57 protein-coding genes (1 of these 57 running past the window's edge) are annotated in these 56,363 nt (G+C 70.2%); 33 read left to right on the forward strand and 24 right to left on the reverse strand.

Annotated elements, in window-relative coordinates; all coding sequences use genetic code 11:
* Positions 1-1,055: 1,055 nt before the first annotated feature.
* The 3 genes from OG737_RS34015 (at position 1,056) to OG737_RS34025 (ending at position 3,004) form a co-directional block, all read left to right on the forward strand.
* Positions 1,056-1,328, forward strand: a complete 273-nt coding sequence (locus OG737_RS34015) for a hypothetical protein (protein WP_331723463.1) — start codon at positions 1,056-1,058, stop codon at positions 1,326-1,328.
* Between the two features lie 589 nt (positions 1,329-1,917).
* Positions 1,918-2,172 (forward strand): hypothetical protein, encoded by a 255-nt coding sequence (locus OG737_RS34020; RefSeq protein ID WP_328923207.1) that lies wholly within the window; start codon positions 1,918-1,920, stop codon positions 2,170-2,172.
* Between the two features lie 301 nt (positions 2,173-2,473).
* The gene (locus tag OG737_RS34025; RefSeq protein ID WP_331723464.1) at positions 2,474-3,004 is read left to right on the forward strand and encodes a GNAT family protein; all 531 of its coding nucleotides are present in this window, start codon (positions 2,474-2,476) and stop codon (positions 3,002-3,004) included.
* Between the two features lie 324 nt (positions 3,005-3,328).
* On the opposite strand, the gene OG737_RS34030 is transcribed toward OG737_RS34025, so the two are convergent.
* Positions 3,329-3,595: a hypothetical protein gene (locus tag OG737_RS34030; protein ID WP_328923210.1), complete on the reverse strand. Its 267-nt coding sequence runs from the start codon at positions 3,593-3,595 to the stop codon at positions 3,329-3,331.
* Between the two features lie 238 nt (positions 3,596-3,833).
* Here OG737_RS34030 and OG737_RS34035 point away from each other — a divergent pair, with 238 nt between their 5' ends.
* Together OG737_RS34035 and OG737_RS34040 are read left to right on the forward strand one after the other, a co-directional pair.
* The gene (locus tag OG737_RS34035) at positions 3,834-5,261 is read left to right on the forward strand and encodes a helix-turn-helix domain-containing protein (protein ID WP_328923211.1); all 1,428 of its coding nucleotides are present in this window, start codon (positions 3,834-3,836) and stop codon (positions 5,259-5,261) included.
* Between the two features lie 59 nt (positions 5,262-5,320).
* Positions 5,321-5,527 carry a hypothetical protein gene (locus tag OG737_RS34040; RefSeq protein WP_328923212.1) on the forward strand — a complete coding sequence of 69 codons (207 nt, stop codon included), beginning with the start codon at positions 5,321-5,323 and terminating at the stop codon, positions 5,525-5,527.
* Positions 5,528-5,590: 63 nt separating this feature from the next.
* On the opposite strand, the gene OG737_RS34045 is transcribed toward OG737_RS34040, so the two are convergent.
* The 5 genes from OG737_RS34045 to OG737_RS34065 form a co-directional block, all read right to left on the reverse strand.
* Positions 5,591-6,445 (reverse strand): hypothetical protein, encoded by an 855-nt coding sequence (locus OG737_RS34045; RefSeq protein ID WP_331723465.1) that lies wholly within the window; start codon positions 6,443-6,445, stop codon positions 5,591-5,593.
* 70 nt (positions 6,446-6,515) lie between these two features.
* The gene (locus OG737_RS34050) at positions 6,516-6,680 is read right to left on the reverse strand and encodes a hypothetical protein (protein WP_331723466.1); all 165 of its coding nucleotides are present in this window, start codon (positions 6,678-6,680) and stop codon (positions 6,516-6,518) included.
* A gap of 816 nt (positions 6,681-7,496) precedes the next feature.
* Positions 7,497-8,249: a hypothetical protein gene (locus tag OG737_RS34055; protein WP_405922470.1), complete on the reverse strand. Its 753-nt coding sequence runs from the start codon at positions 8,247-8,249 to the stop codon at positions 7,497-7,499.
* A gap of 8 nt (positions 8,250-8,257) precedes the next feature.
* A complete protein-coding gene (locus tag OG737_RS34060; RefSeq protein WP_328923216.1) occupies positions 8,258-8,548 on the reverse strand; it encodes a hypothetical protein in 291 nt (96 codons plus the stop codon).
* A 1,055-nt stretch (positions 8,549-9,603) separates the two neighbouring features.
* Positions 9,604-9,987 carry a hypothetical protein gene (locus OG737_RS34065; RefSeq protein WP_331723469.1) on the reverse strand — a complete coding sequence of 128 codons (384 nt, stop codon included), beginning with the start codon at positions 9,985-9,987 and terminating at the stop codon, positions 9,604-9,606.
* 318 nt (positions 9,988-10,305) lie between these two features.
* Between OG737_RS34065 and OG737_RS34070 the strand changes: the two genes are divergently transcribed.
* On the forward strand, positions 10,306-10,458 hold the full coding sequence (locus tag OG737_RS34070) for a hypothetical protein (RefSeq protein ID WP_405922471.1): 153 nt from the start codon (positions 10,306-10,308) through the stop codon (positions 10,456-10,458).
* A gap of 598 nt (positions 10,459-11,056) precedes the next feature.
* Here OG737_RS34070 and OG737_RS34075 read toward each other — a convergent pair.
* Positions 11,057-12,712, reverse strand: coding sequence for a DUF2637 domain-containing protein (locus OG737_RS34075; protein WP_331723470.1), 1,656 nt, complete (start codon positions 12,710-12,712; stop codon positions 11,057-11,059).
* Between the two features lie 688 nt (positions 12,713-13,400).
* Between OG737_RS34075 and OG737_RS34080 the strand changes: the two genes are divergently transcribed.
* Together OG737_RS34080 and OG737_RS34085 are read left to right on the forward strand one after the other, a co-directional pair.
* A complete protein-coding gene (locus OG737_RS34080; protein ID WP_328930575.1) occupies positions 13,401-13,967 on the forward strand; it encodes a hypothetical protein in 567 nt (188 codons plus the stop codon).
* Positions 13,964-14,431 (forward strand): winged helix-turn-helix domain-containing protein, encoded by a 468-nt coding sequence (locus OG737_RS34085; RefSeq protein WP_328930576.1) that lies wholly within the window; start codon positions 13,964-13,966, stop codon positions 14,429-14,431. The genes OG737_RS34080 and OG737_RS34085 overlap by 4 nt, the downstream gene beginning before the upstream one ends.
* 601 nt (positions 14,432-15,032) lie before the next feature.
* Here the strand turns inward: OG737_RS34085 and OG737_RS34090 are convergent.
* A complete protein-coding gene (locus OG737_RS34090) occupies positions 15,033-15,257 on the reverse strand; it encodes a hypothetical protein (RefSeq protein WP_328930577.1) in 225 nt (74 codons plus the stop codon).
* Entirely contained in the window at positions 15,254-15,418 is a 165-nt protein-coding gene (locus OG737_RS34095) for a hypothetical protein (protein ID WP_405922472.1), read from the reverse strand. The genes OG737_RS34090 and OG737_RS34095 overlap by 4 nt, the downstream gene beginning before the upstream one ends.
* Positions 15,419-15,862: 444 nt before the next feature.
* Here OG737_RS34095 and OG737_RS34100 point away from each other — a divergent pair, with 444 nt between their 5' ends.
* The 5 genes from OG737_RS34100 to OG737_RS34120 all read left to right on the forward strand — a co-directional run bounded on the left by OG737_RS34100 (position 15,863) and on the right by OG737_RS34120 (position 19,590).
* Positions 15,863-16,858 carry a hypothetical protein gene (locus OG737_RS34100; RefSeq protein ID WP_405922473.1) on the forward strand — a complete coding sequence of 332 codons (996 nt, stop codon included), beginning with the start codon at positions 15,863-15,865 and terminating at the stop codon, positions 16,856-16,858.
* The gene (locus OG737_RS34105) at positions 16,855-17,391 is read left to right on the forward strand and encodes a GNAT family N-acetyltransferase (RefSeq protein ID WP_331723472.1); all 537 of its coding nucleotides are present in this window, start codon (positions 16,855-16,857) and stop codon (positions 17,389-17,391) included. The genes OG737_RS34100 and OG737_RS34105 overlap by 4 nt, the downstream gene beginning before the upstream one ends.
* Positions 17,392-17,441: 50 nt before the next feature.
* Positions 17,442-17,777 carry a hypothetical protein gene (locus tag OG737_RS34110; RefSeq protein ID WP_405922474.1) on the forward strand — a complete coding sequence of 112 codons (336 nt, stop codon included), beginning with the start codon at positions 17,442-17,444 and terminating at the stop codon, positions 17,775-17,777.
* Positions 17,778-18,232: 455 nt separating this feature from the next.
* Positions 18,233-18,826 carry a transposase family protein gene (locus OG737_RS34115; protein WP_331723474.1) on the forward strand — a complete coding sequence of 198 codons (594 nt, stop codon included), beginning with the start codon at positions 18,233-18,235 and terminating at the stop codon, positions 18,824-18,826.
* Positions 18,827-19,116: 290 nt separating this feature from the next.
* A complete protein-coding gene (locus tag OG737_RS34120; protein WP_331723475.1) occupies positions 19,117-19,590 on the forward strand; it encodes a hypothetical protein in 474 nt (157 codons plus the stop codon).
* Here OG737_RS34120 and OG737_RS34125 read toward each other — a convergent pair.
* Entirely contained in the window at positions 19,539-21,161 is a 1,623-nt protein-coding gene (locus OG737_RS34125) for a hypothetical protein (RefSeq protein ID WP_328930580.1), read from the reverse strand. The genes OG737_RS34120 and OG737_RS34125 overlap by 52 nt on opposite strands.
* 188 nt (positions 21,162-21,349) lie before the next feature.
* Here OG737_RS34125 and OG737_RS34130 point away from each other — a divergent pair, with 188 nt between their 5' ends.
* Both OG737_RS34130 and OG737_RS34135 read left to right on the forward strand, forming a co-directional pair.
* Complete coding sequence (locus OG737_RS34130) at positions 21,350-22,879, forward strand: hypothetical protein (protein WP_405681547.1); 1,530 nt, start codon at positions 21,350-21,352, stop codon at positions 22,877-22,879.
* Between the two features lie 76 nt (positions 22,880-22,955).
* Positions 22,956-24,392, forward strand: a complete 1,437-nt coding sequence (locus OG737_RS34135; protein ID WP_331723477.1) for a phospholipase A2 — start codon at positions 22,956-22,958, stop codon at positions 24,390-24,392.
* Between the two features lie 397 nt (positions 24,393-24,789).
* Here OG737_RS34135 and OG737_RS34140 read toward each other — a convergent pair whose 3' ends face one another.
* A complete protein-coding gene (locus OG737_RS34140; RefSeq protein WP_328930582.1) occupies positions 24,790-26,013 on the reverse strand; it encodes a helix-turn-helix domain-containing protein in 1,224 nt (407 codons plus the stop codon).
* A 293-nt stretch (positions 26,014-26,306) separates the two neighbouring features.
* On the opposite strand from OG737_RS34140, the gene OG737_RS34145 reads away from it, so the two are divergent.
* Both OG737_RS34145 and OG737_RS34150 read left to right on the forward strand, forming a co-directional pair.
* Positions 26,307-26,543, forward strand: coding sequence for a hypothetical protein (locus OG737_RS34145; protein ID WP_328930583.1), 237 nt, complete (start codon positions 26,307-26,309; stop codon positions 26,541-26,543).
* A 280-nt stretch (positions 26,544-26,823) separates the two neighbouring features.
* Entirely contained in the window at positions 26,824-27,621 is a 798-nt protein-coding gene (locus tag OG737_RS34150; RefSeq protein WP_328930584.1) for a hypothetical protein, read from the forward strand.
* Between the two features lie 615 nt (positions 27,622-28,236).
* Here OG737_RS34150 and OG737_RS34155 read toward each other — a convergent pair.
* Entirely contained in the window at positions 28,237-29,313 is a 1,077-nt protein-coding gene (locus tag OG737_RS34155; RefSeq protein WP_328930585.1) for a hypothetical protein, read from the reverse strand.
* Positions 29,314-29,512: 199 nt separating this feature from the next.
* Here OG737_RS34155 and OG737_RS34160 point away from each other — a divergent pair, with 199 nt between their 5' ends.
* A complete protein-coding gene (locus OG737_RS34160; RefSeq protein ID WP_328930586.1) occupies positions 29,513-29,743 on the forward strand; it encodes a hypothetical protein in 231 nt (76 codons plus the stop codon).
* 332 nt (positions 29,744-30,075) lie between these two features.
* On the opposite strand, the gene OG737_RS34165 is transcribed toward OG737_RS34160, so the two are convergent.
* Together OG737_RS34165 and OG737_RS34170 are read right to left on the reverse strand one after the other, a co-directional pair.
* Complete coding sequence (locus OG737_RS34165; RefSeq protein ID WP_331723479.1) at positions 30,076-30,996, reverse strand: IS3 family transposase; 921 nt, start codon at positions 30,994-30,996, stop codon at positions 30,076-30,078.
* Positions 30,993-31,301: a transposase gene (locus tag OG737_RS34170; protein ID WP_405680828.1), complete on the reverse strand. Its 309-nt coding sequence runs from the start codon at positions 31,299-31,301 to the stop codon at positions 30,993-30,995. The genes OG737_RS34165 and OG737_RS34170 overlap by 4 nt, the downstream gene beginning before the upstream one ends.
* Positions 31,302-31,942: 641 nt before the next feature.
* On the opposite strand from OG737_RS34170, the gene OG737_RS34175 reads away from it, so the two are divergent.
* On the forward strand, positions 31,943-32,170 hold the full coding sequence (locus tag OG737_RS34175; protein WP_328930588.1) for a helix-turn-helix transcriptional regulator: 228 nt from the start codon (positions 31,943-31,945) through the stop codon (positions 32,168-32,170).
* A gap of 211 nt (positions 32,171-32,381) precedes the next feature.
* A complete protein-coding gene (locus tag OG737_RS34180) occupies positions 32,382-32,585 on the forward strand; it encodes a hypothetical protein (RefSeq protein ID WP_328930589.1) in 204 nt (67 codons plus the stop codon).
* Between the two features lie 15 nt (positions 32,586-32,600).
* Here OG737_RS34180 and OG737_RS34185 read toward each other — a convergent pair whose 3' ends face one another.
* The 5 genes from OG737_RS34185 to OG737_RS34205 all read right to left on the reverse strand — a co-directional run bounded on the left by OG737_RS34185 (position 32,601) and on the right by OG737_RS34205 (position 36,443).
* Positions 32,601-33,107 carry a hypothetical protein gene (locus OG737_RS34185; RefSeq protein WP_328930590.1) on the reverse strand — a complete coding sequence of 169 codons (507 nt, stop codon included), beginning with the start codon at positions 33,105-33,107 and terminating at the stop codon, positions 32,601-32,603.
* 62 nt (positions 33,108-33,169) lie between these two features.
* Positions 33,170-34,225: a helix-turn-helix transcriptional regulator gene (locus OG737_RS34190; protein ID WP_328930591.1), complete on the reverse strand. Its 1,056-nt coding sequence runs from the start codon at positions 34,223-34,225 to the stop codon at positions 33,170-33,172.
* 180 nt (positions 34,226-34,405) lie between these two features.
* Positions 34,406-35,269, reverse strand: a complete 864-nt coding sequence (locus OG737_RS34195; protein ID WP_328930592.1) for a JmjC domain-containing protein — start codon at positions 35,267-35,269, stop codon at positions 34,406-34,408.
* An 18-nt stretch (positions 35,270-35,287) separates the two neighbouring features.
* Positions 35,288-36,157, reverse strand: coding sequence for a JmjC domain-containing protein (locus OG737_RS34200; RefSeq protein ID WP_331723483.1), 870 nt, complete (start codon positions 36,155-36,157; stop codon positions 35,288-35,290).
* A 91-nt stretch (positions 36,158-36,248) separates the two neighbouring features.
* Positions 36,249-36,443 carry a hypothetical protein gene (locus OG737_RS34205; protein WP_328930594.1) on the reverse strand — a complete coding sequence of 65 codons (195 nt, stop codon included), beginning with the start codon at positions 36,441-36,443 and terminating at the stop codon, positions 36,249-36,251.
* Positions 36,444-36,809: 366 nt separating this feature from the next.
* Here OG737_RS34205 and OG737_RS34210 point away from each other — a divergent pair, with 366 nt between their 5' ends.
* Positions 36,810-36,968: a hypothetical protein gene (locus OG737_RS34210; RefSeq protein ID WP_331723484.1), complete on the forward strand. Its 159-nt coding sequence runs from the start codon at positions 36,810-36,812 to the stop codon at positions 36,966-36,968.
* A 532-nt stretch (positions 36,969-37,500) separates the two neighbouring features.
* Here OG737_RS34210 and OG737_RS34215 read toward each other — a convergent pair.
* Positions 37,501-37,713, reverse strand: a complete 213-nt coding sequence (locus OG737_RS34215) for a hypothetical protein (RefSeq protein ID WP_328930597.1) — start codon at positions 37,711-37,713, stop codon at positions 37,501-37,503.
* Positions 37,714-37,807: 94 nt separating this feature from the next.
* The gene (locus OG737_RS34220) at positions 37,808-38,650 is read right to left on the reverse strand and encodes a hypothetical protein (RefSeq protein ID WP_328930598.1); all 843 of its coding nucleotides are present in this window, start codon (positions 38,648-38,650) and stop codon (positions 37,808-37,810) included.
* Positions 38,651-40,732: 2,082 nt separating this feature from the next.
* Here OG737_RS34220 and OG737_RS34225 point away from each other — a divergent pair.
* Both OG737_RS34225 and OG737_RS34230 read left to right on the forward strand, forming a co-directional pair.
* Positions 40,733-41,569 carry a hypothetical protein gene (locus tag OG737_RS34225; protein ID WP_331723486.1) on the forward strand — a complete coding sequence of 279 codons (837 nt, stop codon included), beginning with the start codon at positions 40,733-40,735 and terminating at the stop codon, positions 41,567-41,569.
* Between the two features lie 675 nt (positions 41,570-42,244).
* Complete coding sequence (locus OG737_RS34230; protein WP_405681549.1) at positions 42,245-42,490, forward strand: hypothetical protein; 246 nt, start codon at positions 42,245-42,247, stop codon at positions 42,488-42,490.
* Between the two features lie 277 nt (positions 42,491-42,767).
* Here OG737_RS34230 and OG737_RS34235 read toward each other — a convergent pair whose 3' ends face one another.
* The gene (locus tag OG737_RS34235) at positions 42,768-43,760 is read right to left on the reverse strand and encodes a hypothetical protein (protein WP_331723488.1); all 993 of its coding nucleotides are present in this window, start codon (positions 43,758-43,760) and stop codon (positions 42,768-42,770) included.
* A gap of 266 nt (positions 43,761-44,026) precedes the next feature.
* Here OG737_RS34235 and OG737_RS34240 point away from each other — a divergent pair, with 266 nt between their 5' ends.
* Positions 44,027-44,752, forward strand: coding sequence for a MarR family transcriptional regulator (locus OG737_RS34240; RefSeq protein WP_328930602.1), 726 nt, complete (start codon positions 44,027-44,029; stop codon positions 44,750-44,752).
* Positions 44,753-44,838: 86 nt separating this feature from the next.
* On the opposite strand, the gene OG737_RS34245 is transcribed toward OG737_RS34240, so the two are convergent.
* Positions 44,839-46,062, reverse strand: coding sequence for an acyl-CoA dehydrogenase family protein (locus OG737_RS34245; protein WP_328930603.1), 1,224 nt, complete (start codon positions 46,060-46,062; stop codon positions 44,839-44,841).
* A gap of 16 nt (positions 46,063-46,078) precedes the next feature.
* Complete coding sequence (locus OG737_RS34250; RefSeq protein WP_405922475.1) at positions 46,079-47,248, reverse strand: acyl-CoA dehydrogenase family protein; 1,170 nt, start codon at positions 47,246-47,248, stop codon at positions 46,079-46,081.
* Between the two features lie 446 nt (positions 47,249-47,694).
* On the opposite strand from OG737_RS34250, the gene OG737_RS34255 reads away from it, so the two are divergent.
* The 9 genes from OG737_RS34255 to OG737_RS34295 form a co-directional block, all read left to right on the forward strand.
* On the forward strand, positions 47,695-48,849 hold the full coding sequence (locus OG737_RS34255) for an isopropylmalate synthase (RefSeq protein WP_328930605.1): 1,155 nt from the start codon (positions 47,695-47,697) through the stop codon (positions 48,847-48,849).
* Positions 48,850-48,923: 74 nt separating this feature from the next.
* A complete protein-coding gene (locus tag OG737_RS34260; protein WP_328930606.1) occupies positions 48,924-49,109 on the forward strand; it encodes a lysine biosynthesis protein LysW in 186 nt (61 codons plus the stop codon).
* A gap of 1 nt (position 49,110) precedes the next feature.
* Positions 49,111-49,959: a RimK family alpha-L-glutamate ligase gene (locus tag OG737_RS34265; protein ID WP_328930607.1), complete on the forward strand. Its 849-nt coding sequence runs from the start codon at positions 49,111-49,113 to the stop codon at positions 49,957-49,959.
* Positions 49,956-51,014: an N-acetyl-gamma-glutamyl-phosphate reductase gene (gene argC, locus OG737_RS34270; RefSeq protein WP_328930608.1), complete on the forward strand. Its 1,059-nt coding sequence runs from the start codon at positions 49,956-49,958 to the stop codon at positions 51,012-51,014. The genes OG737_RS34265 and argC overlap by 4 nt, the downstream gene beginning before the upstream one ends.
* Entirely contained in the window at positions 51,011-51,829 is an 819-nt protein-coding gene (locus tag OG737_RS34275; protein WP_328930609.1) for an acetylglutamate kinase, read from the forward strand. The genes argC and OG737_RS34275 overlap by 4 nt, the downstream gene beginning before the upstream one ends.
* An 11-nt stretch (positions 51,830-51,840) precedes the next feature.
* Positions 51,841-52,404, forward strand: a complete 564-nt coding sequence (locus OG737_RS34280) for a glutamine amidotransferase-related protein (RefSeq protein ID WP_328930610.1) — start codon at positions 51,841-51,843, stop codon at positions 52,402-52,404.
* A 67-nt stretch (positions 52,405-52,471) separates the two neighbouring features.
* The gene (locus OG737_RS34285) at positions 52,472-53,590 is read left to right on the forward strand and encodes a Glu/Leu/Phe/Val dehydrogenase dimerization domain-containing protein (RefSeq protein ID WP_328930611.1); all 1,119 of its coding nucleotides are present in this window, start codon (positions 52,472-52,474) and stop codon (positions 53,588-53,590) included.
* On the forward strand, positions 53,587-55,242 hold the full coding sequence (locus OG737_RS34290) for an AMP-binding protein (protein WP_328930612.1): 1,656 nt from the start codon (positions 53,587-53,589) through the stop codon (positions 55,240-55,242). Before OG737_RS34285 ends, OG737_RS34290 begins: the two co-directional genes overlap by 4 nt.
* Positions 55,243-55,444: 202 nt before the next feature.
* Positions 55,445-56,363 carry the 5' portion of a pyridoxal phosphate-dependent aminotransferase gene (locus OG737_RS34295; RefSeq protein ID WP_328930613.1) on the forward strand. Its footprint extends 386 nt past the window's final position, so only the first 919 of its 1,305 coding nucleotides appear in the window; it begins with the start codon at positions 55,445-55,447; its stop codon lies beyond the right edge, outside the window.

Raw genomic sequence — 56,363 nt, forward strand, 5'->3', positions numbered from 1 at the left:
CACAGCGCTGCGCGCTGTGACAGAGAGTCGCCTCGCTGCGCTCGGCGAGGCCCGGCCTTCGGCCGGGTGCGGTCGCTTCGCTCCCTTGCCTCGCGGTGCTCGGCTGCTCCGAAGTTCCTGAGCGCTGCGCGCTCAGGAGAGAACCGCCTCGCTGCGCTCGACGGGGCTCGGCTTCGCCGAGCCAGGGCCGGCCCTTTGGGCCGGAGTCCTGCGCTTCGCTCCGGACGGGTTCGGGGTTCCGCTGCGCTCCACCCCGAACGGCCCGCGCTGCGGGCCCGGGTGACCCCGGGCGGGTTGCGTGGCTTGGGCAGGAGGCCGGCCGCGGGGCCTGATGCACCACGGCCTGGTGCTCAGGGAGCTCCCCCATCCGGGCCCGCCTGGACCTCGCGTGCATCACTCTGAGTAGCGGATAGCATCTGGGATCCACCCCACGATGCCCATACAGCGCCTGGCCGGCCGGGCACCGTGGGCACGGTACCCGACCCGGACCCAAGAACCGTGTCCCTGAACGCCCCTGACTGGGCGTCTCCAGGCTCCTGAACTGCACAGATACCTCAGGGGTGTCCGAGGACAGGAACGGCCCACACGCGAGCGCTAACCCCCCAGCCCGCCGTCCGGGGCCCCACCAACCACGAAAACACACCAAACTGATGGTCCGTCAGGAGTGATCTGAGAATTCAGGGCGTCGCACAAAGAAAATTCATGCAGGTCTCCGGAGAAACATTGAATAACGCCACGAATTCCGTATCACTAGGTCCCGCAGACAAATCCTGCTCAGTCTCATCTCCACGATCGCCAGCGTGACGGACAGTCCACAGCGGGACGCCGGAGACGGGACTTGCGGGCCTAACCCGCCCCCGGTGCAACCTCAACCGGCGATGGCGGACGGCTCCGTGTCAAGCCTTCGCGAATCCGCGTCACGGACGCACTCGGCGGCCTCTGACCAGGCACGGAACGCAAATTCGCGAGAACTCGCACCCCGACAGCCGGACTCACACAGTTGCCCTCGCACCACCCACAGCCCGGCACCGTGCCGGCCCAACCAAAGGACCACCATGACCACCACCACGACCCAGACCAACGAGACCACGGCCGCCCAGGCCGCCGAGACAGACGCAGAGCTGGCGCGGCTGCGGCGCGAGCGACCCGTCCTCCTCCTGGTGATCACCTTCGCCCTCACGATGCTCGGCACCGTGCTCGCCATCGGCGCAGCGCTCTTCGTCCGGTGGGCGCCGGCCTGGGCCGACCCCTTCGCGGTCGGCGCCGCCACCTTCGCCGTGTTCCTGACCCTCGCGCTGCCCGCCCTGCGGCACCTGTGGCGCCAGTAACACCACACGACGCGCGGGCCCGGCCATCGGGAGGGACAGCCGGGCCCACACAGGGCAGACGGCCGGTCCGGGTGTTCCCAGTCGGAACACCCGGACCGGCGGCGTCAAGCAGCGACCGGAGGGCGTACGCCACGGAACTGAGAGGCGGCACGCGGAGAGCCGCCCACCAGGTGGGCGACCCTCCGCGTTCTAACGATGAGCCCCCAGCCCGGCCGGTCAACCGCGCCCGCCACACCCCCGGCAGTCGCCAGAACCGTTGCAGCTAGAGCACTTGTCAGCCCCGGAACCGCCTCGCTGTCCCGTTCCACCACAGTTGTGGCAGTTCCCGCTGTTTGAACACGTCTGACATGTCATGGATTCCCCGTCCGTCGGATCAACCCCATATGGTCCGCTCGCCTGAGCTCCACAGCAAGGGGCATCAGCCCGGGTCCTCCTCCACATTGCCCCCGCGCCTACCCTGAGGAACCTGAGTCCCTGACACCCAGCCAGGACGACAACGGCATCCGAGGCGCCCAGGCATCAGCTGGCCGCGCGCGGTGCATCCTGCCCGTTGCCGGACGGATCGGGCCCCTGGCAGCATGCCCTGTCTATGGCGAAGAAACAGAAACTTCCCTTTCCGGTCGCGGTCGTCACCGTCGACAGCCCTCAACAGGCCCGCACCGTCGCCAGCAGTTGGATAGTTTGGGGCGGTAGATGCTTCGAGGCCGGCGGAGCGCTCTCCTCCCTGAGCGTGAGCGCGGCGGAGCTCGGGGCCCACGAGGTCATCGGAGCGCGCGTGACCGCCATTCCGGGCATCTCCTACACGAGTCTGGTGGCCTACGGGACCGCGATCACGTACAGATAGAGCGAGCCCACATGGCTTGCACACCGACCCAACCCTGCGCCGAACTGGCATCTACGCTACGCACGACACCGAGATACTCACTGGCCGCAGGCCAGCCTGGGTCTTGACCCGCCTACGGGTGGCTCTGTCCACGAGAAGGAGCAGCGATTCGACGTCGGTTGGGGAGGCACACTCGGCCAGGGAGCGCGTCGCAATGTTCACGAGAACTGACAGCACCAGGCCTCTCCCGCATAGCCGTCGGCGAAGCGTGATGGGCTCCTTGACCTTGATCTTCCCGCGGCGACCCGTTCATGATCGTCGTATGAGTCAGCACTCGGTAACCTTGGACGAGATCGTTTTGGAGGACTGGCCGGCCGTTCACTCCTGGGCGTGCCTCCCGGAGGTATGCCGCTATCAGTCCTGGGGGCCGAACACAGAGGTCCAGACACAGGACTTCGTGGACTCCGCGGTCAAGGCCTGGTCGGGCACCCCTCAGCGCCGGTTCCCCTACGTCGCCCGCGTCGGGCGGGATGTGGTGGGCATGGGTGAGCTGCATGTCCGCAGCCATAAGCAGCGCCAGGGCGAGATCTCATACATCGTGCATCCCCGGGTATGGGGGCAGGGCATCGGCACGGAAATAGGCCGGCAGCTGCTCGCGCACGGGTTCGGCGAGCTGGGGCTCCATCGGATCCATGCCACCTGTGACCCGAGGAATCTCGGCTCCTCCCGAGTACTATCCAAGATCGGTATGACGCATGAGGGACGCCTGCGCGACACCGCGCTGCTCCACGACGGCTGGCGAGACTCCATGATCTTCAGCAGCCTCGAAGGGGAATGGCGCTCCACTGCGTAACCCCGCCAGCGGGTGCTGTCGCTTCTCGTGAACATCGACCTCGGTGCGTCCTCGCCGCAATCGCCGGCGCCACCATCGCGATCACCAGCTGGGCGGCACCGACGCCCTGCCCTACGTGACCGCCACCACCCTGATCACCATGCCCATCGCGCTCACCGCCGGGAACTTCATCACCTACCAGCCCCTGGTGACAGCCGGCACCTGGATCGCCACCACCGCAGGCCTCCTGTAGACCCGCAGGTGATCACGGGTGCACGGTGACGCTCAGGCCGGACCCTGGCCGCAGGACCGGCCGCACGCCCTTGGAGATACCGGCTCGTATGGCTACGGCCCGGTAGCAGGTAGCGCCGGTTCCTCACCGGTCTGACCGGTCTCGGTGGCGCCGAAGGCCTGGAAAAGCGCGGGAAGGTCACCCGCGGCGGCCTTGTCGACGGCCTTGGCATGGAGCCGGTAGCGCAGCACCGCGCGCAGTGCGGGAACCGTGAGAGTGGCCAAGCCCAGGAGCAGCGCGGGGACCTCCACCGCCGGGTACAGAGTGGCGACCAGGCCGGCCGCTGCCGATAGGGCGCCGGTTACCAGGTTCCGAATCATGTTCACCGTTGTGCCTCACTTCCGCTTATCCGTGTGGCGCTGGGTGCGGCCACGGATCAAGCGTCGAGCGCGGCGGATTGGTGCGGCAGAGGGAACGGCGGTTCCCGCTCAACCGGTAACAGCAGGTCAACGCCCTTGGACTCAGGGGACTTTCACCCTGCTGCGCGTGTGCGTGACAATCGTGGATCCGGCCTGCGCCAGACCGCACGCGCGGGGCGGTCGACGAGGGGGCACGGGGATGGGTGAACCGAAGGCGGTCGGGCTGGCGGCCGCCGCCTACGCGGCCGCGCTGCGCGCCGCGGTGCACGGCTTCACGATGCAGGGCGGCACGCAGAAGGAGATCGCGGTCGCCGCGCATGTCGCCCCGGCCACCCTCTCGCGCTACCTCAGCGGCGACAGGGTCGCCCCGCCCACCTTCGTCGCGCGCCTGGACTCGTTCCTCGCGGAGCGGGGCCGGCCCCTGGACGCCGGAGTGCGGGAGCGGCTTGACGAGCTGTGCGCCCGGGCCCATGAGGCCAGCCGGTCACCGGCCGTCCAGCTGGTAATCCTCAAGCAGGAACTCGCCCGGGTACAGGGAGAGAAACAGGCCGGTGAGGCGGAACTGGCCGCGCTCAAGGAGCATGCGGACCAGCTGGCCGGTGAGCTGGAGCAGGCGCTGGAGCAGGCCCGCCACGCGGAGACGGGACTAGGCGTCCTCGAACAGCGTGTCACCGAGCAGGACAAGAAGCTCCAGGACGCCCAGGCCTACACCCGCCGGCTGGAGGCGGAACTCACCGCGCAGCACGACCAGGTCGTCCTCGTACAGCGAGAAGTCGAAGTCCTGCGCCGCCAGAACAAGACCCTCCTCGACGAGAGCACCGCCACCACCATGTCCGGCGGAACGCTCGAAGGCGCCGTTCCCGCCGTGTCAACGCAGGCCACCAGCGGGAAGGCGGAGCGGGAAGCCCCGGCTCCCCTCCCGCCACGGGATCTTTCCACCAGCACCTTCAAGCCGCTGATGCCAACCCCCGCGCCTCCGCCGGAGCGCAGGCCGCTCCTGGGTCGTGCGGACACCAAAGAACAGTTCACAGGGCAGCTGCGGGCGCTACGCGCCCGGGCCGGCGGCAAGAGGGTCTGGCCAGCCGAAAAACTCGCCGGCCTGAGCCCCAGCAGGCCCTACGGCAACAGCTCCACGCAAGAGGACACTGCCCTGATGGACCGATGGTTCGCCAATGGCGAGTTCCCGCACGACTGGCGCCGGCTTAGGCCGGTCCTGCGCGGGCTGGGCGCAACCTCTTTAGAGGTCAAAACCTTCGCCGCCTCCTACGACAGGATCGGGAAAGGGCGCACGGCCAGGACGTCGGACGTGATGACGGCGGTCCTTGTCCTGGCCGCGATGGCCGTGATCTACCTCGGCGCCACCGCCGTCCTCCAAAGCGATACCGAATCGGGGACCTCGAAGACCCTCACCGCCCTCGGAGCGCTACTGGCCTCCGCGATCATCGGGGGAACAGGCGCGACACTGATCGCTCCGAACCCCGACAAGCCCTCTCCCCACGCGGAGTGGCCCTACACCCTGATCTTCTGCTGTGCCCCGATCACCCTGATCGCCAGCGTCATCGTCCCGTTCGCCACCGGCACCGACACCTGGGGCCACTGGATCGCAGACCTACTCGGACTGCTCTGACACACCACGACGGAGAGCCCCGCGTTCCCCTGGGGAACAGCCCGGGCCACACTGGCGGGGTGATCACGCGCCGCCCGCTGGGCACGGGCCCCCGTCCCGCCACCGACACCCCGGCCGCAGCCGGCCCCCGGGCACTCCTCGCGGCCGAGGCGGTCGAGGTGGCCCCGGCCGCCGAGGCCACCTCGGCCACGAGCCCCGCCGACCGGTCCGCCGCCGCGCCCGGCCGCCGCCACCTGGGCCCCGGAACTGCGGCGGCCGACCACTGACCGGCCGTCACCGGCCATATCTGTAGTCACCACTAGGCAAGCGGTGAGTTCTTTCTGCCCAGTTCAGGGCACGTTGAGGACCTGGAGCTCACCGATCGCAAGGCTGGTGGCACTCTCGCGGGTGGTAGTGAGTGTGCCGGTCTGCCCAGCGCCGGCCCAGGAGATGTTCCCGAACTCCGGTGAGTACGGGGTGCCCGGCCCGGTGCAGGTGATGGTCGCGCCGTCGCCCATCGACCACACGATCGTGCGGACCGTGGCGGTCGCGGTGACCGTCACCGACCCGGCCGAGGCGGACGCGGTGGCCGGGCCGGTGCGGGTCGGGCCCGGCCGGTTCCACATCCACACCGGCATCCCGACCAGGCCCTTGCCTTCAGGCTTCGGAACGATTCCGATGTCCCGCCCTTCCAGGCGCAGGCGCTCGACCGCCTGCTGCGCGAGCGCCTGGACATCGACACCGCCGCTGGCCGGACCGGTCGCGGACCCGCGGATCCCGCCGCGGACGTCACCGTTCGCGCTGGGGCAGGTGACCAGGTACAGCCGCCCGCCCGGATCCCCCGGCTTCCAGCCCTCCGGTGCACCCGTGTCGAACCCCGGCGGCAGGCCCCCGGCAGGGCCGTCGGTCGGCTTCCAGTAGCAGGAGTCCGCCGAGTTGAACGTGCCCATCTCCGGGGTGGAGCAGGGCACCTCCTGGCCGTCGATCGCGCACGAGGGCCTGCCCACCTCCCCAGGGGGCTTGCCCGGCTTGCCGCCAGGCTTGCCCGGGGCGGGCTGGCCCGGGTCCTGAGCTGTGATGTCCAGATCCCGCGGCGGGCACACCACCCCGCCCCCAGGCCCGTCCGCGACCGCGAGCGGCACGGCGGCCGCCCAGAGCAGGCCGGCCGCCACGGCCGCCGCCCCGAGCCGGGGCCAGCTCAGCACGTGCGCTCCCGCTCGATCGTCGAGCTGTAGACCAGCCACGGCCCCGTGCCCGTGCGCTGCGCGGTCGACTTCACCACGTGCGCGGCCCGGACGGCACCGCCACCGGCGTGCCGTCCTTGCTCACCTTGTCGTAGCCGCTGGAGTCGACGCAGTCGGTGATGACCGCGCGCCGCGGATCGCTGGCGGTGTCGATCGAGTCGACCACCGCGGAGCGGGCCGGCTGCCCCGCCAACACGGTGTTCTTCTGCTGGTACCAGAACAGCGTCGCCTTGATGTCCGCAAGCGCCGTGTCGGTCGCGTAGCGCTCCAGCTCCGGGTCCAGCGCTCCCGCGGCGGACCTCAGCCGCCCCCATACCCGCGTACACGGCCAGCACAGCGGCCTTCTCCGCCGCCTGAGGGTCAGCCGTCCCAGACGCCGGCACCGACGCCACAGACGGCCCTGCAGGCCCCTTCGCGTCCGTCCCCGAACCCCCGCAGCCCGCCAGGATCACAGCCGCCACCCCAACACCCGCAACCCGTAACCCGTAACCCGCCGCACCATGCCTCCCGCTCTCGTGATCACGCCACGCTAACGACCACAACCCCCGCAATCACCCGAGAAACCAGCCAGCCTCCACACCCACCTCATCCCCACCCGCCAACCTCCACCCCGATCCCCCCACAACCCGCCCCTTCGCCCCGCCCAGACCTAAAGTCTGGCCAGTCACCGGTCGAAAAATGGCGCCTGCCCAGGGACGATGCGCGGTGAGTCCGCGCGCACGTTCCCCCCTCGCGTACCCCCTCGCGTACCCCCTTGGGCTCCCCCGATGGGTACCCCCATGTACGCCAGGGCGGATCGGGGCCGAGCGTGTGTCACACAAGGACTCCCACGGGGGTTGACGGGCTAGCGCCATGGTCAGACCCGTGACACGGCCCCGGTGTGACAGGGCGTGTGACAGGCCGGTGTGACACCCGGCCGGGACGTGGTCGCAGCCCATGTGCACGCGGGTGCAGTGCACGCGCGAACGGCGGGGCCGCCCTGGAGAGGGCCGCCCCGCCGTCGGTTCCTCGCTCAGGCTGCGAGGCTCTCTACAAAGCGCCGGGCGTCGATCGGCGAGTTGGCGGCGCGTCGAGCTATGGCCGCTTCCGCCGCGTCGAACCAACTGGGCTTCGGGTACACCTGCTGCTTCCTGGCCCATTCGTTGTACTGGGGACCGAACTGGGAGGAGTGGAACTGAACGAGCCAGAACACGGCGAACGGGCTCACATCCCGAACCCGGGACCAGGCGGCGAACCAGGCCGGCAGCCTGTCGCGCGACACCTGGCAGCCCTGAAGGAAGCTCAGGTACTGCAGGATGTCGACGGGCATGGCCTGCCCGTTGACGATGCGGTGGGCCGTGCTTCGGGACAGGTTCCAGCCTTCGGCCCGCTCGGACAGCACTCGAAGCGACGGGCGACCGGCGGCAGCGTAGGCGTCCCGCAGGGCACGGCTCAGGTCGGCTTCGCTGGAGGCGAGGTCGGGCCGCGGTACGGCCGTAGAGCCGCTGGGCCGGCGCCAGGCCTCCTGCGCGCGGGAGTGGAGTTGCCGCGCGCGCTCGTGGTGGGGGGTGCCGCTGCTGATGCCACAGGCGCCCAGATACCCCTCAACGCACTCCCAGGTGGGCAGCGTCTTCCCAGACGCGGCGCGCTTGAGGGGGGAGGCTCCCCGCTGGCTGCGCTCCGCCAGCGTGCTGTAGGGGATACCGCCTCGCACGTCGCGGAGGAACTGGGCCAGCTCCCCCAGCGCGGGGACCGTGTGGTCGACAGGGGCTTCGGGGCGCCCCACCCGGCCCACTAGTTCACGCTCCCGTTGCCGGGGCCCCCGAGGGCGGCGTTCAGCAGCCGCCGCAGCAGGCCGCCCCCGCCGCCCTTGCCGTTCCTGACGTTGGAGGCGACCAGGACGGCGACGCTGACCGCGCCAGCGCCGCCCAGCAGGACGAGGATGTCCTGCACGGGCATGTGCGCGATGAGGCTGAGGAGCACGGCGGCCGCCAGATAGGCGGCGATGACGAAGGCGTGGGCCATGCCGAAGCGCACGCCGGAGGCCGGGGCCGAGGCCCCGTCGATCGTGTTCAATTCAGACACCCTTCACGGGTAGGGGTCGACGGCCCTCTCTAGGGCCGCCGACCGGCTGCTACTGGCTCCAACAGGCCGAATTCCGCTAGGTGATTGGCGTCACCTGAGCAGCGGAACGAAGCACTGCCGACCAAGAATCCCAGCCCGTAGCCCCTCTACGCCAAGAGCCCTGTATTGGCCCCGAAGATGTCCCAATTGTTGGCCCCGAGCCCAACGCACCCGCATGACCTCTGACCTGCGAAAATGCTGCTTCCTGGGCGTCCGAAATTCATTGGCCCGACTTTTGTCCCAGCAAGGTAAGTGATACCTCAGCCACGGCGGCCGTAGCCTCAACCTCGTTACGCGCGCTATCCCCGATGGCGAGTCATGCGCGTTTACAGGCGCCCTGTCTGCTACTGGCTCCAACCAAGGCACACACCAGGGACATTGCGGGTCACGTTGGCGCGTGGCCCGCACGGCGGCCGATGAGCGTACCCATGGTGCGGACATCGGCCTTTGCCGTACCCGAGGCAACCAGCGGACCAAAACCCGCACAACACCACCTGAGGGCCTTTCAGGGCCCTCTCCAACAAAGGACCCGGGGTCTCGCCGTTCGACCCTCACGCGGCCACGCAGAGCCCGTGCCGGGCCTGTCGCGGTCCCCACTCCGGCCGGAGAGGCCGGATCCTCTCCTCGCAGGGCTTCAGCAGTCGGCCGCACTCCGGTTCCGCCCCGAGGCTGTCGCACCCATCCCAGACCCACGGTTCAGACCTCCCCACCGCAGGACACACCGCTCGTGTCGCGCCGACAGGCCGACCCGCACGACAGGCCCCCCACGACAGCTCCGGTGGGCTTCCCGCGCACGCGGGTGCACGCGCACGCGTGCGCGCCTTGGGATCGGCCGCTCCGGCCGGGGCACACACAAAATCAGCCTCGGGGTCGGTGCCGGCGGGGCCGTGAGGGACCGTCACCAGGCCACCGTCCGCACCAGGAAGCTACAGGCGCCCCGCTGAGCGCCTTTCGGGAACCGCTGCGACCGGAGGGGCCGGAACGGGCTGTGAGACGCTCAGCGGGGCGCATAGCGGCTAGAACAGGGTTACTGCGGCCTGCGGTTCGGTCTGCTGGGCGTAGGCGGCCAACTCGGGGTGCTCCCGGACCAGCTGCTCACGCAGCCGCCGGACCTCCTCAGCCTCCGCCGCCCGGCGGGCGCGGACCTCCGCGCTCTTGGCCGCTTCGCGCCCGGCGTGCTCGGCGTAGGCGTCGGCCAGCATCGCGTTCCACTGGGCGGCCGCCTTGGCCCTCTCGGCCTGGGCGGCGTACGCCGCGTCCCGCTCGGCGAGCAGGTCCGCCGTGGCGTGCTCGATCAGCTCGGCCTCGGTCCGGTCGTGGCACTGCCAGCACAGGCCATCGGTCGGCCGGGTGCCCTTGCCGGTCGCTGTGCAGCCCTTGCCCTCGCAGTCCCACCACACCGGGGTCGGCCCGGTCTCCCCACGGGGCCCACGATGCCCTGCCGCCGCGCGGCAAGGCGTTCCGCCCTGCGCTTCTCGCACTTCGGGCAGACGTCCTGCGGGCCCAGTTGGATCCGGGCGCCGTCCTCGCACATCGGGTCCGGGCAATCCGTGGGCGGGCGCACCAGGCCCACCGCGACACCGACCGCTGAGCCGATCCCCTTGCCGCCCGGCAAGGCGTCCGTGGCGTAGCCGTGGTTCCACCACCGGCGCCGCACCCGCGCTGCCAGCTGCTCAGCGGACCGGCCACCGGCCAGGGCGGCCAGGATCGTGTCCCGGATGACCACCGGCCGGTACTTCGGCAGCAGGACGGTCAGGGCCTCGGGCCAGGCAGCCTCCACCATGGCCACCGCGGCGGCCTGCTCGGCCGAGAACCGGGTGCCGGCCTGGACGCCCTTCGCAGCACGACGAGGCAGTGCCAGCGCTCAGTGAGACCCAGACCGCCCTAAGAAGCGGCGCTTGCAGGACCTCGTCCGTCTCTCGAACGACAGGCTGGATAGGGTCCTTGGATCCGAGCGGGGCCTCCCAGCCGACCTGGCTGAGCTCTCTGCCCATCACCGGTGAGCGAGCAAGCGGGCGCGCAGCTGGTGGGCTGGCTGGGTTCGCGGAGATCGGTCATGACCGGTGACCGATGGAGGCCGGGCCGGTCACCGGTCATAGGGGCGAAGGCGGTCACTTGACCATCGGCCATCGGTCAAAGCACAGGTCAGAGGCACTTGGCGCTGCGGGGACCGGTTCACCGTCGACCGGGTGAACGTGACGGCGGACCCCTGGCCCCGCCCAGTCATCCGTCTCTCAGGAATGGCCGTTGGCTGGGCTTCGGATCGGTCGTGGCTGCTGGTGAGCGAGTCGATCGGGGGACCGGGCATGCCTCAGCAGTCACCAGCGCCTGTCACCAGTCACCAGTCACCAGTCACCAGTCACCAGTCACCAGCGTCGGTCACCAGCGTCGGTCACCGGTGTCGCTCGCCGGTCACCAGACGCCGGACTTCAGGGTCACCGGTCATCGGTCATGAGGGTGTGATCAGCTTCAGACCGAGCGAAGGTGCGCGCGCCCGTGCTGCCGGCGTTGCTCGGCGAGGTGCTTGCCTGCGTCGATCACGCGGCGCTGACCGGTCTTCGGCGACACCCCCAAGCGGCGGGCAGCCTCTGCCCCGGACAGCCTCGCACCGGTTTCCTCTGCCTCGACCAGCCATCCGGCGACGGTAAGAATCTGCTGCTGGACCGGGCCCAGGTCAGCCTCCTCGGTCTGCTGCTCGGGCAGCCGAGCAGCGGCCGCACCAGTATCGGTGGCAGTGGCCTGCCAGTGCCCGGTCTCCCCTGATGCTGCGGGGCCCAGATGATCGGTCAGGACGTCGAAGGAGGTCTGCTGGTGACTTGCTACAGCCGACAGTCGATCATCTGCCGACGGCGCCGGTACCTGGCCGGACTCAGGTGCCGTTTCGGCGGGTGCGCGGACGTCACTTCGGGCCGCCGAGGGCTCAAAGAAGGGGTGGGGACCGCCGCCCGTACGGTGACCGGTCACCGAACCCTCATCGGTCAGGGCCTTCCGGCTTCCGGGGAACCCGGCCAGCAGTTCCTCCACCTCTCTGGCGGGCAGAGGCCCGCCCGACATCGGGTCCACCACTCCGTAGGCCTCGGCCAGGTGCGAGACGAACGCAGCGGCGTCAGGGAACTCGCCAATACGCGCCGCGTAAGAGCGGTATGCCTCCCAGAGCTCCATCTCCGTCAAATGACCGGGCTCGGCGGCCCTGGGAGCGATTGGCTGTGGCCCGCTCGCCGCTGACTCGTCGCGACCGTAAAGGTGGGCGGGACCGAACCCGTCCTGATCGGCAGCCGGCTCCAACGCGTGAGTGAAGCCCGCATCCGTACCTGTGGGACCCGCTACAGACCGCTCCCCCACCGTGCCTGGAGCAGCCACCGAAACGCGCCGAGGTGTATCAGCCCGCTCTACCGTCTGGTGATCGGCAGTCTCCGGCGCCGACGGCAATACGGCCGGCTCTATCCCCGTCACCGCCAGCGCCTCCGGCGCCGTCCGCGACAGCGGCACACCGATGCGGGCGAGCCGCAGCGGCATCAGCGCCTCCACCGGGGCCTTGCGCCGCCAGGCCCGCCCGTACCGCGCCTGCAGCCGGGCCTGGTATATCAGCCGGTCCTGCTCCATGCCGACCGCCTGCTCGTAGGAGCGCAGCTCCCACAGCTTCATCCGGCGCCACAGCTTGAACGTGGGCACCGGCGACAGCAGCCACCGGGTGATGCGCACGCCCTCCATGTGCCGGTCCGCGGTGATGTCCGCGATCCGGCCCACCGCGTGCCGGGCCGCCTCCACCGTCACCACGAACAGGACCGGGATCACGGCGTGCATACCGACGCCCAGCGGGTCCGGCCAGGCCGCGGCACCGTTGAAGGCGATCGTCGCGATCGTCAGCAGCCACGCCGTCTGGCGCAGCAGCGGGAAGGGGATCCGGATCCACGTCAGCAGCAGGTCCAGCGCGAGCAGCACGCAGATGCCCGCGTCGATGCCGATGGGGAAGACGAGCGAGAAGTTACCGAAGCCTTTTTGCAGGGCGAGCGCGCGCACCGCGGAGTACGAGCCCGCGAAACCTATCGCCGCGATGACGACGGCTCCGGCGACCACGACGCCGATGAGTATCCGGTGCGTACGAGACAGCTGAAGCTGAGTCACGTGCTCCTACCCCTCCATCAGTCCCTGTCCTGATCATCGTTCACATTCCCATCGCCAGGCACAGGACGCCGCAATAATCAGCAGAAGAGGCGCAGGCGCCGTTTTCAGGCAGGGCTTCAACCACCGGTGACGGATAACGCGGACCTGCCGTCGCAACGTGCCGACTAGCACCCTGCACACACGAGGAACTGCAACGGACCCGCTCAGCGACTGCTCAGCCACAGAAGGTGCGCCCCAGCGATTCCCGCACGCGTCATGCGGCACAAGGGAGCTACTCCGCACCATCGACGGCATCAGCCACTGTGCTGCTGGCCTCCAACCACAACCACAGACTTCCCGCCACAAGTCGAGCGTGCTGTACCGACGACGCGAGTACCGGAGCGAAGCGCAGGGCGCAGCCAACCCGTGGGGTCCGCACTGGCATGCCGGAGATCAGCCGACGATGCATGAAACTCAGCCGGGGGCGGGGAGGTGTCTTTGTAGATAGCGGCATCTCCCTGACCTGTATAAACACTCGCGATCCATGCAGATGCCTGCATGGAAAGGTGCTCTCAGGACCCGAGTTGCATGCACGCTCACGCATGGAGGTCACACGTCAAGAGACCGCAACGCGCCGATGCATGGAACCATGAATTAGATGACGTACTTGATATATAAGTGAGGTGATTCGAACGAAGGAGCATCTCTAGTGGCACAGCCAGCTAGGCGCCCGGCAACACCCCTGCCCCAGCAGAGCGCCAGGCTTGTTCCCGTTCCCCGGCAGGCGTCGGCGTTCGATGACACCCGCAGCGCGCATCAGATCCTCAAGTCGCTGGAAAAGATCAGCCGTAATGGCGGGCACTTCACTGCCGACCCGCCCCCGAAGCGCTACGGCTTCGAAGGCGGTACCCACACGAATGTGTCCCAAGTGCTGCAGGAGAATCTGTGGAGGTTCAACCTCTCGGGCCCAGCCCGCAACCTTCTGGACCACATGTCGGTGACTCACAACGAGGAGGGAGTCGTGGCAGCGAAGCAGACAGCACTGGCAGCCCACTTCGGGTGTTCGCAGTCCAAGATCAGCCGGGCCCTGACCGAGTTATCGAAGCACCACTTCACTTGGAAGGTGAAGCGGGGCGAGTACCAGCTCAACCCGACATACTCCTACCGGTTCAGCAGCACCAAGCACCAAGCCCTGCTCCGCAGGATCGGCGCGGCAACGCTGAAAGCCCACAAGATCGTGATCCCTCCTGCGCCAGAGACGAGGTCGTCCTCATGAACGCCGTCCCCGGCTTCCACAACCCTGAGATCTGGGAACACCTGCCGAACGCCGGGCTGAGCCCTACCGCCCGCGACGTCTTCGACATCCTCACCGCCCGCCAGGAACCCGGCGGCACCGTACACATCCGCCAGGACCAGATCGCCGAGCGTCTCGGCATCCCCCAGGCCACCGTGTCCCGCGCAGTCGGCCAACTCAAGGACAAGGGCATCATCGAAGGCCGAGTCCGTCGCGGCCGCATGCTGATTCACCCTCTGCTCGCCGGCTACGTGTCACTGGCTCACATGGTCAATCACATCCAGGACCCCGCCACGCACATCTGGCCGCTGAACTTCCCCACCGGCGAAATCCGCCCGCCACGCCGCAGCGACCCCCGGACCGGAACCGGTTTCGACCCGGACCCCGACGGCGGCGAGGAAGCTCGTGAGGACAAGCCTCACCCCACACTCCTGCTGGCCGGCTGAAAACAGACAGACTGATGTGCCCACTACGTGGCCAGGTCGGTAACGCCTCCCTCCAGGCTCGTCCCTTGCAACACTGCGGCACCAACCGAATCCGAGGACAGCGAGCTTCCGCCGTCGACATCCTCGGCTGCGAGGGGGATCGAACACTCCCAGGTGTATGTAGTCGGCGAATGCGGGGCAGGTTCCCGGCGCCAAGAGGGCCGGGGAAAGAGCGTGCGAGCCCTAGGCGCCGAGAGCAGCAGCGCCTGGAGCCCGCCTCAGCAGGGCCTCGGACACGGCGTGCCCGAAGGCAGAGCCCTTCGTCCTGCCGAACGCCGTGTCCGAACCCGGGGTGCGGCATCGGGTCTTGGCGCTCAGGGGGTCGCCTCCGGGGCAGGGCACGACCACACAGGCGTGTCGAGGAAGCTGGTGCCGTGCCGAGCACTCACCCCGCCACGGGCCACGGCACCGGGTGGAAGAAACTTGCCGCAGGGCCAGCACGCCCGGCCCTGGGCCTGTTCCCATGTCAGTTCGCTGAGCTCCGGAAGGGGTGCGTCCTGGCACCGCACCGATAGGGCAGCCTGCATGGCGATCACGGGGGCACTGGAGCCAAGGTACTCGATCATTCGGCGGCCTTGAGGTTGGTGGCTGCGGTCGACAACTCGATGCCGTCGGAGCCGCGGATGTAGGCCAGCTCCACCCATCGCTCGTAGAGGACGTTGTCCGACACGTTTTCGTTGGTGACGGCCATCAGCTCGCCCTCGGTGCCGGACGCGATGTCTCGGACGCGGCGGCCGAGCAGGGGATGCTCGTCGTGCCCGAAGCCGAGTCTGTGGTTCGCGCTCATTGGTCGGTCTCTTCCATGTCGTCGTCGCAGGTGTGTGCGAGGAAGTGGGCGAGACCATTCGCGGCGCGGGCGATCAGGGCCGGGCTCGGGACGCCGTAGGCGGGTTGCCCGGTTGACTCGGGCCCTTCCCCGGGCGCTGCGGGGTCTTGGATATCAGCCACGGTCTGGTCTCCTCGGCGTGGAGTCGGGGGTGTATGACCAGTAACCCGTGCAAGGCTGGTGACAGCCATGTCAAACACCTGCCGGGCCTCTCATGCCGGTACTGACAACTTGACTGTTGCTTTAACTGACGGTCGGGGCAGGCCGCCTCTACCGTGGCGTGTATGGCACGGTCGAGGAATGAAGCACTTGCGGCATGGATGCGCGAGCACGAGATGTCCGCCGCCGTGCTGGCCGAGCTGGTCAACGACGCCCTGACCGGCATCACCGGACGCCGAGGGGCCACGAGCGAGCGCACAGTGTTCCGTTGGTTGTCGTGCGAGAACCGGTGGCCCCACGCCCGGTTACGCCGTGCCCTGGAATCCGTTGCGGGAGTCCCCGTCACCGCACTCGGATTCGTTCCCCGAGGCCAGATCTGCGGGGCCGCAGACGAGCAGGAGCAAACCGTGTTGCGCCGAACCTTCCTGACCGCCGCGACCTCTGTGGCCGGCGCAGCCGCCACCGGCGCCTCTGCCGGGGCACGCCCGTCGGTTGGATCCGCCGATGTGATCCGCATGCGTGGTGGCCTGGACACCCTGATGGCAGCCGACGACGCGCGAGGTGGCAGCGCCGACCTGGAACGGGCTGCCCTTGCCGGTGCCCGCGACGCCCTTGCTCTGCAGCAGGGGGTGGCCACCGAGCGGACTCGACAGCGTCTGTTCTCCATCGCCGCGAACTACACCGCAACCGCCGCCTGGTCGTGCGTCGACTCGCGTCGGCTCGACCAGGCCGAGGCGCATCTGAACACAGCTTTGCGCCTGGCGGGCCTGGCCCGGGATGCGGAGACCGCGATGCGGGTGTGGAACTCGAACGCCATGCTCGCCCACCAGCGCGGCCGCCACGGCGAGGCCGTCGCAGCCGCTCAGGCGGCACAGTCGACCGCTGTCAGCCGTCGCGATCCCCTCTACGCCTCACTCGCGCACGCCCGGACCGCAGTCGCCTACGCCAACCGCGGCGAGCGCCAGAGCGCCCTGCGCTCTCTCGGCTACGCGGGCGAGGCACTCGCCAAGGCCCCCGCTGCGATCAGGCCGAGCTGGATCGCCTTCTACGGTCCCGCCGAACTCCATGCCCTGACTGCCATCGTCCGCGACCGTCTCGGTGACGCGGCAGAGGCGGAGGCCGCCTCACATCAGGCGCTGTCCGTCCTGGGCCGCCCGTTTCGCCGCAACCGGGCGCTCGCCACTTCCCGCCTGGCCCTGGCCCAGCTCCACCAGGGCGACCTCGACCAGGCCTGTGCCACCACCAATGCCGCGTTCCAGCTGATGCGCGGCGCACCGCTGCCGGGCCGAATGCGGACCCTCCTTGGTGACTTCTACCGCGACCTGTTCACTCTCGCCCCGTCCGCCACCGCGGCCCGTGACTGGGCCGACCGGTACCGCACCGAATGGAGCTGCCCCGCATGAGCGAGTACCGCCTCAACCGCTTCGTCCACGCTGACCTCGCCCAGATCCGCCAGACCTTGCTCGATGTCCATGACGACGCGTACGCAGCGGAGATGGACGACGAGTTCCACCAGCGGTTCGCGTGGTTCGTCGACCACTGGGGTGGCCATCCCGGCTTCGTGTGTGTGATCGCCTACGACGGCGACGAGCCTGCCGGTTTCTCCTACGGTGCCCCGTCCAACCCGGGACGCGAGTGGTGGCGCGATTACCTCGACCCCGCCCCCAACCCGAGCACCACGTTCGCCGTCTCCGAACTGATGGTCATCCCCAAATGGCGCAAGACCGGCATAGCGCAGCGCCTCCACGAAGCCCTTCTCGCAGACCGCGACGAGGCCCTCGCCGTGCTCCTCGTCGACAACACCCACCCCCGCGTCCAAGCCCTCTACGAGAGCTGGCACTACCGCAAGGTAGGCGAACGCCAGCCCTTCCCCGACTCCCCCCTCTACGCAGTCATGCTCCGCGACCTACAGCAGCACGCGGGTAAAGCCGACTAAGCCGTCTCTTCCGGAGCTTGCCTGAGAGTCGGTGTGGCACGATCGCGCTCATGACGTCTGCATCCATCCCGGTCGCTGACACCCACGTGAGGCTCCTGGCTGGCCATGCCAGCAGCGGGAACCCCGTCTTCGAAGTGTTGCCTGCTCGTAGTCTCGATTCGGGCCTCTTCGAGCTTGCTGGCAGCCAGGGGCTTGTCCTGGGCTGTGCAGCTGGAGACGTTCTACGCGTCTCCGACGACGGACAGTTCGAGATACGGCAGGTGGGCCGGAACCTCTGTGTCCAGGCCATCCCGCAGAGTGGCCTCTTCACGTCTGAGGCTGTGGCGGAACTGACCAAGGAGTTCGAAGCGGTCGGAGGCTTGGTCTCTCAGCGTCGGCCAAGGTGAATGGTGGTTCGGAAACGCGGACGAGCCCCTGCCGTTCAGCGCGCCGCAAGCCGCCACAGGCGGGAGTCCGGCGAGCAGCTGACTTACACCGAGGCCCGCGCCGTGATCCGGGTTTCCGCACCCCCGCCGGGGCGGTGCTTGATGAAGAACAGTGACGGGCCTCGGCGGTCGGCTGTTCGGTACCGATCGACTAGACGAGATGCCGAGTTGTCTGTTGCGGATGCGGGTACCTCCAGACCCCTGCCGAGTTCACCATCCTGGAACGCGGCGACGTGCGACGTACCCCTTCTCGACGTGGTCGATCTTGCTACTCGGCTCCGCCTGCGCAAAGCAGCCCCCGTTATCTGCGACAACGCCTGTCGGCGTACTCCTGAAAGTGGCTCTGGCAAGATTTTCGTAGGCGAAGATCATCTCGGTGCCACGGTCGGCCGGTCTGTATGACGGGCAGCCTGTGATTGTGCTCTGTTGAACTGGTCAGCCTGTTACCGCAGTTGTCTGATGTGCAGGTGGTCTCGGTTGAGGTTTCCGATGCTGTGGTGGCGGTCCGGGCCCGCACGAGATCCGGTGAACCAGCGGGATGCACGGGATGTGGCCAGCTCAGCGAGTGGTGCCACAGCCGCTACGCACGGCGCCTCGCCGACGTCACGCTCGCAGGCCGGCCTCCGCGCATCGACTTGTCCGTACGCCGCCTGTACTGCGAGAACACGACCTGCCCGAAGGCGACCTTCGCCGAGCAAGTACCAGGCCTGACCGTGCGCTACCAGCGGCGGACACCACGACTGCAGTGCCTGGTGGAGGACATCGGCGTGGTGCTGGCCGGCCGGGGCGGATCCCGGATGCTGCGGATCTTGAATATCAGGCTCTCGCGGGTCGCCGTCCTGTCCCAGCTGATGCGGGTGCCGCTGCCGCCACCTGTAGAGCACGTTGTCGTGGAAGCGGTCGATGATGTCGCCGCGGGTGACCATCTCGGCGGCGGCGAGGTCTTCGAGGGCTTGGCGCTGGGCGGCGTCGTTGGTATCGATTCCGCCGTCGGCCCAGACGCGGAGTAGGACCTCGGCATCGGCGGGCTGGATGGGGCAGCGTATGGCCGGCTGGGTGTTCTTCCGTCCGGTGAGGGCGTCGACCTGGTGCGGGGCGAGCACGTCGAGGCGCGGGGTGACGGTGTACGCGTCGGGTGGGATGTGCAGTAGAACGAGCGGGCCGCCGATGTCGGGGTGGGCACGAAGGTGGTAGAGGGCAGCTTCCAGCCGGGGGCGGTTCCAGGACAGGGCTGCCGCAAGGCCGTCGTCGGTTTGGCGGCCGTACACGGATGCGAGCGCCGTGACGACGTGAGGGCGTCATGGTCGGCGCCGACCGGCCGGCGGTCGACGACCTGACGGTGGCAGGGGCGCTCGAAGAGTTCGTCGGAGCCGGGCATCAGGCCGGCGGGGCTGATGTCGAGGCGCTGGGCGAGTTCGGGCAGGACGCGGACGGGGAGGTCGGGGAGTTCTTCTGGATCTATCTGTTGCCCTGGTCGACGCCGCGGCTGCCATGGCGCCCTTCCACGTCGACCTACCGCCGGGCCGGCCACCGTCCGTCGCGCGGCCGGACGAAATCTACCGATCTTGCTGCCGCAAGCACCGGGCAACGGCACGGGGCAGCGCCACCGGCGACCGCGCTGGCCGCGGCCGTCCTGCCAGGCCAGGCGGCCCGGGACGGTGGAAGCAGGTATGGGGGCACGGCAGGCCATAGCGCCTGCCGCCTGCCCGGGTTGCTCTCCTGTCAGGGGCTGCCGATGGGAGACCAGGATCCTGGTGTGCTGGAGTATTCGTAGATGTTGGAGAGGTCTGCGCTGACGCTGTAGAGGCGGTCCTTGGTCGCGACGAAGGAACTGACGGAATCACCGATGACAGTCCAGATCTTCTTGGACCGGTCGTACTCCTGGAGCTTCCCGCCGGTGGTGTCGGTCGTGTAGAGGGTCGTGGGGCTGGTGAAGATCCGGTCGGTCGCGCCTCGCACCGGGTGCCAGACACCCGGCGTGCCGCTGTATTCGAAGGTGCCCTGGTGGTCGGGGCCGACGCCGTAGAGGTGGCTGGCGGTCGCCGCGAAGGAGCTGCCCGGGCCACCGATGACCGTCCAGGTCTTCTTCGACCCGTCGTACTCCTCGATGTTGCCGGTTCCGCTGTCGGTGGCGTACAGCGTCGTGGGGCTCGTGAAGATCCGGTCGGTCGCGCCTCGCACCGGGTGCCAGACACCCGGCGTGCCGCTGTACTCCATCGTGCCCAGGGTGCCGACGCCGTAGAGGTGGCTGGCGGTCGCCGCGAAGGAGCTGCCCGGGCCACCGATGACCGTCCAGGTCTTCTTCGACCCGTCGTACTCCTCGATGTTGCCGGTGCCGCTGTCGGTGGCGTAGAGCGTCGTGGGGCTCGTGATGATCCGGTTGGTCGCGTGGTTACGGATGACGGTCCAGGCGCCGGCCTTGCCGGTGTACTCCTCGACCTGTGCGTCGGCGGTGATGCGGTAGAGGCGGCTGGAGGTCGCGGCCACTGCGCTGGCCCCGCCGCCCTGGGGCCGGGTCGGCGCCGGCGATGCCTGGGCGGATGACGTCGGGGGCGTGGGCCGGGATTCCTCCGGGGCCGTCGGACCGGTGGATAACGAGCCCGGTTCCACGGGCGCCGTGCTCTGCCGGCCCTGCCCGGGGTCGCCCAGCGAGGACGCGGTGTCGGGCTGGTCCTTCGAGCGCTGGACCTGGTTGGCGATGACGAGGACCGCGACCAGCGCCGCGAGCGCCGCCCACTGCGCAGGTGTCCTCCAGCGCCTCAGCCGGGCCGCGCGCGGGACAAGGCCGGTCGGTGGGGCCGCTTCCGCCGCGTCGGTGCGGGAACTCGGGTCCGCCGGGGCCGCCGGCGGTTGGTCCGGGGCGCTCTGCGCGGCCTCGCCCGGGCGGTTCGGCGCGGCGTCGTCCGAGGCCGGCGGGCTGTCCGCGAACAACCCGGCCGTGTCGTCGCGGACGATCGCCGAAGCCGGAGCCTGGTCAGGGTCGGGAGCAGGGCTGCCCGGGGCCGGGACCGACGTGGGGGCGGGGCCCGGAGCCGGTGCGGCGGCGGGCGGGGCAGGGGTTGCTGCCATGGCGGCGGCGTGGAGGCGGCGTGCCTCCTGGAGCTTGGCACCTCTGGTGCGGGCGTCGCGGGGGAAGCGGTCCTCGATGATCTGGTTGAGGCGGGGCAGCGGAATGATCTTCAGGCCGGAGCGGTACTCGCTCCACACGCTCCTGCTCAGCTGGTACTGCTCCTCCAGCCGGCTCACCGTGTCCTGCGCGATCAGCTCCCGCAGGAACCGCGCGAGGGCGTTCGCCTCGGCCGTGCGGCCCTTTAACGGCCCCGGAAGGCGCCCCGGTCGGTTCATCTCTCCCCCTTCGACGTCCGGCGTGTTCGGTCAAGTTCGCGCAAGTTCGCGGTTGTCCGGTGTCCCTCACCCCGCTGACCTGCGCTGATCCCTCAACGCCCCAACGGATAATCAGATCAGGTTCCAGCGTGGTGTTCCACCGCTTCCGCCAACCAGGACAGCGGGATCACCACAGCGAAGGGACCACCGTGTACCGAGGGTTCATCCGCAGGCCCAAGCGCCTCGCGGCAGTGACGGGGCTGGCCATCGCCGTCGGCCTGGCCGTCGTACCCGCCCAGGCCGACAGCAGGCCCAGCTACGAGTCCCCCGTCTCGACGGGGACCACCGGCCAGGGTGCGGCCCCGGGCGGGCCGGTCACCCGTGACCAGGTCATCGCCCGCGCCAGGCACTGGGTGGAGAAGACCGTTCCCTACAGCCAGTCGCACTGGTGGAAGGACGACGCGACCGGCGGCCGCTACCGGCAGGACTGCTCGGGGTTCGTCTCCATGGCCTGGCAGCTGAAGGACAGCCTCACGACCCAGTCGCTGCCCGACGTCGCAGACAAGCTCGCCGGCTTCTCCGAGCTGGAGGCGGGTGACGCCCTCGACTACCCGGCCGCCCACGCCCTGCTCTTCGGCGGCTGGACCGACAAGGCCAAGGGCGACTTCGTCTACTACAGCGAGAGCCGTGGCGGGCGGCCCGCACTCAAGGAGAGCGCCAACATCCACGACAGCCGCATCGCCGGCCACCCCCGCACCGTGTACGTCCCGCTGCGGTACAAGAAGCTCGTCACCACCCCGGCGCCCGCCCCGGCAGCGACCGCGCCGTCGGGCACGGCGTCGCCCGCCGTTCCTGTACCGCCGGGCCCCACGGGGAAGCCGACCGCGCCGGACGCGACCGCGCCGGCGCCCGCCGCCAAGGCCCCGGCCGCCGCAGCCAGCGAGACGGGAACGAGCTTCGCCGCCACCGACGACCAGCTGTACGCCGTCTCCCCCAACCACTCCGCCGTCTACGAGTACACCGGCAAGGCCGGTACGTGGACGAGGGTCCGCGGTACCACGGGCCGTATCTACACCAGCGGCAGCACCCTCTACGCCACCGACCTCGGCAACGGCGACATCCACCAGTACGACCGCGCCCGCAAGACGTGGACCCGCATCGGCGGCCCCGGCGCGGAGTTCGCCGCCACGAACGGGCGCCTGTACGGCATCAGCCCCGACCGCTCCGCCGTCTACGAGTACACCGGCAAGGCCGGTAGGTGGATCCGGATCGGCGGCCCCGCCGACCGCATCTACGCCGCCGGCGGCACCCTCTACGCCACCGGCCCCCGCGGCGGCAGCATCCACCAGTACGACGGCACGAAGAAGACCTGGACCGTCATCGGCGGCCCCGGAGCGGAGTTCGCCGTCGCCGGCGACCGCCTCTACGGCATCAGCCCCGACCACCAGGGCCTGTACGAGTACACGGGCAAGGCAGGCACGTGGACGAAGGTCCGCGGTGCCACCGGCCACATCTACACCAAGGGCAGCACCCTCTACGCCACCGACGGCGCGGGCGCGGCCGCGATCCACCAGTACGACCGGTCCCGGAAGACCTGGACCGCGATCGGCGGGCCCGGCGCGGACTTCGCCGCCACCCGCGACCGGCTCTACGGCGCCAGCCCCGACCACAGCGGGGTCTGGGAGTACACCGGCCGCCCCGGGGTGTGGATCCGCATCGGCAGCCCGGTCGCACCCTGACCGGCATCGCGCCGCTGGACTCCCTCACACCACTTTGCGTCGAACATCCCAGAAAGGGATCGCAATGAACCCCATCATGCCCACGCACACATGGCAGGCCCCCCGGCGGGCCGGCACCCTGTGGCGCAGGTTCCACGGAGCGTTCCGCATGCTGTGCCTGCTGGCCGTCGGAGTCGTGGCCCTCGGCGTCGCCGCGAACGCCGCCCCCGCCAAAAGGCAGGTCGCACAAGCCTCCGGCCCGGTCGCACTGGAGCAGATCGTCGCCGCCGGGGACTCGGTCTTCGCTCTGGCCGCCGACCACCAGGGCGTCTACGAATGGTCCAAGCACCAGGACAACTGGCAGAAGGTGAAGGGCGCCGCGCAGAAGCTCTATGCAGGCGGTGGCAGCGTGTACGCGATCGAACCGGGCCGCGGCGACATCAGCAAGTACGGCGGCAATCCTGGCCAGTGGAACCGCATCGGCGGCCCCGGCGCCACCTTCGCCGCCACCAGCAAGCACCTCTACGGCATCAGCCCCGACGGCTCCGAGGTCCGGGAGTACACCGGCCGGGGCGAGACGTGGAACAAGGTCGGCGGCCGAGCCAAGAACCTCTACACCGGCCCGGACAGCACCCTGTACGCGACCAACCCGGACACCGGCAACCTCTACAAGTACAACGGTCAGTGGAGCGCCGTCGGCGGCCCCGGCGCCACGTTCGCCGTCACCGACAACAACCTCTACGGGCTGACCCCCGACCGCACCTCGGTGGTCGAGTACGACACGGGTAAGAAGAAGTGGAACAAGGTCGGCGGGCCCGCCGGAAACATCTTCGCCAGCAACACCCTCTACGCCACCAGCCTCGGCACTGGCGACCTCTTCAAGTACAACGGCCGCCCCAACCTGTGGAACCGCATCAGCGGTCCCGCGGCTGCCTTCGCGACCAGCGGAGACCACCTCTACCGCCTCGCCCCCGACCACCGCTCCGTCCAGAAGTACGACGGCAACGGTGCGACGGAGGAGTGGGCCACCCTCGGAGCGCCGGCCGCAGGCCCCGCCCCGTCCGCCGAGGCGAAGACCGCCCTCTACAAGAGCTGGAACCAGCTCGGCGACGAAAGCCGCAAGGCCTGGACGACCGCCCGCGACGAACACCTTCGTGGCGTACCCGACCCCTACGGATTCCGGTGGTCCACGAACTATTGCAACCTCTCCCGCGACATTCCCTTCAAGGAGTTCGACTTCCGGGACGCGTGCGCCCGGCACGACTTCCTGTCCCGCAACTACCGCGACATGTACGGGGAGAAGGCCTTCAGCAACAACCCCGACGGCCAGAGGCACATCGACACCATTCTGCGGGAGGACATGCGCGACACCTGCAAGGACAGGGCCCCCGTTGTGAAGCAGTCGTGCGAGGGCACTGCCTGGACGTACTACACAGTTGTGGCAGATGTCTCGGCCATCCCCGACAGCTTCAACCCGAAGGGGTGGTTCAAGGAACTCGCCGAGGGATTCGCCGGGCCCCCGTGGATGCGATGACCCGACCCGTCACGCGCGGAGAGGCCTGCCTTCGTCAAGGATCTGAACGACCCGCGGTGAATACAGCCGCAAGGCCTTCCAGAACAACGACGACGGCCACAACCACATCGACGTGGTCTTGGAAGACGACTTAATCGGGACCTCCAAGGACCGAGCACTACCCACCTGCCCGGCCAGCACCCAGCTGGCCGGGCAGACGCAGTCCCGGGTCGGGCGGAGCCCCCGTGCCCCGCATCCGCCGCGTGCAACAGCTCCGTCGTGCCGCGCACCAGCGCGCTGCCGTTCCGACACAGCACTGAGAGCAACGCCGAAGTGCGCCCAAGGGCCGCACCATCTGCCCGCCGGGACGTAAGGAGATGGAGCCCCGGACGGCTGACGATCCCGGGTTCTGACCCGCTCACCCCATCGGGGGGTAGCCGTACGTCTGATCGTCCGTCTCCCCCGGGACGACGGGATTGTTCCTCATTTCGCGCACGACCAGGGGAATGAGAGAGGTCACGAACAGGAAGAAACCGCTGCCGGTGAACCACCATCCGGCGGTCGTCAGGTCGGAGGAGCCGGGGGCTTGCTGGAACTGCCCGATGACGAAGAGCACCAAACTGACCACGACGGTGCCCACGGCCACCCGCGCCAGCCCGGCGAAGCCGGCCTCCGTGGACTCCGGAGGCGTCGCGGGACCGGCCGCAGCGGGGGGCGGCACCGGGTTACCGGCACCGGCGGTGGCCTGCGTTGCCGCCCCGGCAACACGCGACTTGCCTGCGGCTTCGCCGTCCTCCCGCGCGGCGGGATGCCGGTCGAGGACCTGCCCGACCGCCTGCAGCGCCGGGGCGAACATCGTGTCCTCATCGTGCCGGCCCTGCTTCTCCTGTTCGGCTTCGGCCGCCGCCAGTTCCACCTGCAGGCCCACCAGGTCCTCGCGCAGCCGGGCCGACTCCACGCGCAGCTGGTCGCGTTCCTGTCGTAGGGCGCTCGCCTCTGCGGCCGAGTCCTCCAGCAGGCTGCGGACGGCCTGGATCTTGTTCTCCTGCGCGAGCAGGTCCTGGCGCAGGCGGGCTTCCTCCTCTTCCCGGCCCCGCAACTGCTCCTCGCCCTCGACTCGGGCCTGGTGGAACTGGTCGTCGAAGTCGGTGCGGTCGCGTCGGCGGGCGTCCTGTTCCTCCTGGAGCAGGGTGCGCAGGCGGGCGGTCTCCTGCTGATGGTGCTGTTGCCGGGTACAGAGTTCGTCCTCGGCGGCGGTGAGGGCCTGGCTGGTGGTCTCGTGGCGGGCCAGGAGGTCGTCGTAGTCCGCCTGCTGTCGGCGGTGCTCTCCGGTCACGGTTTCCAGACGGGCCTGCACACGGTCGTGCAGGAGGACGGTCTCCTCGTACGCGTCGGCCATCACCAGGCGGTCGGCGAAAGCCGGGTGCGCCTCCCCCAGGGCGGCGGTGTGCATGCGCAGCAACTGGGCCCTCACCTCGTCGGTCACCCCGCAGAGCTGGATGATCGCCTCGACGGTGGAGCGCTGGGGAAGCCGGTCTCCTGAGAGGTTCCTCGACAGGGTCGAAGTGCTCGTCTCCGCACCTGGGGCGACGTTCTTACTCGCCAGGTCCGCGGCCGCGATCAGGGACCGGAGGTGCTGCACGAGCGCCAGCTTGTGCGGACGATTCTCGAAGACTTTCGGATTCAGCTTCTTCAGCGGCCGACGCGCCGGCCGGGGCGGTCCGCCGCCGGGGGTTCCTCCGTCGCCAGTTCCCTCCTCGGCAACACCCGTCATGTCTGTTCCCCCAGTTGACAGCTACGGAAAGAAGATCGTTTCCCTTGGCGCACCCGCTTGCGGGACGCAACTCTCTAACCACACCCCGAGGAGTGCAGCCTCGATGGCAGCCCGGCAGGGGGTGACGTTCCGCGACCTTCTATGTACTGAGGAGAACCATCATGCCGAGCCGTCCTGCCCCGCGTCGCAGCTTTCCCGTCGATCTCGCCGTATTCCTGGCGATCCTGGCCACCGGCGTCATCCTCGTCCTCGTCGGTCACGTCTCCCCCGAAGCCCTTGCCGGGTACGCCTCCGCTCTCGCCGGCCTCTACGCCGCCTACCACCACCGCCCCACCCGCACACAACGGGAATCGCCCGAGACCTCGCCCACCCCCGCCGGGGAAGGCCAGAAGGATTGACCGCCTCTGACCGCCCACGCGTCGGCGCTCGGCGACCTCCGTTTCAGGGAGGATCCCGAGCGCCGCTGCCCGTCTCCGGCGCCGACAGAACGCCACAGGACCTACCGGGGCTGCTCAGCTACAGGCGAATGGGTCGTTGAGCGGCCTAGTTGGCCAGAGCAGGGTGATGGTGAGGCAAGCACCGCGTGCCAATACGAGTGCGGTTCAAGATCTATTGCCGTTGGGCTGTCCTCCCGGGACCGAAGGGTGATGCTGATGCCGTCAGTGAAGGGAGCCCTGCATGGCCTCCGAACAGCTACCAAAGCCTCACGCTTCGCCCATAGGCCCAGCCGATGGGCTTGAAACCACCTCGTCAGCTCCTCACAGGTACAAGATCTGTGCCGATGGGCGGCTCTACAAACTGAGCGTCGCCAGTCTTCCTGCCGAGTTCGCAGGCCCTTCGCCGAAATATGACGGCCCGGCGCCTGACGTGATGGAGGCCGTCTGGGCACGGGAGGCAGCGGTGACAGGAGACAGTAACGCCATAGACCGCTTCACCGCCCGGGTGCTGGTCCTGCGGCAGGGCGGCCAGTGGCGGGAGGCTGTATCGACGGCCCTCCTGGGGGACTGGGCACTCGCGCTCGATACTCCTGATGGCCTCCCCTACACGTCAGCAGTCGCCGACCTGCGCACTGAGGCGCTGGTGCTTCACCGACAACTGACACCGCTCTGGCGACGGAGGACCGGAGGCTCGCGAGTGCTGCTCTTGGATACTCCCCTCGGAGACGGGATCACGCTGTACGACCTGATCATCGGGAGTCCATCCACCCAAGAGTTGGCGCTTGGAGCCGAGCCAGACGACGCCCGATTGCGTGCCGTCCTCAACGCTCTCTCACCGGAGGAACGGAAGGTCGCCTTGGCCTGGGCGCGACCGGAAGTAGCCACCTGGACGGAGGCAGCCGCGGCCGCGGCCGTTGCCGAAGCCGATTCAATGGCTCTCGGCGAACGAGTACGACGCAAACTCAAGCGGCTAGGGAAGCTACAGGCCGAACGGACTGCAGCCTCAGCGGCATACAAGACCGAGTGGGGCCTCCGATGAGCCTGCTCACCGCCGCGGTGCCCGAGTTTCTCGGAAGCCTGGCCGCCGCGATCACATTGGCTGCGGGAGCCCGGGTCTTCCGCGCGGTTCGCTACCGCCGGCATGCAACACATGGCGCGACACGCGCTCCTGCACCCCCCAGTGCACAACGAGCCGCCTCAGACGATCATTCGAATACGTGACCACCAGCGCTTCCTGCATGAGGTCCGCCGGACGCCGAAAACGGGCGCCGGGTCCGCTGCGACGGCGAGATCCGCGGCCGAGCCATCGGACCCGGCGATCTCCTGGAGTTCCTGCGACGGGCTGGCCTGGACCCGGGCGACGTCCGCCTCGATGACGCACGCCTGACCGAGTGGCGCGGCGGCGGGCCAGCCGTCTGGACCCCGGATGCCCGCGAGAAGTGAGCGAGTCCGGGTGAGGGGGCCCTGCGGAAGCTGTGAGTGAAGCTCCGAACGCGGCGGAGGGGAGCCACCCAAATTTGGGTGGCTCCCCTCCGCCGTGCCGTGATCAGCGCTTCCTGCACGGCCGGAACGCGGACGGGTGGCGATCTGCCCGGTCCCTGTGCCGCTCATCCATCCGGGGGGGGTAGTCGTACGTCTGGTCGTACCGGGCGCGCTAATGGCCGCGAGCCCGCAGGGCGCAGGGGTCGGGTTTGGTCTGGGCCGGTGATGTGGTTGGCGTCGGTGAGGTGCTGGGCGTGGGGGTAGGGCTCGGTGTGGGTGAGCTGCTCGGTGTGGGAGAGGGGTTCGTTGAAGCGCTGGAGGACGGCACGTTCTGAAAGAAGCCAGAGGGGGGCGTGCCGGAAGGCCAGATGATGGCCGCCGGCTCGTAGGCGAACGCCGCCTGCTGCACCTGTCCCCGGCCTTCGAGACCAGCTCGGGGCATGAGCTGGTCGGCGGCTTGGGCCTGGTTGGGCTGACAGGTGCCAGGGGTCCCGGTGAGGGAGTCCCCCGCCAGGACCGCGGCCAGGGCCAGACCGGCCACCGCGGTCGCCGCGGCCAACGGACGTAACGCGGGGCGCAGGACGAGGGCTTTCCCCTGGCGCCACAACAGCACGCCGGAGCCAGCGGAGCCGGCGGCGCCAGCCCGAGTGTGCGGGCCGTCGCCTTCTCGCGGTGGCGACCCGTGTGCTTGGGCGGCCGTGCGGCGGGCGCGCTCTATGAGCTCGTCGGCGTCGTGCCGGGCCTGGGCGCGTACTTGGGCGGCGTCGGCTTCCGCGGTCGTGCGGATGCGGTCCGCCTCCGCGTGGGCGTCCTTGCGGACGGCTTCGGCTTCCAGGGTGGCATCGTCGAGGGTCTGCCGCACGGTAGCGCGGACCCGTCTACTTGCAGGCTGGGCCTGGCGCTGGAGCAGCTTCACGTCCTGCCAGCGGCCGCGCCAGGCATCCGCGAGTTCGGGATCGACCCGGAACCCGGCCGCAGCGGCCGGATCCAGGTCCCCGGGAGTGGTGACGACCCGGACGAACTCGAGCAGTGCCTCCCGCGAGGTGAAGCGCGTGCCGGCCAGCATCTCGTTGAGACCGGCCTTGGTCAGCCTCGGCCTCACCGCGGCAGCGGCAATCGTCGCGTAGGACGGAGCGCCATTGGTGATGTGCAGCCGGTTCAGCTCATGCGTGAACTCCCGCAGCGCGTTCTCGAACGCGGTGATGGCGGTGGCGTCGTGCGGTTCGATCCCGGGATCTTCTTCTGTCACCGGATCACCCCCCTTGTCCGGAAAGCAACGCTAGAGGGCCCCGACGCCGTACGTACACGGAATCTGTCGAACGATGCTGAACGCCTGACGGCGTTCGAGATCAGGCCCGTTCCCCAGGGCTGTGACCAGCGGTGTCCGGGTCCATGCGGGCCCGTACGGATCACTAGGAACCCGCCCCGGTGACCGCTCTCCTGGAGACATGACCCACAACGACGCGACACCCCAGACACCCGACCCCGTACGGCCCCCCACCCAGCCGGAGCCGCCCGCACCCCCGGCAGCGCCCCGGAACGGAACCCACGACACCTTCGTGCTGATCGCCCTCCTCGGCACCTGCGCAGGCGTCTACCTCGCCGTCGGGGAAGCCGGCTTCGCAGGCGTCATCAGCGCCGTCGCCGGCCTCTACGGCACCTGGCGCATGCGCCACTGAACCCGTGAAGGATCGAACAGCTCATCCGGCTCTCCCGCAGACCGCCCGTCCGTTCCTTCCCCAGGCTCTGCCCGGCGTGGAGGCTGGAGGCTCCCGGGCGGTCATGATGCCGTTTACGTCTAGCGCTTTGTGAAGTCGTGCACTGGCCACGGGGAGAGGTCGAAGACCACCAGAGCCACCCAGGCCAGGTAGATGGCGACCGCCAGAATGCGGGCGGGCAACTTCGGTACGCGTGCAATCCTGAGCCCCCCGTACACGGGCAGAAGGCCGATGAGAGTTCCCGCGAACACGTCACCAAACCTGAGGTTCCCCCGCAGTGCGGGAGTGGCTGACTAGCTGGTCAGGGCGGGTTGACGTGGTTTCAGGTTCACTTGTTCGGTCGTTGCCTGGTTGGCGTAGTGCTTTTCCTCGTACTCGATGGGGCTGAGATAGCCGAGCTGTTTCTGGATGCGGCGGGGGTTGTAGAAGCCGTCGATGTACTCAAAGAGCGCGAGGTTCGCTTCGGCTCTGGTGGCGAAGGCCCGTCCGCGGATGCACTCGGTCTTGATCACCATCCACAGGTTCTCGGCGAGGGCGTTGTCGTACGAGTCGCCGACCGAGCCCATGGACGCCTGGATCCCGGCCCTGACCAGGCGTGTTGTGAGCTTCACGGACGTGTATTGACAGCCGTGATCGGCGTGGTGAATGAGCTGGCCGGGGGTGACTTCGCGGCTGGCCAGGGCGTATTCCAGCGAGGTGAGGACCAGGTCGGCGTCGGCGCGGGCGGAGGCTTCCCAGGCCACTACGCGGCGGGAGAACGCGTCGCGGATCGCGGAGAGCCACAGTGGGCCCTCCCCGGTGGGGATCATGGTCAGGTCGGTGACCCACAGCCGGTTCGGCCGGTTCGCGGTGAAGTCGCGTTGCACCAGGTCAGGGGCCGGATCCGCGTCTGGGTCACGTCGGGTGAAGCTCTTGCCCCGGCGTGGGCTGATTCCGGCGAGGCCGGCCTGGCGCATGAGCCGTTCGATGCGTTTGCGGCCGACATGGACACCCTCGCGCTTGAGGACGGCGTGCACACGGGGTGAGCCATAGACCCCGCCGGACTCGTCGTGGACCTGACGGATCCTGCTGGTCAGCTCGGCGTCTCGGCGGTGCCGTTCGCACGGCTCGGTCTCGGCCTGGCGCCAGCGGTAGTAGGTGGAGGAGGGGATGTTCAGTTCCCGGAGTACGGGCTCGACCCCCAGGTGCGGGTGCTCGTCGACGAGCGCGGTCACCTGGGCCGGGTCGGGTCGAGCTGGGCCGCGAAAAAAGCCGAGGCCGTCCGCAGGACCTCGTTCGCCCGCTTGAGCTGGGCATTCTCCCTGCGCAAGGCGGCCAGCTCCTCACGCTCGGCGGTGGTGAGCATGTCGCCTCGCTCGCCGGCGTCGGCCTCGGCCTGGCGGATCCAGTTGCGCAGGGCCTCGTGGTGCACGCCGAGTTCCTCGGCCATGCGGCGGATCACGGGCTTCGGCTCGGCCGTGCGGTACATCCGGACCGCACGCTCACGCAACTCCAGCGGGTACTTCCTCGGGGCAGGCATCGTCTGGGCTCCTCTCATGAGACCCATCTGACCCTCTGTCACCCATCCCCGCATCTCGGGGGAACCTCAACCCTGCGCTACCGCCTTGAAGGAAGACGACCCGGCTCTGGCCGATCAGGTAACTGAGCACGCCGAATGACACCACCACCACACCTGCGAATGCTCGCATCATCGCGATGTCAAAGAAGGACTCCTTCTCAGCCTGGGCCGCGTCCCGCTCATCGTCACGCTCCACGAGGCCGGACCAGACCGCCGCCTGCCTTGCGCGGCTCCGGCGCGCAGCGGCCGGGCCAGGGTCTGCGCCGGCAGCCGCGTCCCGCAGAACGGGCCCGAGGTGCGCAGGGCCTGGTGAGTGGAGTGCTGGGGCCAGACGGGCGGGGCCGGCTGCGCGCAGAGGCCCGTTGAAAGGACGTCCTCCGAGATGGAATCGACCGAGCAGTCGCCCGCGGATCGTCTGCATGCTGGGCAGCCGTTCACCCCTTGTCCGTTTTGTCGGCTTTGCCGACTCCTCGCTTTGCTGCCACGCAGGTTGCTGAGGTGTTCCCCCGTCGCCGCGCACCCCCGGCCTGTCCCAGGGTGAGAGGTGTCCCGGACGGGCCCGACGGCTCGCCTGCGGACCCGTCGACGAGGAGGAGCCAGCCATGCCGGACACCCTGAAGGCCGCCGTCTGCGAGCCCAGCCTGACCCCCCGCGAGCGCCAGGTCGTGGCGCTGCTCGTGGGCGGCGAGACGTACTGCGGCATCGGCCGGATGCTGGGCATCAGCCCGCACACCGTCGACACGCACCTGCGCCGGCTGCGCGACAAGACCGGCACGGCCAACCGCACCCAGCTCGTGGTTTTCGCCCTCCAGCGCGGTTACGTCTCCTGAGCCCCACCAGGCGCGCTTGATTTTGCCCGACTCTGCTGGCATTTGCGGGAATCTGAGCACCCTTCACTTTGCGGTCACGCACGTTGGTGAAGGGCCCGCTCCCGTACGTACGCCACCGGTCCGCGCCAGTGTTGTCCACGCACCGCAGCCGCACCACACACCGCACCGGGCCCGCTCAGCGGGCGGGCCCCGCCACGTCCCTGGGGAAACCATGCCGAAGCGCCTCGCCCTGCTCCTCACCGCCGTCGCCGCCGCCGCCCTGCTGGCCTTCCAGCCCGCTTCCCCCGCGTACGCCGACGACGTCGACTGCGGCCACATCGTGCTCCAGTCGACCGGCACGTCCCTCTCCGAAACGGAGTTCCAGGCGGGCGGCGATGGCCGGATGGAGCCGTGCGACACCTCCTGGGGCGGCTGATCCCCGCTGGGGACGCTAGGCCGGCGCCAGGTCGGTGAGCACGTACCGTCCCCCGGGCGTCAGCTCCACCGACCAGGACCAACGGGCCGGGATGTACAGCACCTCCCCCGAGCGCAGCCGGCACTGGAAGCCGTCCGCGCCCACGCCGCCCCGGTCACCGGACAGGCGCCACGTCCCCGCCCCCTCGATCTGATGGACCACTCGGTGCGCGGCGGGACCGCCCGTCCCGCCGCTCCGGGCCACCAGGTCCGTACCCGGGCCGAGTTCGAGGGCCAGCCCGTCGAGCACCTGCGACCACTCCGGGGCGCCCAGGGCCGGATGCTCGTACTCGGGCCACAGCACACCCGGCGCCCGGTCCAGATGGACCGACAGGAACAGCACCAGCTCCGTGAGATGGGCCGCGCGCTCTGCCGCCGCCCAGGGCGCGATGGTCCCGCCGCCGTCCATGCCCCGCCCCCGCTCCTCGTTCGAGACGCCGCCCGTCAGACGTCCTGCCCGGGCGGTACGACCAGCATCGGGCACCTGGCGCCCTCCGACCAGCCGCGAAAGTCCGCTCCCGAGAACACGCGACGCGACGGCGGTGCTCAGCCCGCGTCCGCTCCGGACGGCGGCTGCCCCTCGAAACCGCCGCCTGCCGCCAGCAGCCCCTGAGCAGCCGCGTGGGCACCCGCCTGGAAGCGGCTGGCGGCGCCCAGCTCCTCCATGATGTCGGCGATGTGACGGCGTGCCGTGCGCAGCGACATCCCGAGCCGCCGGGCGATGGCCTCGTCCTTGAGCCCGGCCGCGAGCAGCCGGACGATCGTCTCGTGGATCTCCCGGGAGACCTCTTCGAGCCCCTGGTCGGCGGCGTCGGCGAAGGGTGTGGCCCGGTCCCAGGTCTGCTCGAAGATCTCGCAGAGGTAGGCGACCGTGGACGGCTCCCGTATGACGACGGCACCCCAGCTGTCGTCCCTGACCGGGATGAACGCCACCTCGCGGTCGAACACGATGAGCCGGCCGAACAGCTCGTGCGCGGTGCGGTACTGGCCGCCCAGCGCCGACGCGGCGGCCACGTACGCCTGGCTGGGCCCGTTGAAGCGGGCCGTGTGGTGGTAGAGCGTACGCAGCCGGATCCCGCGTGCCAGCATCGCCCGGTCCCGCACCAGCGCCTCCTGCATCGCCTCCGGGACCCGCGCCCCGCCCCCGGGCTGGCTGGTCAGGACCTCCATGCGGCAGCGGTCCGAGGCCTGGTTGAGGGTGTTACGGACGTCCTGCACGTTCTCCAGGAGCTCCAACCCCTCACCGCGCGTGCGCCGCTGGTGGTAGCGGGCGACGAACGGGCCGAGGTCCTCGCGCATCCCGGCGAGCCCGGCCTGCTGCTCCCGTATCCGTGCCTCCACGGGCGCGGCGAGCTGCGCCAGCGCCGTCTCGGGTGCCACCGCGAACACCGCCTGCGACCCGCCGGGACCGGTCTGCGCGTGCAGCAGCCGGGCCCGCCGCAGCCGCTCCAGGCTCGCCCCGGCCTCCTCGGCGGTGATCCCCACGCCCTCGGCAACGGCCTCCGGCTCGCCCGTCCGCTGCTCCAGCACCCAGCCGTACACGGCCAGGTCGGTCTCCCCCAGCCCCTGGGCCGCTTCGAACAGTCCCGATTCCCCCTGCACTGCCACCCCTTGCCCGTCGCCGCCGGCCCGACAGGTCGTGCCGGCCGCCGGCGCATTGGATGCCCGGGCCAGGATAGGCAGAAGAGATCACCGGACGGCAGACGGACAGCCCCCGAGCACAGGGCATCGGGGGCTGTCCGCATCCGTCCGTAGGGATAGGAGGAGGAGTACGAGGAGACGTCACGCAGCGCGCATGGCGTCACGGGCGAGGGCGACCAGCGTCCGGGGAGTCAGGGCGTCCACCGCACGGCGCTGGTGCTCGATCAGCGTCGCGGCGGCCTCGGTCAGCTCCCGGTCGTCCAGCGGCCGCCCCGGGATGTGCGCCCCGTCGGCGAGGATCGCCTGCAACAGGGCGTACAGGTTCGCGGTGCCCGCCTCGCGCACGGTCAGCGACAGATGCACGGACGGCGCGTCCCCCACGGCGTCGGCGCGGTGCGCGAACCCCCGCGGTACGTACAGCACCTCGCCCGGCCGCAGCACGGTCTCCAGGAGCACGTCACCCGGGTCGCCGTCCTCCCGGGCCGGCTCCCAGTTGCCGTCGCGCGGGCCGGCGTGGATGTGCCAGCGCTTCTCGCCGCTGATCTGGATCGCGAGGACGTCGGCGTCGTCGCGGTGCAGGGGGCGGCCCTGGGTGCCGGCCGGGGTGCGGAAGAGGAACGCCTCCACCTGCCGGCCGAGTTGCTCGCCCAGCCCCGCGGTCAGCTCCCGCACGCCCTGGTGCCACTGGTCGACGTACCGCAGGAGTACGGTGGCCCGCTCCTCCTCGACCAGGCGCCGTACGAGGTCCCCGTCCGCGTAGTCCTCGACGAGCTCACCGAGCACCACCCGCGGGGTGCAGAACCGCTCGACGGGCACGTGGCTGTCCGCGTGGACCAGCCCGATGTACGGAACTTTGAGCAGCCCCGCATCGAGAAGAGCATCCGGCTCGGCGGCGCCGATCACGTCCACCGGGGGGTATTCGGGACGCAGCACAGCGGGTGCGCGGCGCCAGTGCGCGGCGAAGAACTCCTGCTCGTCGCCCACGCATCGGGTCAGCCAGTCCATCGTCGGTCTCACTCTCGCTCAGGCCGTGGGGCGGCTGCTGTAGGCGTGCAGGCGGGCGCTGTGCACGAGGGAAGGGGCATCGGCGGCGTCGAGCCGGTCGTGTACGTGGGCCAGCAGGGCGGCGGCCGTCGCCGTCAGGTCGTCGTCGCCGAGGGGACGGGCGGGCAGGGCGAGGCCTTCGGCGAGGAAGGAGCTCAGCTCCGCCCGCAGGTGGTCGGCCCCGGCCTCGCGCAGCACGATCGTCAGGTGCAGCGAGGGGCCGTCCGCCGTGGCCTGGGCGGTATGGGCGTACCCGTTGGGCACGTACAACACCTCGCCGGGCCGTACGACGGTGTCCAGCAGCACCTCACCCGGGTCGTCCTCCCGCACGGGCTGCCAGTGCCCGTCCGTCGGCCCCCCGTAGACCTTCCAGTGCTTGGCACCGCTCAGCTGGAGCACCAGGATGTCGCCGTCGTCGCGGTGCACCGCACCGAAGCGCCCGGGTTGCGAATAGAAGAGGAATGCCTCGACGAGCCGGTCGAGCTCCCGTGCCAGTCCCGCGGTGAGCTCGCGCACCGGCGGATACCAGTGGTTGACGTAGCGCAGCTGCAAGGTGGCCTGCTCGTCCCGGATCAGGGCGCGCACGCGCTCCGCGTCGAGCCACCCCTCCAGGTACCGGCCGGCCACCACCCTGGGCGGACAGTAGGCCGCCTCGGGCACCGCGCCCGCCATGGTGAACAGGCCGGCGTACGGCACCCTCAGGGTGCCCGAGTCCAGCAGCTTGTCCAGATCCGCGAGCCCGAGAACCTCGGTCGGCGGATCGGCCGGCCGCAGCAGAGCGGGCCCTCGGCGCCACTGCGTGTGCAGGAAGCGGTCCGCGTCGGTCACACAGCGTTCGAGCCAGTCCACGGCTCACTCTCCTTGTTCCGGCCCGGCTGCGGGGCCCGCCGCCCATGCGGTGGGCGGGCCCCAGCAGCAGACGGTCAGTCGGTCGGCGGGATCAGATGACGTCGGGGTAGCACTCCGCGCACCCGGCCACGACGGAGCCGCCGGTCGGCGCGGCGTCGGCGGCGAAGGCGCTCGGCGCGAAGAGCGCCCCGCTGACGACCGCGGCGGCCGCCACACCCAGCGCGGCCTTGCGGGAGAGGCTCAGACCGGTCTTGGCGGGAGCGTCGGTGTTCTGCGAGAAGTCCATGTCAATCTCCAGTGAGTTCGTGTCCCGGGGCGTTTCCCCTTGACTGATCTCAATCCTGTCCGGCTCGCACCCTCACCGACAGTGACATTTTCCCGCTCCCGCACCCCCGTGTCCCGTGTCCCCGTGACCCCGCTCCGCACCCCGAACGCCCCACCCGCCAGCGGCAATCAGGCCCAGGCGGCAGCAGCCCAACTCCGGCCACCGCGGCGGCCTGCTCCCGGGACATCCGCGCGCCCCCGCCGCACCAGAGGTTGTTCGTCTGGTGAGGACGCGAATCGGCTGCCGTGGTCCGAAGGGCAGACTTCGTCATGAGCACCGCACGCCGGCCTATCGGCCTCGGGCCGGCGACGTCGCCGGCCCGCCCCCTTGGACAGCACAGCGCAGCGTCTCCTGCCCGCCGAACAGGCAGGGGGCGACGGCCTGGTGGACGTCGGCGGCGAGGACCAGGCGGTGGTGCAGCCGCAGGGCCGGCGGGTCCTCGGGCCGGGCAGCTCGACGCGGCTCATGACGGGGTGTAGGAGATAGGCCAAGGTCCTGGCTCAGGCCTCGCGACCTGCGAACGGAACCGGTCGGGCAGGCTGGCGCCGGGTCCGCAGGGGGAGCGGGCTGGTGCCGCGCGGCGGCGGGGCATCCTGTGGTCGCGCTGCTGGCATCGCATCGAGCCCGGGGTCCGGGACGGGTCCGGAGACCGGATCCGTCGCCGCGTTGGACCCGGGCTCGGACTCGGGCTCAGGTTCGGGTTCGGGTTCGGGTTCGGGTTCGACGAGGAACACTGGTGCCGGGTCCGGCTGCAGCTCCGGGAAGCGCGGGCCGGAGTCTCCTCCGCACTACCGGTAGGCCTCAGCCCAGCCGGCCACGATCGTCGCCTTCGCCTCGCTCGGCGGCAACGGCAACAGCAACGGCTCGGCACACGCCGACACGGCCAGGCCCAGCCAGCACCTCACCAAGGCCGCCGTCCAGGACTTCCAGCGCAAGCACCACCTGGCCGTCGGGGCAGACTCAGTCTTGACGGGGGCCGCCGTGGATGTCTTTGGTGTCCGCGCCGGCGGCTCTCGGGTTACGGCTTGTGTGCTGTCCCGTACGTCAACGAGTTGTGCACGGCCGTCGAACTGTAGGACGTCCGGTCGCTGGCGGCCTGCTTTGCGCGAGCCTGCTCGATCAGCAGACCCTCCGCGGTCTCCGGACGCCGTTTCCCCCGGCGCAGCAGAGTCCACACCATCCACAGCGCCGCCAGCCCCAGCACACCGAAGAACACACCTAGCTCGATCACGCCGCCCCCGCCCTCGCCACAAGAAACCAGGGGGCGAGCCTAATCAAACGATCACCGCACAACGAAGCAATTAAGCAGCCGCTGCGGCCACTTCTCAAGGTCGTTCGAAGGCCTGGAGTACGCCGCCGAGCGAGAAGCACAGCGCGCCGGTCAGCGTCCCCCAGTTGGCGATGTCGGTGTTGACCAGGCTTCCGGTGCTGGGCCGGGTGAACGCGGCCAGTGCCGAGATCATGAAGAGCACCGACCCGAGCTGGTTCACCGCGACGACCCACCAGCCGAGGCTGCGCGAGCGGACGCAGGGCCGGGAACGGTGGCAGATCTCGGCGAACGCGAGATGCCCCGAAACGAGGAACAGTACGCATCCGACCACGTCGGGAGTCCAGATCAGCCGGTTGGTCTGCTGGACGGTGAGCCCCTGCAGGAAGGAGTCGAGGAGATTGACGCCGAACACGAGCGTCCCCGCGAACAGCGCGAACGCGCTCAGCCAGTCCAGGTGCATCGGCTCGTAACCCCACCACTTCCAGGCGGCCGTGACCAGTGGACCGCCCCCTGGGGAGTGGCGAGGCGCGTTCAGCACCTGCAAGAGCGAGGTGTAGCCGCCGGTGTTGAAGAACAGGCCGCCCGCGAAGTAGATCGAGGCACTCTCGAACGCGTCGCCCGAGCCGAACTGGGCTACGGCGGCGCCGAGTGCGAAGAGTGCTCCGCCGATGACGAACGCGCCCGACGCGAGGGCGTTGAGCCTTCGAAGGCGGCCGAGGGCCTCGGCGTCGGCAGTCGGGGACGTGGTGAGCGTGTCTCCCGGACCCCGGACGGACAGCGCCCCGCGCCTGCGCGCGAGCCGCGACTCCCACACCACCGTTTCCCCTTCGGGGCGGTGCCAGGTGAGCCGGCTGGTGAACGGTCCTGCGCCTTCGGCGCGCTGCTCAGGCTGTCCCACGGCCCGAGCCTAGCCCCGTGTGCAGTGCCCGACGGACAGCGAAACGTACCTTTCCTCCCCCCGCACGGTCCTGTCGCCGACCTGCCGAGCGTGTCGAAAGGTGCTTCAACCTGGGGCGTGAATAGACTCCGAGGGACAGGCCACGAGCCGGCAGGCCTGACCGGGCGTCATCGCTGGCGCCGGCGTGCGCATCGCAGCCGTTCAGGTGTCGTCACCGTCAGTGTGCGGCGGGGTGGACCGGCCCAGGGTGTCGGGGTGTCCGAGGGAAATGCACCACTGACATTCGTGAAGGTCGCTCGCGGCGCTCGCTTGATGTGGCACGGGCAAGGGGAAGCCTGCCCTGTATTCGTCCTGGAGTACCTGTATCGCATCTAATTTCGTCCGGGGCGGGGCGACCGCGTCGGCCAGGCCCGCTTCAGCGACGCGGCGCGTCATCCGTATCAGTGCTGCCCGCGCGGTGCTCACCGCGCGTGCCGCTGCCAGCCAGACACGCCGCCTGGCAGCCGGCCTCGGGCCGCGATCGGGTAGTTCACCGCAGGGGGCCATGCTCACGCATCCCTTCCGAGGGCCTCAAACAAACAGGCGGATGATAATTTTTTTGTTTTGGACACTTCTCATCATTTCCTCCTACGCCTAGCACGGAGGTGCGTCGAACGGGAATTAGACAGACTGCCGCCGATTCAGCACGGTCCGCTATGGCGGCGAGATCCGGCAATGTACGGATTGCCGGGGTTTTTACCGACCAGCAATGCATGGATTGCCGGGGTTTTTAAGGAATCGGCGACATTGGCCGCGCTTCCGGTCGGCCGCAATTGATCATGAATTCCGACTCGACGGGCGATCTAATCGTATGTGGAATTGCGTGATATTCCGGCTGCACTCGGGGCGCCTGCATCACAGGCCTTGCCGCGGAGCCCGGGGACGCGGCGTCAGAGCTGCACGGTCGTTCAGGGAGTGGAGTCGGCCGGCGGTGTGAAGGGGTAGAGGTCTCGCGTGAAGGGTGGCCAACACGGCTCCTGGACGACCCCGAGTGGCTCCGCACCCGGGCAGGCCGCGACGTCGGCGGGTTTCTCCACCCGTGCCGCGGCTTGCTGGCGAGACAGCCTGATGGAGTCGACATGGCAGGACAGGACGTGCTTGAAGCGTTGCTGGCGCCTCAGTTCGAGGGCGTCCACGTGCCACAGGCGACCGGTCCCTGACGACGTCAAAGCGGTGCAACCTGTGCCCAATGCGGCGGAAATCAGCACGATCCACAGGAGGAGGTCTCCCACAGCTGGTCCTTTCGAAGGCGGATGTTCGAGGGGGCGCGCACGACCGAACCCCCGGCGATCCTCCGGCATAACGCAGAGGCATATGCAGAGTTGCGCCCTTCTTTCCGATTGCAGCCATGCGCAGCAATCCACCGGTCTTGGCATCTCAGTCTTTTAGCTGATGATCCGCCGACGGGACCGGGACCAGGCCGGCGATCGGCGTGCTCATGCGGGGTGGTGTGGCGACATGCGCAGACGTATCCCGCCGCGCACGGGGACGCCGTCAGACGGGGCGCGCGGGGCGCGCGGCAGAGCCATCGCGGCGAAGTGTGCGCAGGGCCGTACGGGGTATCAGGGATGAAGATTTGGTCGCGCAGAACCCACAAGGGACAGGGTCAACACTTATCCATCCGCCACCATCACCCGGATGGCGCATACCCTGACCAACATCGACAGCGTTTATGGAATATGACGACAGCAAAGCCCCCCTCCTTCTTCCGCAGGACTCCAGAAGAAGACGGGCGGGGAGGCGGTTTTCACACCGGGGCTACTCGGATCGGAAAGTGGACTTTCACTCCGCGCTCAGCCAGCTGTAGCGAGATCAGGAACGCAACGCTGGAACACGAGAGCCTGGAAATCGATCTGAGTTACTCTTCCTCGGTGTTTGAGGACTTCCTCCATACGATGAGCATGATCCAGGTCGAGTTCGACCGGAGGTCGGGGAGCACCGCACGGTCCACGACGACACCTGTCGACGAGCACTTGGGCGGCAGCTGCCGTGTATGAGCCGTACGGATACCCAGACATCCACGGCCCCCAGCCGGACACCACCATGTTCTGGCTCCGGCCGGACCACGTGCCCGGGGACACGCTCGGCGGGCACGGTGACGCGCATCAACCGTGGGATCCGGCGGAGGAACTCGCAAGTCTCCTCCAGGAGAACCCCGCACCCGGGCAGCCGGAGCCGTTCACCCGCGGCGGCTACGACGACCCCGGCGAGAGTGTCAGCGCCATCGGCCTCGTCGCAGGGCTGAAGCACACCCCTGCCGAGCGGCCGCGCAAGCAGAACTCCAGCGGGCATCGCCGGAACGGGTCGAAGTCGCCGGTGACGACCCTCCTGCAGACGGGCAGTCTGTTCACCGCCGTGCTGGTCGCCGTCATCGCCGCCCTGGTGAGCGTCCTCAGCGGGCTGGCCATCTGCGACGCCCTGCGCCACAGCGCCGGAGTCCACACGGCCCGCGAAGTGGTGAGCTGGTGGCCCCTGCTGATCTACGGCCCGTGGATGGTCGCTTCCCTGTCCATCCTCAGATCCGCGCTGCACCAGCGCCGCGCGCTGCATTCCTGGTCGATCGTGCTGCTGTTCTCCACCCTGGCCACGCTTCTGTGCGTAGCCCAGGCGCCCAGAACGCTCGCGGCCGGGACGTCGTCCGCGCTTCCCGCCGTCGCGGCGCTGGCCTGCTTCCAGCAGCTGGTCCGCCAGATCACACTCACGCGGCCGCCCCGCCAAGCCGCTCCACGACACCGGAACCCGCAGCCCTCCCCGCTCGGATCCGGACAGACGGCCGCGGCCCGGCGCACGGCGGACGGTGTCCGTCCCGGCTACTCCGTGGCGGACAAAGGCGTTGTCCGCCCGCCGTCGAACGGCCGCAGCTTCGGGTACGGCGCATGACGGTCGTACACGGCATTCTTCAGTTGTCCGCTCGGCGAGAGCCGGTGAGCTCCCGCGGGAGGGCCGGGCGCTCAAGTCCGTACCATCAGTGGAATCCGACCGGCCGGCAGTCCTGGTACCGACGAGACGCGGTGTCCGCCGCTGGGGCAAGGAGCTTCCCGCACCCGCGGGTTTCCTGAGCGGACGCCCGGGCGGGTACGGCACTGCGGGACCACGGGGCAGGAGGGCCGAGCGTCCCGTGGGCGGCGACCGCGAAGAGCGAGGTCGGTGACAGCCGCTAACTTCCTGGACAACCCGGTCCTTCCCACACGTCAAAAGGGTGCTCGCCTGCACCTTTGAAACGAAGATCGAAACCGATAGTCACGGGCCGTGCGCAGACTCAACCCGACGGTCTACGCCCATGTGCCGTCGCGCCCCCCAGACCTAGCCCCGCGCACTGGGCCGCAGCTCAGACCGTACTTCGCCGCGTCGCCATGCGGTTGCTCCGGCAATCCGGGTGACGCACCACGTTCGGCATGCCCATGCCCGGCCGGCGCAACGCGCCGGGCGAAGTTGATCACCGCTGCGGCGCCCATGACGGCCGCTTCCCGACGGACCGAACCGAACGCATCCACGACGCGCTCCGGCGCCGCACCTCCCACGCCTACACGAATGGTCTAAAGCATGGTGTACGAAATGACCCACGCCGAGCGAGTCCAGTACAAGCGGCGCCAGGACGCCGCCTACCAGGCAGGCGAAGACGCTGTCACCAACCTTCAGGCGGCGCTCGCGCTCGCCGGCATGACCCTTCCCTCCCTGTGCAACGACGGTCCGGTGGCCGGCCACGGTTTCGTCCGGCTCGGAGGATGCAACGCGTCCTTCGCCAACCGGCTCGCCGAGGTCATCGCCGCGGGGGCCGATGCTCTGCAGTTTCAACGGTGAACAACGGGAGGGGAGTTGCCGTCAAAGGCCGAACTCGGTGCTGAGCAGGTCGTCGAAGACGCCGAGGCCGCTCCAGTCGCCGTTGACCTGGCTGGTGAGCAGGTGCTTGCCGTCGCGGGTCCCCACTGCCTACGTCCATGAGCCGTAGGTCGCGCCCGCGTTGCCCCAGACCGTGACGCCGCACGGCAGTGCCTGGGAGAAGATGCCCAGGCCGTAGCGGGTGCCGGGGATCCACGGGACGGGGCCTGTGGTCGGGGCGGTGGTTCGGTGAGGGTTTTCAGCGCGCCGTCCGGGAGAGCTCGGGGGTCCTGGCCGGAGCGGCGGCGGCGCGCCTGGCGGTGACGACCGCTCCTGCGGTGGTCGCCGCCGTGAGCAGCAGGACCGCGGCGAGGGCGAGGAGGGTGGCCTTGTCCGGGTGGATCAGGGACTGGCCGCGCCAGGCCTGCCAGGTCACCACCGCGACCAGCCCGGTGTAGCCGAGTGCGGCGCTGCCGACCAGGCGGGCACGCACCTTCTCGTCGCGCAGCCAGACGTGCTCGGTGGCCAGGGCGGCCAGTACCGCAGCGATGAGGAGGAGCACCTGGATGCCGTGCAGGGCGAAGAAGTGGGGTACCCGGAAGTCGCCGCCGGTCACGCTCCAGTTGGTGAGGGGCATGCCGTGGCCGTCGGGGTCGCCGATGCCGTGGCCCTGGTACATCTGCACGGGGTGGCCGTTGGCGTCGGTCAACGTACGGGAGTGGATCTCGGTGACCATCCAGTAGACCGGCACGACCATGCCGAAGGTGGCCAGCGCGAGCCCGGCGCGGATGGCCCGGTTCAGTGCCGCCCCGCCGGTGCGCTGGATCAGCACGACGACCGCCAGGATCAGCTGCGCGATGACGATGACCATCACGCCGAAGGTGAGGAGGGGGACCAGGGCCAGGGTGACGGGGTCGGCCTGGTCGGCGTTGAAGTGACTGAAGGTGCCGCGTGCCGCCTGAGCGGTGATGGCGCCCACCTCGACGGTCGCGGCCACCGCGAACACGGTGCCCAGCCACCGTCCCAGCCGCCTGCCCTTGGTGAGCTCGGTCAGCAGCCACGCGAGCGTGCCGGCGTAGAGGGCGAAGGCGAAGCCGAACTTGAGCGGCTTCACCCACACCGACTCGTCCAGCAGCGTCCGGCTGTCCACCACGAGCCCCACGCCGGAGACGAGCACCAGGCCGAGCATGAGGGCGGAGCAGACCACGAGCGGCCGGTGCCAGGTGCGGGGCGGGGTGAGGAAGGACGTCATGGGGGGCTCCGAATCACGGCGACGAGCGGCCCTCGTCCGGGCCGGCCCAGTTCGCATCGCTCGTTCGCGAATGACTGAAAGCTAAATTGCCTTCAGATATTCGTCAATTGAGAAAGTGGTGCGGATTATGAACTTGCTGGTCATAGAGGTCATGAATTGCAATGAGAGTGACGGTGAATGCAAAATCAGCCGCAGTCTGTTTGCAATGGGATGGCCTTGAAAGCAATACTGGGCACAGGTGACGACACGACGCGGAGGTACGGCCGATGCCCGGAGGCAGACTGACCCACCAGGAGCGCCGGGAGATCGCCGAGGGGTTGGGGGACGGGCTCACCTTCACCGAGATCGCCGGCCGTCTGGACCGGCCCGTCTCCACCGTCACCCGGGAAGTGGCCCGCAACGGCGGCGCCGGTGCCTACCGGGCCGACGCGGCGCAGCAGTCGACCGCCGGGCGCGCACGGCGCCGCAAGCAGGCCCCGGGTCCGGCTGCTTCGGCCGCTTCGGCCGATCCGGCCGTGGACGGCGCACACGGGCGCGACCCCGAGGCCGTCCACGAACTGGAGGAACAGTTCACCGCGCTGATGGTCGGCACGGGCCTGCCGCGGATGACGGCCCGGGTACTGACCTGCCTGTACGTCACCGACGACGGCAGCCTGACCGCCACCGAGCTCGCCCAGCGACTGAAGGTCAGCCCCGCCTCCGTCTCCAAGGCCGTCGGGGAACTCGAACAGCAGGAGCTCATCAGGCGCGAACGCGAGCCCGGCCGGCGGCGCGACCGGTACGTCATCGACGCCGACGCCTGGTTCCGCGGCTGGATGGCCAGCGCCCGCCAGAACACCATGCTGGCCGACTTCGCCCGACAGAGCGCCCGGACCCTCGGTGCGGCCACACCTGCCGGTACCCGCATGGAGGACATCGGCGACTTCTTCGAGCACGTCGGGCGGACCATGGTCCGGGCGGCCGAGGAATGGCGGCGGGCCCGGCTCCGGTGAGCGGCGCGGGCGCGGGCGCGTACGACGAGGCTCCTGGCAGGCGGGGGCGCGTTGCCAGGAGCCTCGGTTGTCGTGGGGTCACCCGGTCAGGAGGCGGCTTCGGCGGGGCGGGGGAGGCCGTCGAGGCCTGACGGGGCGTGGGCCAGGCCGGTGGGTGCCAGCCAGTCGAATGCGCGGTAGACCGCCGGGCCCAGGCCCATGCCCTCGGCCACCTGTTCGCGCAGCCGGTTGGTGGCGAACGCGCCGATGACGTTCATCTGCGCGTCCCTGTAGTGGCGCTCCACTTCGTGGCCCTGGGTCACGCCGGCCGCGCCGTGGATCTGCACGGCGCGCGCGGTGACCTCGACGGCCATCTCGGTGGCGTAGATCTTGAGCATGCCGATCAGGTCCCTGGCCGACCGGCCGGCGGCGCGCTCGCGTGCCGCCCGGCGGGCGAGCAGCCTGGCCGCGTCGATCTGGGCGCGGGACTCGGCGAGCTGGGCCTGTACGCCTTCCATGTGCGCGAGGGGCCGCCCGAAGGAGACCCGTTCCCGGGCGTGGCGCACCGAGGCGGCCAGCGCGGACTCGGCGGTGGCGATGGCCGCGACCGACACCAGCAGCCACCCCCACGTCATCCCCTCGGCGAGCTCGGTGAAGGGCACGGGCACCACGTCGTCCTCGGCGACGTGGGCGTCGGTGAAGACGATGCCGCCCCAGGGCATGCCGCGCAGCCCCATGTGCGGGGTCTCGTACCGGCGCACGCCCGGCCCGCGCAGGTCGACGAAGGCCAGGCACCAGTCGGGGCCGTCGTCCCCGGCGGGCTTCTCCCGCCGGGCGAGGGTCACGGCCAGGTCGGCGTTGGGCGCGTTGGTGATGCGGGCCTTCTCGCCGTTGATGACGAAGCCGCCGCCGGGCGGCCCGGCCGGGCGCACCGTGGTGCGGTAGGTGCCGGCGTCGCTGCCCGCGGCGGGCTCGACGATGGCGAAGGCCGCGCGCTGTTCCCCGGAGAGCAGGGGGTCGAGCAGCCGCCGGTGTTTGTCCGGATCGCCGTAGGTGGAGATCAGCTTGCCGCACAGCAGTGCGGACACGGTCGCCGACCAGTAGGTGCCCGAGCAGGCCCGGGCCAGGGCCTCCATGGCCTCGGTCTGGGCGGGACCGTCGGCGCCGGTGCCGCCGAACTCAGGCGGGTGGAACAGCCGCAGGTAGCCGCTGTCGACGAGGTCCTTCCAGTTCTGGGGCGGTATGTCGCCCGTGGCGTCGGTCTCGGTGGCCCGGGCGGCGATGCCCGGGAAGCTCGGCGCGGTGTCGGTGCCGCGTTGGTCGCCGTTCATGTGTGAAGTCCTCACGTCAGCCGAGTCCTAGCAGGGAGGCCGCGATGACCGGCCGCAGCACCTCGGTGCCACCTCCGGTCCCGGCGAAGAACAGCGCGTCGCGGTGGGCCCGTTCGACCAGGTGGTCGCCCGCGGGGGCGAGCGGCCCGGACAGGCTCGCCGCCCCCTCGGTGACCGCCCGCAGGGCGCGGGCCACGAAGAGCCGGGCGGCGGCCGCGTCCTGGTGCGAGGGCCGGCCGCCCGCGTCGAACTGCCCGGCGGCCCGCAGCAGCAGCCCGGAGGCCAGCTCGTAGCGCGTGCCCAGGTCCGCGAGGGTGAACCGGGCGGACTGGCCGTGGGCCAGGGGCCGGCCGAAGAGACGGCGTTCGCGGGCGTCGTCGACGGCGTCGCGGGTCAGTGCGCGGATGACGCCGAGCCAGGGCGCGCTGGAGAACACCCAGTCCAGCGCCGCGAGCAGCGGCTCCACCTCGGTCGCGGCGCCGCCGACCGTTCCCAGTACCGCGTGGTCCGCGGCCGGGCAGGCGTCCAGGACCAGCCGGCCCCACGGGCAGGTGGCCATGGCCGCCGGGCCGTCCTCGGTGATCAGCAGTCCGGGGGTGTCGCGGTCCAGGACGAACGCCGTCCGGCCGCCGTCCTCGTGCGCGGCGATGACGAGGAAGTGGTGGGCCACGGGGCCGCACGCGACCAGGTCCAGTTCGCCGCTGAGCTGCCAGCCGCCCGCCGCGGCCGGGGCGGGCCGGGCCGTGAGGGCGGGGGCGTGGGCGGCGCCCTGCGTCTGGCGCAGCGACACGGCGCCCATCCAGTCGCCCGCGGCCATGCGCGGCAGGTAGCGCTCGCGCTGCCGGGGGCTGCCGAACGCCCGCAGCGGCACGGTGGCGAGGACCGCGTGCACCCCGACGGCGAGGGCGAGGCCCGGGTCGCGGGCGCCCTCGCCGAGCCCTTCCAGGAGGGCGCAGGTCTGTGTGGCGGACAGGCCGCCGCCGCCCAGGGCGCGCGGGACCAGCGGCCCGGCGAGGCCGGGCCCGGTCCGGGCGTCGGCGAGTTCGGCGAAGAGCGCGGGGTCCCACCTCCGGTCACGGTCGCGGCCGGCGGCGGTCGGCCGCGCCACGCGGGCGGCGAGCTCCCGGGCCCGCTCGGCGAGCATCGGCTCGACACCGTCGGCGCCGGCGCCGACGGGGGAATGCACAAACACCATCGGATTCCCTTTCTCTCCCCTTGGAACAGGGTCCGGCCTCAGACCGCCGGCAGGCGGCGGTGCGGGGACGTCTCATCGACGTCGGAACGCTCGAAGGGATTTCGAAACTCGGAACAATTACTCCACCCCCTCTTTCGAAAATGGACCCGAACAACGTATCCCGCATTTCACTCGGCTCGGCGGGTCCGGCCCAAGATTTGGCATCCGGCCTGCGCAGACCTCGCATAGCTGACCTGCCACGACGTTCCATCACAGTCCTTGACAAAGCTCTGACATGGGAGCCGTTGTGCCTGCACCGCCGCATCGGCCAACCTATTCATCGGCACGCTCCACATCGCCCCGTTCTTGGCCTTATCCGTTCACCCGCACCATGCCGCGAGAATTCAGTGCAGAGCCGGCCGCCCATCAGGAATCCGGTTCTTAAAGGAGGGAACGCAATGGCAACAGCAGAGCACGAGGGAAGTCTTCCGAAGGGACTTCCCCGTCTGTCCGACGCGACCCTGCGGGACTCCGCGCACATGGCGGGCGTCGAGTTCGGCCCCAAGGACGCCGCGGTCATCGCGGACCTGCTGGTGAAGACCGGCATCGACCTGGTCGAGGTGGGCATGGTCTCCGGCCCGGACTCGAAGGACGCCGACCTCGTCCTCTCCACGCACGAGGCCATCGGTCCCGAGCGCAGCATGACGCTCGTGGTGGTGCAGGACCGCCAGCAGGTCACGAAGGCCCTCGACGAGGCCGAGCGACTGGGCGTGCGCCACATCATGTACTCCATACCGACCTCCGAACAGCACGCCAGGCTGAAGCTCGGCTCGCCCAGCGCGAAGTTCCTTCACGTTCTGGCCCGTTCGGCGATCTCGCAGGCCAAGGAGCGCGGCTTCCACGTCACGTTCAGCGGCGAGGACGGCGCCCGTACCCCCAGGGAGCGGCTCGTCCCCTACGTCACGGCGGGCTTCGAGGCCGGGGCCGACCGGTTCCGTCTCGCGGAGACCGTCGCCTTCCTGTCGCCCTGGCAGATGGAGGAGGTGATCACCGACCTCGCCGCGATCGACGGCTCCGAGATCGAGATCCACTCGCACAACATGCTGGGCATGGCCGTGGCCAACTCCCTCGCCGCGATCCGCGCGGGCGCGCAGTGGATCTCGGCGACCGTCGGCGGGATCGGTGAGCGCGGCGGCAACGCCCCGCTGGCCGAGCTGCTCACTTCCCTGCGCGTCATCCACGGTGACACGCGCTTCGACCTGACCCACCTCACGGAGCTGTCCCGGGTCGCGCTCAAGGGCGCCGGCCTCGGCACCGCCTTCCAGTCGGGGCCGACCACACCGCACGCCTTCGCCTACGAGCTGCCGGGTCAGCTGAACAACCCGGAGGCTTACGAGACGCTGCCCGCCGAGCTGGTCGGCAACAGCCGGGAGCTGTGCGTGCGCACGCGCCTCACCCCTGCCCTCGTCACATGGGCGCTCGCCGGGTCGGGCGTCCTCGTCGACGTTGAGGCCTTCACGCCGTGGCTCGTCGAACGGCAGGAGCAGGGCGGGCGTCCGCTGCTCGACCGGGACGCGATCCGCAAGGCCGCGATCGACTTCCAGGCCGCCTGAACCCCGCCCCGCCCGCCGGGGCCTGCCCGGTCCCTCTTCACGTCCACACCACCTACGGCAAACGGAGTTGCTCCATGTCCACCGCCACCCTCACCGGCGTCTGCCCCGAGTGCGAGACCGACCTGACCGTGCCGCCGGTCGTCCAGGGCGAGACCTTCGCCTGCCCCGAGTGCATGCTCACCCTGCGCGTCGAGGACATCCAGGACGGTGTGCTGAGCCTGCAGATGGTCGAAGTACAGCTCCGCGACTGGGGCCAGTGAGATGGGCAGCAGAGTCGCCATCGTCGCCGACCGGGTCGGCTGGGAAGAGCGCCAGCTCATGCAGTCGGCACCGGACTTCGGCCTGCACATCGACTGGATCAACGACGAGTCGCTGTGCCTGGGCGACCCCAAGGCCCCGTCGATCGAGGGCTACGACGCCCTGCTGGTCCGCAGCCGCAGCTACACCCGCGGCGGGCTGCTCGCCACGCTGGCCGAGTCGACCGGCGTGACCGCCCTCAATTCGGCCACCGCCATCCACGCCTGCGAGAACAAGCTGGTGCTGCGCGCCGTGCTGTCCGCCGCCGGCGTCCCCGTGCCGGACTACCGGCTCGCCCTCTCCCGCAAGGACTTCGAGAAGGCGCTCGACGAGCTGGGCCTGCCGGTGGTGCTCAAGCCGATCTACGGCGGCATGGGCAAGCGCGTCACGCTGATCCGCGACCCCGACCTGGCGCACAGCGTGTACGACTACGTCGAGGACCTCGGCCACGCCTTCGAGCAGGCCTGCCTGGTGGAGCCGTACCTCGGCGGCGGCTCGATCCGCTGCCTGGTCGTCGGCCGGGAGATCGTCGCCGCCGCCGAATTCGAGAGCGCGGGGGCCGACTGGCGCAGCAATGCCGCGCTCGGCAACCAGAGCCGGGCCCTGGCCCACGACCCCGAGGTGCAGAAGGTCGTGGACGGCGTCGTGGACCGGCTCGGCGCCGGCATCTACGGGGTCGACCTCTTCAAGACGCCTTCGGGCTACCTCGTCAACGAGGTCAACCACGCCCCCGCCTGGCGGGGGGTGGCGTCGACCACGGGAGTGGACATCCCGTCGGCCGTCGCCCGTCACGTGCAGGAGATACTCGCATGATCCGCGTGGGAATCGTCGGCGCCTCCGGGTTCAGCGGCGGTGAACTGATCCGGCTGGTGAACCAGCATCCCGAATTCGAGCTGACCTTCCTGGGCGGCAACGCCAGCGCCGGCAAGCGCCCGGCCCAGCTGCACCCGGGACTCCGCCTCGACCTGGGCCTGACCATCGAGCCCGTCGACGCCGATGTCGTCGCCGAGCGGTGCGACGTGGTGTTCCTCGCCACGCCCGCACCCGTCTCGGCCGAGCTCGCCGCGCTCCTGGCCGACCGCGTCGCCTGCGTGATCGACCTGAGCGGGGCCTTCCGTATCCGCACCCCCGAGCTGCACGAGCGCTGGTACCCCAAGGCCGAGCGGGCCACCGCACTGGCCGACCGTTTCGTCTACGGGGTGCCGGAGCTGGTCGGCGACCAGCTGGTCGACGCGCCGCTGATCTCGGTCCCCGGCTGCTACGCCACCGCGATCACGCTGGGGCTCGCCCCGCTGGCCCTCGGCCTCGGCCTGGACCTGAAGACAGTGGTCATCGACGGCAAGAGCGGCTCCAGCGGTGGCGGCGTACAGCTGCGCGTCCCGGACCTGCACCCGCTGCGCAACGGCGCCATCGCGCCCTACGCGCCCACCGGGCACCGGCACGCCGCGGAGGTCGGCGACTTCCTGGAGCGCAGCAAGCCCGGCAGTGTCGGCAGGCTGACGATGTCGGCGTACGGGGTGTCGCACGTGCGCGGCCTGCTCGCCAGCGCCTACGTGTTCACCGACGACGAGGTGGACGGGCGCGAGCTGCAGCGGGCGTACCTGCGCTTCTACAAGGAGCACCGCTTCGTCCGGGTGCGGCGCAACACCGAGACGCTGATCCCGGTGCCCGACCCGCAGGCCGTCCTGGGTTCCAACTACTGCGACGTGACCGTCCTGCACGACGAGGAGGGCGGCCGCATCGTCGTCCTCGCCGCCCTCGACAACCTCGTCAAGGGGGCCGCGGGCCAGGCCGTTCAGGCCGCGAACATCCGATGCGCACTGCCCGAGGAGACGGGCCTGACCATGCAGCCGGTGATGCCCGCATGAGCGGGATTCCGAAGGACGACAGGACGCGGTATCCGGCCCCGACCGTGGTGAAGCTCGGCGGCAGCTGCCTCGACGACCTCGACGGCGCCTGGTGGGACGACCTGGCCGAGCACGGCAAGGACCGGCCCCTGATCCTGGTGCACGGCTGGTCCAAGCCGCTGAAGCGGCTGAGTCCCCGCTACAGCGAGCCGTCGGCGATCCTGCGCGACCGGTACGGCAACCAGAGCCGCTGGACCACGCCCGAGGTCATCGAGGACATCAAGACCGTCAGCGGCGAGCTGAGCGGGCAGGTCTTCGGCCGGCTGGAGTCCCGCGGCATCACCGCGGAACGGCTGCTCGGCAGTGACGGCCTGGTCAGCGCGGGCGAGGGCGAGCGCTGGTGGTGGCAGGGCAAGCAGCTGGTCGAACTGGAGAACCTGGTCGGGCCGATCACCGGTGTGGACCCGGCGCCGCTGAAGGACCTGCGGGCGGGCCACGCCTGCCTGGTCACGCCGCTGGCCCGGAACGCGAGCGGCCAGGAGGTCAACACCGACGCCGACCGGGCGGCCGCCGCCATCGCCGGCGCGCTGGGCGCCACCGACCTGGTCCTCGTCACCGACGTCGCGCACCTGCTGGTCGACGGGGAGCCGGTGCGCAGCATCACCGCGCAGGCCGCGGCCAGGTTCCGCGACAAGGGCGCCACCGGCGGCATGCGCAAGAAGCTGCGGGCCGCGGGCGAGGCCCTGGAGCGGGGCGCGGAGCGGGTCGTCATCGGCAGCGCGCCCGTCACGGATCTGCTGGCGGCCCGCACCGGCACCGTCATCACGCGAACGTGAGGAGCAAGAACGTGGCGCAGTCCCGTGTACTCGTCGTCAACAACGGAACGCTGTCCCTGAAGCAACTCCGCAAGACTTTCGAGGAGTTGGGCTCGGAAACCGAGGTGGTCGACGCGGCGTCCGTGCCCGCCCGGCTCGACGGCCGCCACCAGGCGATCGTCCTGAGCGGCACCAAGGTGCGGGCGTACGACCGTGACTTCTACACACCGCTCATCGACCTCGTCATGGGTGCCGACGTCCCCGTCTTCGGGATCTGCGGCGGCATGCAGATCCTGGCGGTCGCGGCCGGCGGCCGACTCGCCGAGGGACCGCAGCGGGTCGGCGGCTACGAGGTGCAGGTCGACAAGGAGGAGCCGCTCTTCACGTACGTGAAGCCGACGGTGACGGTCTTCCACCGCCACACCCTGTACCTCCAGGAGGCTCCGGAGGGCTTCCGCTCGATCGGCCGCTCCGAGCACGCGCCGGTGGAGTTCCTGCGCTCCGAGGACGGCCGGATCTTCGGCTCGCAGGCCCACCTGGAATTCCGCAGCGACGGCCTGGAGATCCTGCGCGGTTTCGCGCAGCTGTACCGGTGAGCGTCGCCGCCGGGCGCCCGGGCGCCCGCAGTCCCCTGACCTCTTCTACGTATGCGAGGACTTGGCAATGAGTGTTCTTCAAAACCCGCAGGACCCCGCGTTCACGGTCCATCTGAACGGCAGCGGCGGCGCGGTCGAGGGCTGGGTCGTCGTCGACTCGCTGTACGACGGCCTGGCCATGGGCGGCACGCGGATGACCACCGGGGTCACCGAGGCCGAGGTGGCCGGCCTGGCCCGCGACATGACGCACAAGTTCACGCTCGCCGGCCTGCCCATCGGCGGTGCCAAGGCCGGCATCGTCTCCGACGGCAGCGACCGCGAGGAGACCTTCCGTACCTTCGGCCGGACCGTCAAGCCGCTGCTGCACGGCGGCATCCACCTCGGCATCGACATGGGCGTCACCCCCGCCGACCGGGCGGTCTTCTTCGCCGAGGCCGGCTACGACCCGCGCTACCGGCTGGGCGCGCCCGACATGCCGATCGATTGGCGCACGTACTACGAGCCGCTGATCGACTGCACCGGGCACGGCGTGGGCGTGGCGGCCGTCACCGCGCTGGAGGCGAGCGGCCGCACCGGGCCGGCCCGGGTCGTCGTGCAAGGCTTCGGGGCGGTGGGCCGGGCGGTCGCCCGGTTCCTGGAGGACCGCGGGCACGTGATCGTGGGCGTCGCCGACGTCGAAGGCACCATCAGCGCGGACCGGCTGCCGGTGGCCGACCTCGTCGCGATCACCGACGAGTTCGGGCGGATCGACCGCTCCCGGCTTCCGCAGCACGCCACCGTCTCCGGCGAGCCCGACGCCTGGCTCGACGTCGACGCCGACCTGCTGATCCTCGCGGCGCAGAAGAACGCGCTGAACACCGAGAACGCGCACCGGCTGCGCGCCGGCCTGGTGGTCGAGGGCGGCAATCTCAGCTCCAGTGCGGAGGGGAAGGAGAAGGCACGGGCCTCGGGCGCCGTCCTGGTACCGGGCGTGATCGCCAACATCGGCGGGGCCGCCTCGGCCGCCCTGGCCGTCACCCGGGTGGTCCCCTTCGGCCTGGAGGCCGAGGCACGCAAGGCGTGGGTCTTCGACTGGGTCGGCGACCGCGTGCGCCGCAACACCCGCGACCTGCTGGAGATCGCCGCGGCCGGTGCGGGCGACCCGCTGCCCGAACTGCTCGCCGCCCGACGCGAGGAACGCCGATGACCTCGACCACGTCCGCCATCCTGGCGTCGGCGTCGGCCGCGGACCGCATGGCCGAGTACCGCCGGCGCGGCTGGTGGCGGGACGGGACCTTCCTCGACGACCTGCGCCGGCAGGCCCGCGAGCGGCCGCGCAAGCTGGCCGTCGCGGGGCGCCGCCTCGACGAGGCCCGCACCGACACCCTCGACTACGCCGAGCTGACGAGGCTGACCGACCGGTTCGCCGGGGCCCTGCTCGAACTGGGTGTGCAGCGCGGCGACGTCGTGGCCGTGCAGCTCCCCAACCGGTGGGAGATGGTGCCGCTGATGTTCGCCTGCATGGCGGTCGGCGCGGTCATCTGCCCCATCGCCCCGGTCTGCCAGGAGGACGAGCTGCGCCACCGCCTCGCGCTGACCGAGGCCAGGGTGTGCGTCACCGTGCCGGAGTGGGAGGGTTACCCGCTCGCCGACACCATCGGGGCGCTGCGGTCCGAACTGCCCCTGGAGCACGTGGTGGTGGTCGGCGGGCGCGCCCGCGAGGACGTGGTCGACTTCCACGACCACTTCGTCGCCGTGCACTGGGAGAAGGAGCGGTCGAGCGATCTGGAGGGCCGTCAGCTCAGGCCCGACGAGCCGTTCGTGGTGCTGTTCACCTCCGGCACCACCGGCTTCTCCAAAGGAGTGGTGCACAGCCAGAACACCGTCCATTCGGGCGTCCGCGGCTACGTGGACACCTTCCTGCTCCGCGACGACCTGGTCATCGCGGTCACCACTCCGCTGGTGCACTACTCCGGCTTCGGCCAGGGCGTCCTGGCCGGGGTGATGCTCGGCGGGACGATCGTCTTCCAGGACGGCGAGGACCACACCGGCCTGCTGGACCTGGTCGAGCGCTACCGTGCCACCCTGCTGTACGGGCCGCCGCCCACGCTCTCCGGCGTGGCGCGGGCCCAGCAGATCGATCCGCACGACGTGTCCAGCCTGCGCCACACGGTCACGGGTGCGGCTCCGGTGCTGCAGCAGCTGGTGGACGAGCTGCGCGAGACGTTCGGTGCCCGCACGTACTCGGTGTGGGGCATGTCCGAGTTCGGTCCCGTCACCATCAGCCGGCTCGACTACAACCAGGACTGGGCGGCGCACAGCCACGGACGGCCGATCGACTCGATGGAGATCCGTATCGACGTGTGCCACGACCCGAGCAAGCGGGCCACGGTGGGCCGGCTGCGGGCGCGCGGCGCGTCGCAGGCGCTCGGCTACTACAAGCAGCAGGACGCCTTCGACTCCGAGCTCACCGCCGACGGCTGGTTCGACACCGGTGACGTGGCGCGCGAGGACGGGCGCGGCGGCATCCGCATCCTCGGGCGCTCCAGGGACACCGTCCTGCGCGACGGGATCGTCGTCCCGATGGCCGAGCTCGAGGCGATCATCTCCCGGCACCCCAAGGTGGTCGAGGCGACCCTCCTCGGTCCCAACGGCCTGGTCGACGACCCGATCCTGGCCGTGGCCGTCCCCCGCGGCCGCAACCACCCCACGCTGGCCGAGCTCCGCGACCACCTGCGCGACGCCGGCCAGGACCCCCGGTTCTTCCCGGAGCGCCTCGAGGTCGTGGAGGCCCTGCCCAAGACCCTCACGGGCAAGGTCCGCAAGGTCGAGCTGCGGGAGCTGTACGCCGGGGGGTGATCCGCCCTTCCGGCAGCGATGCCCCGGGGGGTGACCCTGTCCCCCGTTCACCCTCCGGTACCCCTTCCGGGGGGTGGCCCGCCCCCGCGTCACCCCCCGGATCCCCTCCCTCCTTCCCGCCTCCCTCGTCACCCCCATCCCCACCCCCGCCCCCCACCCCCCGCTTCCCACCCGCCGTAGCCCGATCAGTTGGAGGTACGCCATGCCCGCACCCGCGCCGGTGACCATGTCGGCGACCCTCGCCGCCGACGAGGAGCTGGACCGCCGGCGCCGTGCCGGGGAACGGGTCCTCTCGCTGGCCAGCGGCGAGATCGGCCTCCCGGTCCTCCCGGCGCTGCGGGAGCGGCTCGCCGCGGCGGCGGACCGCAACGCCTACGGGCCCGTCGCCGGAAGCGCGGCGCTGCGCACCGCCGCCGCCGGCTACTGGGGCCGGCGGGGTCTTCCCACCGATCCCGGCCTGGTGGTCTGCGGGCCGGGGAGCAAACCGCTCCTGTTCGCCCTGATGCTGGCCGTCGGCGGCGACGTGGTGGTGCCGGTGCCGAGCTGGGTCAGTTACGCGGCGCAGGCCGAACTGGCCGGGGTCCGGCCGGTCCCCGTTCCCACCCCGCCGGGCGAGGGCGGGGTGCCCGACCCGGCGGCGCTGCGGGAGGCGGTGGCCCTCGCCCGGGCCGCCGGACGCGACCCGCGGTGCGTGGTGGTGACCCTGCCCGACAACCCGACCGGCACCATCGCGACGCCGCAGACCCTGCGGCGCCTGGCCCGGGCGGCGCGCGACCTCGACCTGGTCATCGTCTCCGACGAGATCTACTGCGACCTGGTCTTCGACTCCGCCCACCGGGCGCTCTCGCCCGCCTCGTTCGCGCCCGAGCGGACCGTGGTCACCACCGGCCTGACCAAGAACCTGGCGCTCGGCGGCTGGCGGACGGGGGTCGCCCGGCTGCCCGACAGCCCGCTCGGGCGCGAGGTGCACACCCGGCTGGTCGGCGTCGCCAGCCAGATCTGGTCGAGTACCGCGGCTCCCGTGCAGGCCGCCGCGGCGTACGCCTTCGAGGAGCCGCCCGAGGTGGTCGCGCACGTCGCCGCCTGCCTGCGGCTGCACGAGGTGGTGGTCCGCGCGGTGG

The organism is Streptomyces sp. NBC_00122 (assembly GCF_045160845.1).
In the GTDB taxonomy this organism is placed as follows: domain Bacteria; phylum Actinomycetota; class Actinomycetes; order Streptomycetales; family Streptomycetaceae; genus Streptomyces.

What these genes read in the sequence shown, in the direction of transcription:
- OG737_RS34015 (WP_331723463.1), top strand. Translation starts at nt 1,056, where the DNA reads ATGACCACCACCACGACCCAGACCAACGAGACCACGGCCGCCCAGGCC.
- OG737_RS34020 (WP_328923207.1), top strand. Translation starts at nt 1,918, where the DNA reads ATGGCGAAGAAACAGAAACTTCCCTTTCCGGTCGCGGTCGTCACCGTC.
- OG737_RS34025 (WP_331723464.1), top strand. Translation starts at nt 2,474, where the DNA reads ATGAGTCAGCACTCGGTAACCTTGGACGAGATCGTTTTGGAGGACTGG.
- OG737_RS34030 (WP_328923210.1), bottom strand. Translation starts at nt 3,595, where the DNA reads ATGATTCGGAACCTGGTAACCGGCGCCCTATCGGCAGCGGCCGGCCTG.
- OG737_RS34035 (WP_328923211.1), top strand. Translation starts at nt 3,834, where the DNA reads ATGGGTGAACCGAAGGCGGTCGGGCTGGCGGCCGCCGCCTACGCGGCC.
- OG737_RS34070 (WP_405922471.1), top strand. Translation starts at nt 10,306, where the DNA reads ATGACCACCGGCCGGTACTTCGGCAGCAGGACGGTCAGGGCCTCGGGC.
- OG737_RS34085 (WP_328930576.1), top strand. Translation starts at nt 13,964, where the DNA reads ATGAACGCCGTCCCCGGCTTCCACAACCCTGAGATCTGGGAACACCTG.
- OG737_RS34090 (WP_328930577.1), bottom strand. Translation starts at nt 15,257, where the DNA reads ATGAGCGCGAACCACAGACTCGGCTTCGGGCACGACGAGCATCCCCTG.
- OG737_RS34105 (WP_331723472.1), top strand. Translation starts at nt 16,855, where the DNA reads ATGAGCGAGTACCGCCTCAACCGCTTCGTCCACGCTGACCTCGCCCAG.
- OG737_RS34110 (WP_405922474.1), top strand. Translation starts at nt 17,442, where the DNA reads ATGACGTCTGCATCCATCCCGGTCGCTGACACCCACGTGAGGCTCCTG.
- OG737_RS34120 (WP_331723475.1), top strand. Translation starts at nt 19,117, where the DNA reads ATGGTCGGCGCCGACCGGCCGGCGGTCGACGACCTGACGGTGGCAGGG.
- OG737_RS34125 (WP_328930580.1), bottom strand. Translation starts at nt 21,161, where the DNA reads ATGAACCGACCGGGGCGCCTTCCGGGGCCGTTAAAGGGCCGCACGGCC.
- OG737_RS34135 (WP_331723477.1), top strand. Translation starts at nt 22,956, where the DNA reads ATGCCCACGCACACATGGCAGGCCCCCCGGCGGGCCGGCACCCTGTGG.
- OG737_RS34145 (WP_328930583.1), top strand. Translation starts at nt 26,307, where the DNA reads ATGCCGAGCCGTCCTGCCCCGCGTCGCAGCTTTCCCGTCGATCTCGCC.
- OG737_RS34150 (WP_328930584.1), top strand. Translation starts at nt 26,824, where the DNA reads ATGGCCTCCGAACAGCTACCAAAGCCTCACGCTTCGCCCATAGGCCCA.
- OG737_RS34160 (WP_328930586.1), top strand. Translation starts at nt 29,513, where the DNA reads ATGACCCACAACGACGCGACACCCCAGACACCCGACCCCGTACGGCCC.
- OG737_RS34170 (WP_405680828.1), bottom strand. Translation starts at nt 31,301, where the DNA reads ATGCCTGCCCCGAGGAAGTACCCGCTGGAGTTGCGTGAGCGTGCGGTC.
- OG737_RS34175 (WP_328930588.1), top strand. Translation starts at nt 31,943, where the DNA reads ATGCCGGACACCCTGAAGGCCGCCGTCTGCGAGCCCAGCCTGACCCCC.
- OG737_RS34180 (WP_328930589.1), top strand. Translation starts at nt 32,382, where the DNA reads ATGCCGAAGCGCCTCGCCCTGCTCCTCACCGCCGTCGCCGCCGCCGCC.
- OG737_RS34195 (WP_328930592.1), bottom strand. Translation starts at nt 35,269, where the DNA reads ATGGACTGGCTGACCCGATGCGTGGGCGACGAGCAGGAGTTCTTCGCC.
- OG737_RS34205 (WP_328930594.1), bottom strand. Translation starts at nt 36,443, where the DNA reads ATGGACTTCTCGCAGAACACCGACGCTCCCGCCAAGACCGGTCTGAGC.
- OG737_RS34225 (WP_331723486.1), top strand. Translation starts at nt 40,733, where the DNA reads ATGTTCTGGCTCCGGCCGGACCACGTGCCCGGGGACACGCTCGGCGGG.
- OG737_RS34230 (WP_405681549.1), top strand. Translation starts at nt 42,245, where the DNA reads ATGACCCACGCCGAGCGAGTCCAGTACAAGCGGCGCCAGGACGCCGCC.
- OG737_RS34235 (WP_331723488.1), bottom strand. Translation starts at nt 43,760, where the DNA reads ATGACGTCCTTCCTCACCCCGCCCCGCACCTGGCACCGGCCGCTCGTG.
- OG737_RS34240 (WP_328930602.1), top strand. Translation starts at nt 44,027, where the DNA reads ATGCCCGGAGGCAGACTGACCCACCAGGAGCGCCGGGAGATCGCCGAG.
- OG737_RS34245 (WP_328930603.1), bottom strand. Translation starts at nt 46,062, where the DNA reads ATGAACGGCGACCAACGCGGCACCGACACCGCGCCGAGCTTCCCGGGC.
- OG737_RS34255 (WP_328930605.1), top strand. Translation starts at nt 47,695, where the DNA reads ATGGCAACAGCAGAGCACGAGGGAAGTCTTCCGAAGGGACTTCCCCGT.
- OG737_RS34260 (WP_328930606.1), top strand. Translation starts at nt 48,924, where the DNA reads ATGTCCACCGCCACCCTCACCGGCGTCTGCCCCGAGTGCGAGACCGAC.
- OG737_RS34265 (WP_328930607.1), top strand. Translation starts at nt 49,111, where the DNA reads ATGGGCAGCAGAGTCGCCATCGTCGCCGACCGGGTCGGCTGGGAAGAG.
- argC (WP_328930608.1), top strand. Translation starts at nt 49,956, where the DNA reads ATGATCCGCGTGGGAATCGTCGGCGCCTCCGGGTTCAGCGGCGGTGAA.
- OG737_RS34275 (WP_328930609.1), top strand. Translation starts at nt 51,011, where the DNA reads ATGAGCGGGATTCCGAAGGACGACAGGACGCGGTATCCGGCCCCGACC.
- OG737_RS34285 (WP_328930611.1), top strand. Translation starts at nt 52,472, where the DNA reads ATGAGTGTTCTTCAAAACCCGCAGGACCCCGCGTTCACGGTCCATCTG.
- OG737_RS34290 (WP_328930612.1), top strand. Translation starts at nt 53,587, where the DNA reads ATGACCTCGACCACGTCCGCCATCCTGGCGTCGGCGTCGGCCGCGGAC.